The organism is Arthrobacter sp. UYP6 (genome assembly GCF_040547315.1).
Lineage (GTDB): Bacteria > Actinomycetota > Actinomycetes > Actinomycetales > Micrococcaceae > Arthrobacter_B.
The window spans coordinates 57,541-115,211 of record NZ_JBEPPM010000015.1 but is presented as its reverse complement, the minus strand read 5'-3'; the positions used below and the strand labels follow the sequence as shown (position 1 = coordinate 115,211).

Annotated in this window: 51 protein-coding genes, 1 other RNA gene and 2 pseudogenes (2 of these 54 only partly in view); 38 read left to right on the top strand and 16 right to left on the bottom strand. The window is 63.3% G+C overall.

The features are described 5' to 3' along the window. Window positions 1–140, top strand: partial view of a winged helix-turn-helix domain-containing protein gene (locus ABIB35_RS13640; RefSeq protein ID WP_354182236.1) — the final stretch only. The gene continues 1,069 nt to the left of window position 1, outside the view; only the last 140 of its 1,209 coding nucleotides appear in the window; its start codon lies beyond the left edge, outside the window; its stop codon occupies window positions 138–140. A gap of 91 nt (window positions 141–231) precedes the next feature. Continuing rightward, a complete protein-coding gene (gene secA, locus ABIB35_RS13635) occupies window positions 232–3,003 on the top strand; it encodes a preprotein translocase subunit SecA (RefSeq protein WP_354182234.1) in 2,772 nt (923 codons plus the stop codon). Window positions 3,004–3,027: 24 nt separating this feature from the next. On the opposite strand, the gene ABIB35_RS13630 is transcribed toward secA, so the two are convergent. Both ABIB35_RS13630 and ABIB35_RS13625 read right to left on the bottom strand, forming a co-directional pair. Next, entirely contained in the window at window positions 3,028–3,636 is a 609-nt protein-coding gene (locus ABIB35_RS13630) for an Rv3235 family protein (RefSeq protein WP_354182232.1), read from the bottom strand. Window positions 3,637–3,732: 96 nt separating this feature from the next. Continuing rightward, complete coding sequence (locus tag ABIB35_RS13625) at window positions 3,733–4,536, bottom strand: LysM peptidoglycan-binding domain-containing protein (protein ID WP_354182230.1); 804 nt, start codon at window positions 4,534–4,536, stop codon at window positions 3,733–3,735. Between the two features lie 222 nt (window positions 4,537–4,758). Here ABIB35_RS13625 and ABIB35_RS13620 point away from each other — a divergent pair, with 222 nt between their 5' ends. After that, window positions 4,759–5,310: a hypothetical protein gene (locus ABIB35_RS13620; RefSeq protein WP_354182228.1), complete on the top strand. Its 552-nt coding sequence runs from the start codon at window positions 4,759–4,761 to the stop codon at window positions 5,308–5,310. A 66-nt stretch (window positions 5,311–5,376) separates the two neighbouring features. Here the strand turns inward: ABIB35_RS13620 and ABIB35_RS13615 are convergent, their stop codons facing one another. After that, window positions 5,377–5,610 (bottom strand): helix-turn-helix domain-containing protein, encoded by a 234-nt coding sequence (locus ABIB35_RS13615; RefSeq protein ID WP_354182226.1) that lies wholly within the window; start codon window positions 5,608–5,610, stop codon window positions 5,377–5,379. A gap of 221 nt (window positions 5,611–5,831) precedes the next feature. Here ABIB35_RS13615 and ABIB35_RS13610 point away from each other — a divergent pair, with 221 nt between their 5' ends. The 4 genes from ABIB35_RS13610 to ABIB35_RS13595 all read left to right on the top strand — a co-directional run bounded on the left by ABIB35_RS13610 (window position 5,832) and on the right by ABIB35_RS13595 (window position 14,264). After that, complete coding sequence (locus tag ABIB35_RS13610) at window positions 5,832–6,479, top strand: hypothetical protein (protein WP_354182224.1); 648 nt, start codon at window positions 5,832–5,834, stop codon at window positions 6,477–6,479. After that, complete coding sequence (locus ABIB35_RS13605) at window positions 6,476–7,831, top strand: CpaE/TadZ family protein (RefSeq protein ID WP_354182222.1); 1,356 nt, start codon at window positions 6,476–6,478, stop codon at window positions 7,829–7,831. Before ABIB35_RS13610 ends, ABIB35_RS13605 begins: the two co-directional genes overlap by 4 nt. Before the next feature lie 85 nt (window positions 7,832–7,916). Continuing rightward, window positions 7,917–12,761, top strand: a complete 4,845-nt coding sequence (locus tag ABIB35_RS13600; RefSeq protein WP_354182220.1) for an NAD-glutamate dehydrogenase — start codon at window positions 7,917–7,919, stop codon at window positions 12,759–12,761. A gap of 21 nt (window positions 12,762–12,782) precedes the next feature. Then, complete coding sequence (locus ABIB35_RS13595; protein WP_354182217.1) at window positions 12,783–14,264, top strand: sensor histidine kinase; 1,482 nt, start codon at window positions 12,783–12,785, stop codon at window positions 14,262–14,264. Window positions 14,265–14,385: 121 nt separating this feature from the next. Here the strand turns inward: ABIB35_RS13595 and ABIB35_RS13590 are convergent, their stop codons facing one another. Then, window positions 14,386–14,634, bottom strand: a complete 249-nt coding sequence (locus tag ABIB35_RS13590; protein ID WP_104052537.1) for a WhiB family transcriptional regulator — start codon at window positions 14,632–14,634, stop codon at window positions 14,386–14,388. Window positions 14,635–14,950: 316 nt separating this feature from the next. On the opposite strand from ABIB35_RS13590, the gene ABIB35_RS13585 reads away from it, so the two are divergent. From ABIB35_RS13585 to ABIB35_RS13560, 6 genes and pseudogenes are all read left to right on the top strand, one after another. Continuing rightward, window positions 14,951–15,388, top strand: coding sequence for a hypothetical protein (locus tag ABIB35_RS13585; protein WP_354182215.1), 438 nt, complete (start codon window positions 14,951–14,953; stop codon window positions 15,386–15,388). 283 nt (window positions 15,389–15,671) lie between these two features. Then, the gene (locus tag ABIB35_RS13580; RefSeq protein ID WP_354182213.1) at window positions 15,672–17,732 is read left to right on the top strand and encodes an acyltransferase family protein; all 2,061 of its coding nucleotides are present in this window, start codon (window positions 15,672–15,674) and stop codon (window positions 17,730–17,732) included. A gap of 94 nt (window positions 17,733–17,826) precedes the next feature. Continuing rightward, a pseudogene (gene glf, locus ABIB35_RS13575) lies at window positions 17,827–19,026 on the top strand (UDP-galactopyranose mutase); the annotation flags it as partial. Window positions 19,027–19,118: 92 nt separating this feature from the next. Further along, the gene (locus ABIB35_RS13570; protein ID WP_354182246.1) at window positions 19,119–21,035 is read left to right on the top strand and encodes a glycosyltransferase; all 1,917 of its coding nucleotides are present in this window, start codon (window positions 19,119–19,121) and stop codon (window positions 21,033–21,035) included. 2 nt (window positions 21,036–21,037) lie between these two features. Continuing rightward, complete coding sequence (locus tag ABIB35_RS13565; protein ID WP_354182211.1) at window positions 21,038–21,910, top strand: ABC transporter permease; 873 nt, start codon at window positions 21,038–21,040, stop codon at window positions 21,908–21,910. A 3-nt stretch (window positions 21,911–21,913) separates the two neighbouring features. After that, window positions 21,914–22,645: an ABC transporter ATP-binding protein gene (locus ABIB35_RS13560; protein ID WP_354182209.1), complete on the top strand. Its 732-nt coding sequence runs from the start codon at window positions 21,914–21,916 to the stop codon at window positions 22,643–22,645. 98 nt (window positions 22,646–22,743) lie between these two features. Here ABIB35_RS13560 and rfbA read toward each other — a convergent pair whose 3' ends face one another. After that, window positions 22,744–23,616, bottom strand: coding sequence for a glucose-1-phosphate thymidylyltransferase RfbA (gene rfbA, locus ABIB35_RS13555; protein ID WP_354182207.1), 873 nt, complete (start codon window positions 23,614–23,616; stop codon window positions 22,744–22,746). Between the two features lie 291 nt (window positions 23,617–23,907). Between rfbA and ABIB35_RS13550 the strand changes: the two genes are divergently transcribed. From ABIB35_RS13550 to ABIB35_RS13535, 4 genes are all read left to right on the top strand, one after another. After that, window positions 23,908–25,194, top strand: coding sequence for a hypothetical protein (locus ABIB35_RS13550; RefSeq protein WP_354182205.1), 1,287 nt, complete (start codon window positions 23,908–23,910; stop codon window positions 25,192–25,194). Window positions 25,195–25,260: 66 nt separating this feature from the next. Then, window positions 25,261–26,259 (top strand): dTDP-glucose 4,6-dehydratase, encoded by a 999-nt coding sequence (gene rfbB, locus ABIB35_RS13545; RefSeq protein ID WP_354182203.1) that lies wholly within the window; start codon window positions 25,261–25,263, stop codon window positions 26,257–26,259. Between the two features lie 4 nt (window positions 26,260–26,263). Next, on the top strand, window positions 26,264–27,691 hold the full coding sequence (locus ABIB35_RS13540) for a sugar nucleotide-binding protein (RefSeq protein ID WP_354182201.1): 1,428 nt from the start codon (window positions 26,264–26,266) through the stop codon (window positions 27,689–27,691). Further along, window positions 27,688–28,593, top strand: coding sequence for a glycosyltransferase (locus tag ABIB35_RS13535; RefSeq protein WP_354182199.1), 906 nt, complete (start codon window positions 27,688–27,690; stop codon window positions 28,591–28,593). Before ABIB35_RS13540 ends, ABIB35_RS13535 begins: the two co-directional genes overlap by 4 nt. A 122-nt stretch (window positions 28,594–28,715) precedes the next feature. Here ABIB35_RS13535 and ABIB35_RS13530 read toward each other — a convergent pair whose 3' ends face one another. Further along, window positions 28,716–30,686, bottom strand: coding sequence for a DUF6541 family protein (locus ABIB35_RS13530; RefSeq protein ID WP_354182197.1), 1,971 nt, complete (start codon window positions 30,684–30,686; stop codon window positions 28,716–28,718). Window positions 30,687–30,991: 305 nt separating this feature from the next. Between ABIB35_RS13530 and ABIB35_RS13525 the strand changes: the two genes are divergently transcribed. The 3 genes from ABIB35_RS13525 (at window position 30,992) to ABIB35_RS13515 (ending at window position 33,313) form a co-directional block, all read left to right on the top strand. After that, complete coding sequence (locus ABIB35_RS13525) at window positions 30,992–31,747, top strand: glycosyltransferase family 2 protein (RefSeq protein WP_354182195.1); 756 nt, start codon at window positions 30,992–30,994, stop codon at window positions 31,745–31,747. Continuing rightward, complete coding sequence (locus tag ABIB35_RS13520) at window positions 31,744–32,187, top strand: DUF2304 domain-containing protein (protein ID WP_354182193.1); 444 nt, start codon at window positions 31,744–31,746, stop codon at window positions 32,185–32,187. Before ABIB35_RS13525 ends, ABIB35_RS13520 begins: the two co-directional genes overlap by 4 nt. Before the next feature lie 115 nt (window positions 32,188–32,302). After that, entirely contained in the window at window positions 32,303–33,313 is a 1,011-nt protein-coding gene (locus tag ABIB35_RS13515) for a D-alanyl-D-alanine carboxypeptidase family protein (RefSeq protein ID WP_354182191.1), read from the top strand. Window positions 33,314–33,330: 17 nt separating this feature from the next. On the opposite strand, the gene ABIB35_RS13510 is transcribed toward ABIB35_RS13515, so the two are convergent. Then, window positions 33,331–34,215: a glycosyltransferase family 2 protein gene (locus ABIB35_RS13510; protein ID WP_354182190.1), complete on the bottom strand. Its 885-nt coding sequence runs from the start codon at window positions 34,213–34,215 to the stop codon at window positions 33,331–33,333. 258 nt (window positions 34,216–34,473) lie between these two features. On the opposite strand from ABIB35_RS13510, the pseudogene ABIB35_RS13505 reads away from it, so the two are divergent. The 7 genes and pseudogenes from ABIB35_RS13505 to ABIB35_RS13475 all read left to right on the top strand — a co-directional run bounded on the left by ABIB35_RS13505 (window position 34,474) and on the right by ABIB35_RS13475 (window position 39,050). After that, window positions 34,474–35,699 (top strand): annotated as a pseudogene (locus ABIB35_RS13505) (TadA family conjugal transfer-associated ATPase). Beyond that, complete coding sequence (locus tag ABIB35_RS13500) at window positions 35,696–36,550, top strand: type II secretion system F family protein (RefSeq protein ID WP_354182188.1); 855 nt, start codon at window positions 35,696–35,698, stop codon at window positions 36,548–36,550. The pseudogene ABIB35_RS13505 and the gene ABIB35_RS13500 overlap by 4 nt, the downstream one beginning before the upstream one ends. Beyond that, entirely contained in the window at window positions 36,547–37,488 is a 942-nt protein-coding gene (locus tag ABIB35_RS13495) for a type II secretion system F family protein (RefSeq protein ID WP_354182186.1), read from the top strand. The genes ABIB35_RS13500 and ABIB35_RS13495 overlap by 4 nt, the downstream gene beginning before the upstream one ends. A 24-nt stretch (window positions 37,489–37,512) precedes the next feature. Beyond that, window positions 37,513–37,737, top strand: coding sequence for a hypothetical protein (locus tag ABIB35_RS13490; RefSeq protein WP_354182184.1), 225 nt, complete (start codon window positions 37,513–37,515; stop codon window positions 37,735–37,737). Beyond that, a complete protein-coding gene (locus ABIB35_RS13485) occupies window positions 37,734–38,144 on the top strand; it encodes a TadE family protein (RefSeq protein WP_354182244.1) in 411 nt (136 codons plus the stop codon). The genes ABIB35_RS13490 and ABIB35_RS13485 overlap by 4 nt, the downstream gene beginning before the upstream one ends. Then, complete coding sequence (locus tag ABIB35_RS13480) at window positions 38,107–38,568, top strand: hypothetical protein (protein WP_354182182.1); 462 nt, start codon at window positions 38,107–38,109, stop codon at window positions 38,566–38,568. The genes ABIB35_RS13485 and ABIB35_RS13480 overlap by 38 nt, the downstream gene beginning before the upstream one ends. Window positions 38,569–38,660: 92 nt before the next feature. Then, a complete protein-coding gene (locus tag ABIB35_RS13475) occupies window positions 38,661–39,050 on the top strand; it encodes a pilus assembly protein TadG-related protein (RefSeq protein ID WP_502915791.1) in 390 nt (129 codons plus the stop codon). A 12-nt stretch (window positions 39,051–39,062) separates the two neighbouring features. On the opposite strand, the gene ABIB35_RS13470 is transcribed toward ABIB35_RS13475, so the two are convergent. Then, window positions 39,063–39,407 carry a hypothetical protein gene (locus ABIB35_RS13470; protein WP_354182178.1) on the bottom strand — a complete coding sequence of 115 codons (345 nt, stop codon included), beginning with the start codon at window positions 39,405–39,407 and terminating at the stop codon, window positions 39,063–39,065. A gap of 109 nt (window positions 39,408–39,516) precedes the next feature. After that, a complete protein-coding gene (locus ABIB35_RS13465) occupies window positions 39,517–40,029 on the bottom strand; it encodes a GtrA family protein (RefSeq protein ID WP_354182176.1) in 513 nt (170 codons plus the stop codon). 205 nt (window positions 40,030–40,234) lie between these two features. On the opposite strand from ABIB35_RS13465, the gene ABIB35_RS13460 reads away from it, so the two are divergent. From ABIB35_RS13460 to ABIB35_RS13420, 9 genes are all read left to right on the top strand, one after another. Then, window positions 40,235–41,914, top strand: a complete 1,680-nt coding sequence (locus ABIB35_RS13460) for a DUF2142 domain-containing protein (protein WP_354182175.1) — start codon at window positions 40,235–40,237, stop codon at window positions 41,912–41,914. A 57-nt stretch (window positions 41,915–41,971) separates the two neighbouring features. Next, window positions 41,972–43,090: a peptide chain release factor 2 gene (gene prfB, locus ABIB35_RS13455; protein ID WP_354182173.1), complete on the top strand. Its 1,119-nt coding sequence runs from the start codon at window positions 41,972–41,974 to the stop codon at window positions 43,088–43,090. A gap of 158 nt (window positions 43,091–43,248) precedes the next feature. Then, the gene (gene ftsE / locus ABIB35_RS13450; RefSeq protein WP_354182172.1) at window positions 43,249–44,034 is read left to right on the top strand and encodes a cell division ATP-binding protein FtsE; all 786 of its coding nucleotides are present in this window, start codon (window positions 43,249–43,251) and stop codon (window positions 44,032–44,034) included. Beyond that, complete coding sequence (gene ftsX / locus ABIB35_RS13445; RefSeq protein WP_354182170.1) at window positions 44,031–44,942, top strand: permease-like cell division protein FtsX; 912 nt, start codon at window positions 44,031–44,033, stop codon at window positions 44,940–44,942. The genes ftsE and ftsX overlap by 4 nt, the downstream gene beginning before the upstream one ends. A gap of 40 nt (window positions 44,943–44,982) precedes the next feature. Then, on the top strand, window positions 44,983–46,401 hold the full coding sequence (locus ABIB35_RS13440) for a peptidoglycan DD-metalloendopeptidase family protein (RefSeq protein ID WP_354182168.1): 1,419 nt from the start codon (window positions 44,983–44,985) through the stop codon (window positions 46,399–46,401). A 42-nt stretch (window positions 46,402–46,443) separates the two neighbouring features. After that, window positions 46,444–46,917, top strand: coding sequence for an SsrA-binding protein SmpB (smpB, locus tag ABIB35_RS13435; RefSeq protein ID WP_354182166.1), 474 nt, complete (start codon window positions 46,444–46,446; stop codon window positions 46,915–46,917). Further along, complete coding sequence (locus tag ABIB35_RS13430) at window positions 46,917–47,279, top strand: hypothetical protein (protein ID WP_354182164.1); 363 nt, start codon at window positions 46,917–46,919, stop codon at window positions 47,277–47,279. The genes smpB and ABIB35_RS13430 overlap by 1 nt, the downstream gene beginning before the upstream one ends. Before the next feature lie 107 nt (window positions 47,280–47,386). Continuing rightward, window positions 47,387–47,756: a transfer-messenger RNA gene (ssrA, locus tag ABIB35_RS13425) on the top strand. A 364-nt stretch (window positions 47,757–48,120) separates the two neighbouring features. Continuing rightward, entirely contained in the window at window positions 48,121–48,756 is a 636-nt protein-coding gene (locus tag ABIB35_RS13420) for a uracil-DNA glycosylase family protein (protein ID WP_354182162.1), read from the top strand. A gap of 96 nt (window positions 48,757–48,852) precedes the next feature. Here ABIB35_RS13420 and ABIB35_RS13415 read toward each other — a convergent pair whose 3' ends face one another. Both ABIB35_RS13415 and ABIB35_RS13410 read right to left on the bottom strand, forming a co-directional pair. Next, a complete protein-coding gene (locus tag ABIB35_RS13415; RefSeq protein ID WP_354182160.1) occupies window positions 48,853–49,254 on the bottom strand; it encodes a hypothetical protein in 402 nt (133 codons plus the stop codon). Between the two features lie 153 nt (window positions 49,255–49,407). Further along, complete coding sequence (locus ABIB35_RS13410) at window positions 49,408–49,899, bottom strand: DUF1269 domain-containing protein (protein ID WP_354182159.1); 492 nt, start codon at window positions 49,897–49,899, stop codon at window positions 49,408–49,410. A 257-nt stretch (window positions 49,900–50,156) separates the two neighbouring features. On the opposite strand from ABIB35_RS13410, the gene ABIB35_RS13405 reads away from it, so the two are divergent. Further along, window positions 50,157–51,866, top strand: coding sequence for a glycoside hydrolase family 13 protein (locus ABIB35_RS13405; RefSeq protein WP_354182157.1), 1,710 nt, complete (start codon window positions 50,157–50,159; stop codon window positions 51,864–51,866). A 35-nt stretch (window positions 51,867–51,901) separates the two neighbouring features. Further along, window positions 51,902–52,345 carry a DUF2568 domain-containing protein gene (locus tag ABIB35_RS13400; protein ID WP_354182155.1) on the top strand — a complete coding sequence of 148 codons (444 nt, stop codon included), beginning with the start codon at window positions 51,902–51,904 and terminating at the stop codon, window positions 52,343–52,345. Between the two features lie 8 nt (window positions 52,346–52,353). Here ABIB35_RS13400 and ABIB35_RS13395 read toward each other — a convergent pair whose 3' ends face one another. From ABIB35_RS13395 to aroA, 5 genes are all read right to left on the bottom strand, one after another. Then, window positions 52,354–53,466 (bottom strand): carboxylate-amine ligase, encoded by a 1,113-nt coding sequence (locus tag ABIB35_RS13395; protein ID WP_354182153.1) that lies wholly within the window; start codon window positions 53,464–53,466, stop codon window positions 52,354–52,356. 122 nt (window positions 53,467–53,588) lie between these two features. Beyond that, a complete protein-coding gene (locus ABIB35_RS13390; protein WP_354182151.1) occupies window positions 53,589–54,374 on the bottom strand; it encodes a class I SAM-dependent methyltransferase in 786 nt (261 codons plus the stop codon). Between the two features lie 2 nt (window positions 54,375–54,376). Beyond that, the gene (gene hisN, locus ABIB35_RS13385; protein WP_354182149.1) at window positions 54,377–55,186 is read right to left on the bottom strand and encodes a histidinol-phosphatase; all 810 of its coding nucleotides are present in this window, start codon (window positions 55,184–55,186) and stop codon (window positions 54,377–54,379) included. Window positions 55,187–55,298: 112 nt separating this feature from the next. After that, on the bottom strand, window positions 55,299–56,414 hold the full coding sequence (rsgA, locus tag ABIB35_RS13380; protein ID WP_354182147.1) for a ribosome small subunit-dependent GTPase A: 1,116 nt from the start codon (window positions 56,412–56,414) through the stop codon (window positions 55,299–55,301). Then, window positions 56,414–57,671, bottom strand: the 3' portion of a protein-coding gene (aroA, locus tag ABIB35_RS13375; RefSeq protein ID WP_354182145.1) for a 3-phosphoshikimate 1-carboxyvinyltransferase. It continues 98 nt past the right edge of the window; only the last 1,258 of its 1,356 coding nucleotides appear in the window; the start codon falls outside the window, past its right edge; the stop codon is at window positions 56,414–56,416. The genes rsgA and aroA overlap by 1 nt, the downstream gene beginning before the upstream one ends.

The following is a 57,671-nucleotide window of genomic DNA, read 5'->3' as shown; positions in this document are numbered from 1 at the left end:
AAGGCGCCCCGATCCATACAGCCGTTGAGCTTGCCGCGGAACTACGTATGATGGCAGATTGGCTGGGGCTTGACGGCGTTATCGTAAAACCATCGGGGGATTTGGCCCAGGAACTAAAACTGGCAGTATCCCGGGAATAGCCCCGCTGCGGGAACATCGGCACTCCGCCAAACGTCTCTCACGTAGACTGGGGACGCCAGAATTAGGCAACACTAGATTGGGAGCAAATCAGTGGCATCACTACTCGAACGGGTTCTTCGTACAGGCGATAAGAAGACGCTGAAGACACTGCGCAACTACGCCGATGCGATCAACGTGCTCGAGGATGAGTACCGGGGCATGTCGGACGCCGAGCTTCGGGGGGAGACAGACCGGTTCAAGGAGCGCTACGCCGACGGCGAGAGCCTGGATGATCTTTTGCCCGAGGCATTTGCGGCAGTCCGCGAAGCAGCGGGACGCACCCTGGGAATGCGTCACTTCGACGTCCAGATGATGGGCGGCGCTGCGCTGCACCTCGGCAACATCGCGGAAATGAAAACCGGTGAGGGCAAGACCCTCGTTGCGACTGCGCCGGCTTACCTCAACGCCCTGACCGGGCGCGGGGTCCACATCGTGACGGTCAACGACTACCTTGCTGAATACCAGTCGGACCTGATGGGCCGTGTCTTCCGCTTCCTGGGAATGACCAGCGGCTGCATCCTGTCCAACCAGGACCCCGCCACCCGCCGCGAGCAGTACAACGCGGACATCACCTACGGAACCAACAATGAGTTTGGCTTCGATTACCTGCGCGACAACATGGCGTGGAGCGCCGCCGAGCTGGTCCAGCGCGGCCACCACTTCGCCATCGTTGATGAAGTGGACTCGATCCTCATTGACGAGGCCCGCACACCGTTGATCATCTCCGGAGCCGCGAGCGGCGACGTCAACCGCTGGTACACCGAGTTCTCCAAGGTGGTGCAGCGGCTGAAGCTGGACACTGACTATGAGGTGGATGAGAAGAAGCGCACCGTAGGTGTCCTGGAGGCAGGCATCGAAAAGGTCGAGGACTACCTCGGCATCTCTAATCTCTACGAGGCCGCCAACACGCCGCTGATCGGCTTCCTGAACAACGCCATCAAGGCGAAGGAACTCTTCAAGCGCGACAAGGACTACGTGGTCCTCAACGGCGAGGTCATGATCGTTGATGAGCACACCGGACGAATCCTCGCCGGGCGCCGCTACAACGAGGGCATGCACCAGGCCATCGAGGCCAAAGAAGGCGTGACCATCAAGGCCGAAAACCAGACGCTGGCAACGGTCACCCTGCAGAACTACTTCCGGCTCTACGAAAAGCTCGCCGGCATGACCGGTACCGCCGAGACCGAAGCCGCGGAATTCATGAGCACCTACAAGCTGGGCGTGGTGCCCATCCCCACGAACAAGCCGATGGCTCGGATCGACCAGTCCGATCTGATCTATAAGAACGAAATTGCCAAGTTCGACGCCGTTGTCCAGGACATTGCCGAGCGCCATGCCGCCGGGCAGCCGATCCTGGTGGGAACCACCAGCGTGGAAAAGAGCGAGTACCTCTCCAAGCAGTTGGCCAAGGCCGGAATTCGCCACGAGGTCCTTAACGCCAAGAACCACGCGCGTGAGGCGGCCATCGTGGCCCAGGCAGGACGCAAGGGTGCCGTCACCGTAGCGACCAACATGGCCGGGCGAGGTACGGACATCATGCTCGGCGGAAACGCCGAGTTTAATGCCATCGCAGAGCTGGAACGGCGCGGCCTGGATCCGAATGAGAATCCGGACGAGTATGAAGCCGCCTGGCCGGATGCCCTTGAGAAGGCACGCGAAGCCGTGGCAGCCGAGCAGCAGGAAGTCATTGAACTCGGAGGCCTTTACGTACTGGGCACCGAGCGGCACGAATCACGCCGCATCGACAACCAGCTGCGCGGGCGTTCCGGCCGTCAGGGCGATCCCGGTGAGTCACGCTTCTACCTTTCGCTCACCGATGACCTGATGCGCCTGTTCAACTCCGGTGCCGCAGAACGGATCATGAACAGCTCCTCGATGCCGGACGACGTTGCACTGGAATCGAAGCTGGTCTCCAAAGCCATCCAGAACGCACAGGGACAGGTTGAGGGCAGGAACGCCGAGCAGCGCAAGAACGTCCTGAAGTACGACGACGTCCTGAACCGCCAGCGTGAGGCCATCTACGGCGACCGCCGCCGGATCCTGGAAGGAGATGACCTCCAGGAAAAGATCGGCTTCTTCCTCGAAGACGTCGTCACCTCGATCGTCAACGAGGCAACAGCTGAGGGCCACGGCGATGACTGGGATTACGAGCAGCTCTGGACTAACCTCAAGACCCTTTACCCGGTGGGGCTGACCATCGATGAGGTGGTCGAGGAAGCCGGTGGACGGTCCAAGGTGACCCGGGAATTCCTGCAGGAAGAAATCCTGTCCGATGCGAAGCTCGCCTACAAGGCACGTGAGGAAGCGCTGGGCGCTCCCGCCATGCGTGAATTGGAGCGCCGGGTGGTGCTTTCGGTGATCGGACGCAAGTGGCAGGAACACCTCTACGAGATGGATTACCTCAAGGAAGGTATCGGGCTGCGCGCCATGGCCCAGCGTGACCCTCTGGTGGAATACCAGCGCGAAGGGTTTGTCATGTTCCAGACGATGACCGAAGCCATCCGCGAGGAAAGCATCGGCTACCTGTTCAACGCCGAGGTGAAGGTCAACCAGCCCTCAGCGGATGTTCCGCCTGCGCTTGCCGGACTCAAGGACGGACGAGGCGCTCTGGGCCAGCCGACGATCACAGCTGCGGGCCTGGATGCGCCGCAGCGCCCTGCCAGCCTGCAGTTCTCGGCTCCGAACAGTGAAGGCGGAGTGGAAACCCGCGTGGAACGCGCGGCCTCGGATAAGCCGGCGAAGGCCGGCGCAGCGGGGTCATCAGCAGGCAAGCCGCGAAAGGCAGCTCAGCCTGCTTCGAAGAAGACCAAGCGCCGCAAGTAGCGTCAGCGGCGGCCATAGTGCGGCTTAGCCGATTTCCAAAGCCGTGATTTTCCAGAGTCCGCGCCGCAGCTCTATTCTCAGAGCCGCAGCGCGGACTCTGTTTTGTTCCGCAGCCACCACCGACGCCTCGTAAACGCCTTCCGAGACGGGACAGATCCGGCAGCAGCGGATCAGTACCTGGCGGTGCAGGCGCGCGGGGGTGGGAGCCGGGACCCGAGGGCTGTTCGCGCGTCCTCCGGCGCCCGGCACGGCCCTGCTTCGGACGAGGTTTGCCCGCAGCTGCAGACGCTCGAAGCTGGCCGGATCCAACCAGCGGACCATCTGCTGCAACGGTCGGGTTCCGCCCAGCACCTCAAGTGCCGCCTGGGTGACGGATCTGGCGATGGCGTCCACCCGGGAATCATCGGCAGGATCGCTGTGCCACCGCGGAGGATCCAGAGTCCCGGGACCGGGTGCGGTCTCGGAGTCGGCGGGAACCGGCGCAGGACGCGGACGGAGCTTGACGGGGGGAGCGCCGGTCAGGGCATAACCGGTAACGGGGATGCGGCGCACGGTCCAGGGACGTGGAGCCCCCGAGGCCGTGGCAAGCTCATCTGCTTCTCCTTGAACGGGGAAGGTGATCACTGTGGTCATGGTGGCTGTCCTTTCCTGCGTGCCGGCTCTGGCAGAGCGGCGGTTACTGGGATGTGGGCGGGAGCCGTGTGGGCCCAGGCCGGAAGAAATGTCAGGTCATTGCCGGGGTACTTCGGGAACCTCGGGTATCTCAAGGACCTGTCCGGGCAGGATCAGGTTCGGCTGGTCGCCGATCACCGCACGGTTCCGTTCGTACCAGCGGGGCCACTGAGCAGCGATCTCCGCGTCCGACGCCTGCGGTCCCAGCTGCTCGGCTGCCAGGCTCCACAGCGAATCGCCTTCGCGCACCGCTCTCTGGGAGACGGCGTCGGACCGTCCCGGACGAATAAACACGTTGTCTGCGGATTGCTGCGCCCGCGGCTTCCACTGTGGGCTAGGGGGGTCGGCGGCCTGCTCCGCTCCGGCACCGGACATACCCGGGATCTCCGGGAGCGGGTTCCCCGGCGTTCGCAGTGTGTCCGTGGGCTCCCACTGCGGATGGACGACGGCGTCCGTGGGCTGTTGCAGCACGGACAGGCTCTGCGGCGGGCCCGCGGCCGGGAACGTCTCCGCTGCCTGCGCTGCTCCGATGCCGGTGACGAGGTTCAGACCGATAATGGTGGCAGCGATTCTTTTCATAAACGCGGGGGCCAGTGCTCCGGCAGCAGCTGCCGCAGCAGCATGCCCGGCTTTTTGCAGGGCCGCTGATGCGAGAGCCAGAATCAGTGCGGTGCACCACCACAGGGCGAGAGCGACTCCGGCCGCCGCGGCGGCAAAACCGGCGAGTTGCTGCAGCGAAGAAACCGTGCCGTGGAGGAGAGTTGCAAAGTTCGGCCGGGTTGCCAATCCGGCCCACACCAGTATGGCGGCCGCAGCGGCGCACGCAGCCAACGTCAGCAGATCCCGTAGAAGATGCCTCACAGGTCTGCCCCTTTCTCGCCCGGCCGGGTGGCCGATTCCAGGTTTTTGGTCTGTTTGATGTCATTTGATGCGATTTAACTTTGTTCAATGCTGTTTGCCGTGTTGAAGCGTGTTTGGTGAGACTTGTCTACATGCCGGGCATGGCAGTGTCTAGGGTGATTTTGAGATTGTTTGAGGCGACCGTCCGTAGCTGACACCTGTGGCAGCCGTTAGCCTGTGCACATGCGATGGGATGCTCTTTTTGCTGACATGGAGGCTCAACTGGCTTCCGCCCGGGAAGCGGTCCAGGATTCGGAGGTTTCCGAACGGCTCAGGACGGACTTTGCGGCCATGGAGTTGGCTGGGAGACTGCACAGCCAGACCGGCAGGCTCCTGAAGGTGGATATGGGACTGCCTGGAGCCTTTGAGGGAGTGCTCAGCCATGTGGGCCGGGGATGGATAGCCCTGGAAGGAAGCGGGCGCTCGTCCGTCATCGCGCTGGGGCATGTTCAGTTCATCGCCGGAATGGACCGCTTTTCCTCAGCGGATGCCCCCGTGGCCAGGCTGGGCCTCGGATCAGCATTGCGGGGGCTTTCGCGCGACCGGGCGTCCGTTCGGGTGTATCCGGCCGGGGCTCCGCCGGCCGCAGCCCTGGACGGCAGCGTGGACCGGGTGGGAAAGGACTTTTTTGAGCTTTCGCTCATTCTCCGCGGCGAACCCCGCCGCCAGCAGAATGTCCTCGGCGTCTATGCGCTGCCGCTGCATGCGGTGGCGGCAGTCTGCTCTGTCCGCTGAGGGACCTCATTGTTCCCGGGCATTCCCCCGGAAAATGTTCAGAGGGGGCTGCCCTGCTCCTTGGCCCTACGGCTCAGGCAGAACGCCCTGGGACGTTTCTTCGCGCTGAACGGAGGCGGAACGGCGGTAGGCGTCGGCAATGAACTCCTCCAATACGCGTGATTCCACCCGCCATTGACCTCGCCCGCCGATCTGTATGGCCGGGAGTTCTCCTGACCTCACCAAGGCATACGTTTGGGACGAGGATATGTTCAGCACCTCTCCGACATCTGCCAGCGTCAGGAACCTCTTCTCAGCCACGTATCCACCTCTGTATCCCTCTGCTGCACATTCTTCGGCTGCGTTCTCGCATACAGTCTCCCATCCCTCCTGCTGCGCACGTCAGGTTATCCACACTTTGAAGTTTTCCGAAAATCACCGTTTCTTTCCATCGATTTGTAGTCAACAATGGCAGCGATTGCCCGTCCTGGACCCTGCGGTCCAGGACATCGGTGCCGCCAGGGGGAAAATCAGGGGGAAGAATGAGTCTCGCATCAAGCATGCAGGCGCCCGCGCCTCGTTTGAAAAAGCCGTCATGGAAAGATCCGCGCCTTTTGCTGGGAGTCCTGCTGGTGCTCGCCTCCACTGCAGGTGTAGTCGCACTCGTCGGCTCAGCGGATCAGACCACAGAGGTCTTTGCGGTTGACGAGGCTATTCCGCTGGGGACCCCCGTCACATCAGAGGATTTTGCCGTGGTGTCGGTACGCCTCGGCGACGTTGAAGGCTCCTACCTCCCCGTCGCCGGCGGCATTCCGGAGAGCGCAGTTGCGTCGTCACTGTTGAGGAAAGGCGAGCTCCTGTCCCGCAGCGATCTGGGCAGAGCCGATGAGCTGGACCGCAAACCGGTGGGGCTGCGCGTCGATGACCCGCTGCCGACCGGAACACAGGCCGGATCACGCGTGGACGTGTGGTCGGCCATGCCGGATGAGCGCAACGGCTTCAAAGAACCGAAACAGATTCTGACGGGAGCGGAAATCTCCGAGCTCAGCATCGATGAGTCAGTCCTCGGAGCCAACCGGGCCACACAGATCCTTGTCCTGGTGGAAGACGAGGACCTCCCGACCCTGCTCAGCGCCCAGTCCAACGGCGCCAAGATAGCGGTGGTCCTCAACCCGTCCGCGGGATCATGAATATCCCCGTTGTGACCGTGGGCAGCGGGGTAGGGACCCTCGTTCAGGACTTGGAGCGCCTGCATGGTCCCGTCACCGTGGTGCGCCGCTGCGCCGAGATGCCCGAGCTCATAGCCGCATGCCAGAGCGGTATCGCGCGCGCAGCCATCATGACGGACGACGCCGGCGAGGTGACAGCGGCGCTGGCGGAACGGCTTGCCGCTTCGGGCGTGGCGCTGCTTGTGCTGGCTGATGAGGACGGGGCGCAGCGGCGCCTTGACGCACTGGGCATTCTTCACGCCTCCCGGGCATCAACACCGGAACTCCTTTCCGGTTTGGTTACCGATGCGGTGGACCGGATGGACGGGCACTCCGGCTCTGCCTTCCTCGCCGATCCGGCAGGAGCGCTGCGCACCTGGTCCCTCGAAGCTGACAGCAGGTCACCTGGCCGTCCAGGCACACCGCCGGACAGCCCGGAACGGCCCAATACTGACGAAGGGGAGGAAATCGGAACCGGTCCGGCCCGTGCGGACGGGTCCGTCATAGCCGTATGGGGACCGGCTGGTGCCCCCGGACGGACCATGCTCGCCGTCAATCTTGCCGCTGAAGCGGCGGCGGCAGGGAAAACCGTGCTCCTGATTGACGCTGACACCTACGGATCTTCCGTTGCCGCATATTTGGGGCTGCTTGATGAATCGGCAGGCGTGGCACAAGCCTGCCGGCTCGCGGACCAAGGCCTCCTGGACAGCGAGTCGCTGATCCGCAGCACTCTTAATGTGTCCATGAACGGCCAGCGGCTGCTGGTGCTCACCGGGATTACCCGGTCGGACCGCTGGATCGAGCTGCGGCCCACAGCTTTGGGCCTGGTGGTAGAGCAGGCGCGGAAGGCAGCGGACCTGATCATTATCGACTGCGGTTTCAGTCTCGAGGCAGACGAAGAACTGAGCTTCGACACCATGGCACCGCGGCGAAACGGGGCCACGCTGCGGGCCCTTGAACTGGCCGATACCGTCTTTGCCGTAGGGGCGGCTGATTCTGTGGGGGTTCCCCGCCTCGTCCGCGCCCTCACCGAGCTGCAGGCCGCTGTCCCCGGGGCGGCACCAAAGGTGGTGCTGAACAAAGTCCGCTCATCGTCAGTGGGGCGTTCCCCGGAGCGCCAGCTGCGCGACGCATGGGAACGCTTTGGCCCGGGACTGCCAGTAACGGCCTTCCTGCCGGCTGAGTTTTCCACCGTTGATGCAGCGCTGTTGGCCGGGTCCGCCCTGCTGGAAACGGCGCCCTCATCGCCGTTACGCCACGCAATAGCGGCACTGGCAAATGTGCGGGTCCCCACCCGGCGGCGCGTAAGGCGGGTCGCGTCTGTTGCAAAGTGACCTTTTCATCCTTGCGGGATAGGCTCAAGTAAAGCCACCCGCAAAGAAGCGGGTCGCAAAGAAGGCAACAACGGAGGCGTATTAAATGTCGTCTGGATCCCGTATTCCGGATCTCACAGGTACTGACGATTCCCTGGATGATTTCATAGGGAACTACTACGAGCATCTGGCGGAGGAAGACGCAGACGGTTATCCGCCGTCGGCCCTGCATGAAAGGGCTGAGCGTCATCGCGTTCTGGGCATGGTGCGGCCCGAGGGGCACGCCGCAGTCGATCTCTTCGATCAGGGCGATGCCAGCATCATCTTGATCGTCACGGACGACATGCCGTTCCTCGTCGATTCGGTGACCGCTGAAGTTGTGCGTCGCAACGCAGCCATCAGGCTCGTGGTGCACCCCACCTTCCTGGCCAGCCGTGACCGGGAAACCGGCGAGCTGCAGTCGGTGCACCGGGTACCCGCTTCGGCAGGCGTTTCCAGCGGAGACACCGCCGCCCTGCCCAATCTCTCCAGCCTGCTGGGAAACCAGCATGAGACCACCCGCGTGGAGTCCTGGATCGCCATCGAAATCGGACGCCTGACCGACGAGGCGCAGCGCACTGAGCTTGTTGAGGGACTGCGCAAGGTCCTTGAAGACGTGCGCCTGGCCGTCGCTGACTGGCCGGCCATGCGGGCGAAGGTCCATGAGGTTTCCCGGTCATTGGAGAACGCCGCAAATGTCGGCGATATCCCTGATCTCCAGCAGGCGCGCGAGCTGCTCTCCTGGCTGGACAACGGCAACTTCACCTTTTTGGGCTACCGCGAATACGACCTCATCACCGAAGACGGCGAGGATCTGCTGCGCGTCAGCGAGGACACGGGCCTGGGCCTGCTGAGCCGCGCCTCGGGCGCCCGCCGCGTCCAACACCTGACCAGCGCCGGCCGGGCCAAAGCCCGGGAAAGGCGCGCCCTGGTGATCACCAAGGCCAATTCCCGTTCAACCGTCCACCGGGCGGCCTACCTGGACTACATCGGCATCAAGCGATTCGATGCACAGGGCAACGTCAACGGCGAGCGCCGGTTCATCGGTCTTTTCTCCACCGGCGCCTACACCGGCTCGGTGCGCAACGTGCCGATCGTCCGGGACAAGGTCCGCGAAGTCATGCGCCGTGCAGGCTTTCCTGCCGACTCACACTCCGGCAAGGACCTGCTCTCCATTTTGGAGACCTACCCGCGTGACGAGCTCTTCCAGATTGACGTGGAGACGCTGCAGGAGACGGCCCAGAGCATCCTGAGGCTGCAGGAACGGCGCCGCACCCGGCTGTTCCTGCGTCCGGACGTGTACGGCAGGTTTATGTCCGCTCTGGTCTTCCTTCCGAGGGACCGGTACAACACCTCTGTCCGCCTGCGCATCCAGGATGAACTGCGCTCCAGCTTCAACGCTGACTCCATCGACTTCGAAACTCGGCTGACCGAGTCGGCGCTGGCCCGTATCTTCTTCCGTATCCGGTTGCCGCGCGGCGTCGAAATCAAGGACATCGATCCGGCCGCGCTGGAACAGCGGCTGGTCAAGGCCGCCCGTTCCTGGAGCGAAGGCATCAGTGAAGTTGTCCGGGCCAAGTACAGCCGGGGTGAGGCCGAACGCCTGGCGGAGGTATGGGCCGAAGCTTTCCCCGAAAACTACCGTGTCGGCTATGAGGTCGAGGACGCTCTGGAGGACATCGACCGCTTCGAGGCGCGTCTGGCCTCGCCCGAATCGGCCCCCGAGCTGTTCGTTTACGTCCCCGAGCGCGCTGGCGCCGACGGCGAAGACGCGCGCCTGAAGCTGTACCTTTTGGAGCCGCGGTCGCTGACGCAGCTGCTGCCGACCCTGCACAACCTGGGCCTGGAAGTGCTGGACGAACGTCCCTACGAAATCCGCAGGGGAGACGGCATCTCGCTGTACCTCTACGATCTGGGGTTGAAGTATCCGGCAGGACTGGACCCGGTGAAGACCGGCTCACTGCTGGCAGAGGCTTTCCGTGCCGGAATGTCCGGAGCCAGCGAGTCAGACTACTTTGACCGGTTGATCCTTGAGCAGGGACTTTCCTGGCGCCAAGTGGTCATTCTGCGCAGCTACGCCAAGTACATGCGCCAGTTGGGCAACACCAATTCGTACGGATTTGTTGCCGGCACGCTGCGCCGCAATCCGGACGTGGCACGCGCACTTGTTGCCCTGTTCGAAGCACGGTTTGATCCGGACCTCTCCGAGGATGACCGCACGGCCGCCGAAGAGTCGGCGCGTGCAGCGCTGGATTCCGGCCTGGAGCAGGTTCCCACCCTGGACGCTGATCGGGTTCTGCGCACCGTCGCCAACCTGATCAACTCCACCCTGCGCACCAATTTCTACCAGGACAAGCCGTACGTCAGTTTCAAGCTGAACACAGCGGCCATTGAGGGTGCTCCGTTCCCGCGCCCCAAATACGAGGTGTGGGTCTACTCTCCGCGCGTGGAAGGCGTGCACCTGCGCTTCGGCGAGGTTGCCCGCGGCGGGCTGCGCTGGTCCGATCGGCGCGAAGACTTCCGCACCGAAATCCTCGGCCTGGTCAAGGCGCAGACGGTGAAGAACGCGGTCATCGTGCCGACCGGGGCCAAGGGCGGCTTCTACGCCAAACAGTTGCCGGATCCCACGGTGGACCGCGCCGCCTGGATGGAGGAGGGCAAGGAAAGCTACCGGACCTTTATCCGTGCGCTGCTGGATATTACCGACAACCTGGTGGTCTCTGAAAACGGCGAAGAACAGGTAGTTCCTCCCCAGCGTGTTGTCCGCCATGACGGTGACGACAGCTACCTCGTGGTGGCAGCGGACAAGGGCACTGCGTCCTTCTCCGACATTGCCAATGCCCTGTCCGCCGACTACGGCTTCTGGCTGGGTGACGCCTTCGCCTCCGGCGGCTCCGTTGGCTATGACCACAAGGCCATGGGTATCACTGCCCGCGGTGCCTGGGAATCCGTCAAACGGCACTTTAGCGAGCTGGGTGTGGACACCCAGACCGAACCCTTCACCGCCGTCGGAGTTGGCGACATGAGCGGCGACGTCTTTGGCAACGGCATGCTCCTGTCCGAGCAGGTCAAACTGGTGGCGGCCTTCGATCACCGCCATATCTTCCTGGATCCGAACCCGGACCCGGCGGCCTCCTACGCCGAACGGCGGAGGCTCTTCGAACTGCCCCGCTCCTCCTGGGCAGACTACGATGCCTCGCTGATCAGTGAAGGCGGCGGGGTCTTCCCGCGCCAGTCCAAGAGCATTCCGCTGAGTCCGCAGGTGCGCAAGGTGCTCGGGCTGGACGAAACAGTGACCAAGATGAGCCCTCCGGACCTGCTCCGTGCGATTCTGAAGGCACCGGCCGACCTGCTGTACAACGGCGGTATCGGCACTTATGTGAAGGCCTCCACGGAGACCCACACCGCGGTGGGCGACAAGGCGAACGACGCCATTCGGGTGGACGGCCGGGACCTGCGGGTCAAAGTCATCGGTGAAGGCGGAAACCTGGGCATGACCCAGCGCGGCCGCATCGAAGCCGCCCGTGCCGGCGTCATCCTCAACACCGACGCCATCGACAACTCCGCGGGCGTTGACTGTTCGGACCATGAAGTCAACATCAAGATCTTTGTTGACCGGATGGTTGCTGCCGGCAGGCTGGATCCGGAGGAGCGTGCCGAGTTCCTGCACTCCATGACTGACGAGGTTGGCCGTCTGGTCCTGCAGGACAACAAGGACCAGAACATGCTCCTGCTCAACGACCGCCGGCACGTCATCGAGTGGAGCCCCAGCTTTGAGCGGCTGATGGACTGGCTTGAAAAGCACGCTGATCTGAACCGCGAGTTGGAGGCGCTGCCCACCAACGAGGAACTGCGCGCCAGGGTGGCGGCTGGCGAAGGGCTGACATCTCCGGAACTTTCGGTGCTGGCCGCCTACGCCAAGATCGAGCTGACCAAGGCGCTGACGAAGTCCGATCTCGCCGACGATCCCTACTTCAGCGACACCCTGCGCCGGTACTTCCCGAAGCAGCTCGTGGAGCGGTTTGCGGATCAGCTGGATACCCATCCGCTGCGCCGGGAAATCATCTCCACCATGGTGGCCAACGACATCATCAACATTGGCGGGATCACCTTTGCCTTCCGTGTGATTGAGGAAACTTCGGCTACGGAATCCATGGTGGCGCGGGCGTTCACTGCGCTGCGGGAGATCTACGAGATCGACGGCGTCGTGGCAGAACTGAACGACCTGCCGGCCAGCTTCCCCACGGAAAACTGGACAACCATCCACCTGGATATGCGCAGGCTGCTGGACCGGGCCGTGCGCTGGTTCGTCAACCATGTGGGCCGCGGAAGCTCCATCCACGAGGACATTGAAGCGTTCAAGCCGATTGTTGGCCCGCTGCGCGCCGACATCCTCGATTACCTGCGCGGCGGTGATCTGGAACGCTTCCAGACAGCACTGGAACGCTCGCGCGAATGGCAGGTGCCCGAGGGGCTGGGTACCTACTGGGCCGAACTGTTCGAGAGCTTTGGCCTGCTGGACATTGCGCTGCTGACCGGGAAGCGGGTGGACGAGCCGGCCGCCAACGTGGCGGGCGTGTACTTTGCCATCTACGAGCGGTTCGGGGTTGATGACCTTCTTGAACGCATCACCAAGCTGCCGCGCGGTGACCGCTGGCAGGCCCTGGCACGAGCAGCGCTGCGGGACGATCTGTACTCCACCGTGGCTGACATGACGGTGGCGGCCCTGACAGCCACCGCCGGGCAGGCGGGGGAGGACCCGCTGAAGCGGGTCGAAGCGTGGGAAAAGCAGAACGCCGATAATTTGGAGCGGGCCCGGGTGATGTTCGAAGATGTGAACAAGCTCGAGCACGATGACATGGCATCACTCTCGGTTGCCCTGCGACTGCTGCGCTCCATCGTTCGACGTTAGACACGAGAAGAAGAAGAGACTGTGGCCATATTTACCGATCCCATCAAGGACCATGCCGATTTTGGACCGGGGGACGCGGAATGGCTGCACCTTTTGGTCGGCGACTGGCAACTGGTCGCCGACCTGGCGTTCGCTGACCTGGCGCTCTGGTTTCCGCTGCCGGACGGCAGCTACGTGGCTTTGGCACACGCCCGCCCCTCGACGTCGCACACTGTGTTCCACAGTGACTTCGTCGGGGAGCGGATCCGTGCCGATCTCCAGCCGCTGGTAGACAGTGCCTGGTCCAGCCAGGTCATCGAGCGCTCCGCCGAAACGAACTGGACTGCTGAGACGGCCATGCGGGTGGAGGCCATCCCCTTTGTCCGCAACGGACGGACCCTGGCAGTGGTCACCAGCCACATGGATCTGTCCTCTTCCCGCATGCCGTCCCGGCTGGAACTGACCTACCGGCAATGTGCCTACGACCTGTTGCGGATGGGAACCCTGGGCCTGTGGCCGGATTTCGCTACGCCCACGGGTTCCCGGCGGGGTGCGCCGCGTGTCGGTGACGGATTAATCCGGATGGATGCCGACGGCGTCGTGCAGTATGCCTCACCCAATGGCGTTTCCGCCTTCCGCCGGCTGGGGGAGATGGAGAGCTTGGAAGGGCGTGCGCTGGCTGAAATCACCACCGCACTGCTCAAGGACCGCCGCATGGTGGACGAAACACTGCCGCTGGTGGTGACCGGGCGCATGCCATGGCGCACGGAGATTGAATCCCGTGGCGTTAGCCTGTCCCTGCGGGCCATCCCGCTGCGTGACGAGAAGGAACGGTTCGGTGCCCTGGTGCTGTGCCGGGATGTCTCCGAGCTGCGCCGCCGGGAGATGGAGCTGGTATCTAAGGACGCCACGATCCGTGAGATCCACCACCGGGTGAAGAACAATCTACAGACGGTGGCAGCGCTGCTGCGGATGCAGTCGAGGCGGATGGAGAGCGAAGAGGGCAAACAGGGGCTTGCGCAGGCCATGCGGCGGGTGGCCACCATTGCGCTGGTCCACGAGACACTGTCCCAGGGGCTCACGCAGAACGTGAACTTTGACGAGCTCATCGACCGGCAGTTCCGGCTGGCGGCCGAGGTGGCTTCTCCAACGCAGCAGGTGAGCACGGAGAAGGAGGGCTCTTTCGGAGAGCTTCCCAGTGATTTTGCGACTCCGCTGGCACTGGTGATCAACGAGTTGGTGACCAACGCCGTCGAGCACGGGCTCTCCGACCGCAAGGGAACGGTGTGGCTCAGCGCCGCACGGCAGCGGGGCGCCTACGCGGAGGAAATCCTCACGGTCACAGTGGCCGACGACGGTGCCGGGCTGCCGCCGGGGCCGCGCCGAGAGGGTCTGGGACTGCAGATTGTCCGCACCCTGGTGCAGAGCGAGCTGGACGGCACCATCGAGTGGTCCTCAAGGCCGGGCGGCGGGACCGAAGTCCGGATCGAAATGGGTTTGGACAACGAATCCCGCAGAAGCTAAACAGGGTTAAGACAGGAAGGGCCGCTGCTCTGGGCAGCGGCCCTTCTGAAGTCTTCTGGGACTGCAAAGTCTTTTGGGACTGTGAAGTCTCCTGGGACTACATCCCGTCACATACGACTAATTAGGACGCGCGTCGTGCGCGTGCGGCACGGCGCTTCAGGGCGCGGCGCTCGTCTTCGCTCATGCCGCCCCAGACGCCTGCGTCCTGGCCGGTTTCGATAGCCCACTGAAGGCAGGTATCCATTACCGGGCATCGGCGGCACACACTCTTGGCCTCTTCAATCTGAAGAAGAGCCGGGCCGGTGTTGCCCACAGGGAAGAACAGCTCCGGATCTTTGTCCAGACATGCTGCGCGGCTCCGCCAATCCATGCTAATCACAATCTCCTCAAAATAGTTGACTCCCACGTGTTTGTGAAAACATTCACGAGCAACTGCAAACGAAAGGGGCCAGCTCCGGCCCCAAATTTCCCCAGTTACTAGGATTCCATGTAAAGGAAACGCAAACAAGGGTTAATGAGCTCCCAATCAGCCCGAAACCATGAGGGATGCATCACAGCGATGTGTCACATACAGGCAGATGATGTGTCACCTACAGGCAGATAGTGAACGGACGCAGCCACTACAAGGCTTTACCTTTGAGCCGTCAGCCCGGACGCTCTCTGACTATGTCCGGTAGTGTGCCAGTGTGTCAAGACCTCAGAATCCGCAGCCGCAGGCCGGTCGCCCGGCATCCGTTCCACCGGCAGTCATCGCCATTTCCGCCGTACTCATTCTGGAAGCTGCCGCCCTTCTGGTGCTGGCGGGCTGGTTTGTTTACAACCTTTTTACCGCGACCCCAGCATCAATGGGCGGTGCAGTGTTTACCACGGTCCTGCTCGCCGCCGCCGGCGTATGGCTGCTGATCCTCGGTCACTTCTTCTTCCGCGGCTTCCGCTGGACCCGGGCCGGGGTGCTGGTCTTCCAGCTGTTCGCCATCGTTATTGCCGTTCCGACGCTGCAGGGCGGGGTTATTGTTGCCGGGCTGTTCCTGCTGCTGCCACCCGCTGCTGTACTGCTGCTGTTGTTCAGCAAGCCGGTGGTTCAGCACACTAACAGGGTCTCCGGTGAGCCAAAGGCCTTGTGACGGGTCCTGACCGGCAGTGTAATCGGCCACAGCGAGCCCAACCCCGCGGTCAGCCCCGCAGCGCAGCTCCTGCCCGGCGTCGTGCGTTTCCGAACGGGCCAAAACACGCAGGTAGTGGCGGCCAAGAGACCCGGGCGTGGCTTTCAGGCCGGATGGGGAATCGCCTTAGAATGGGTGACATCGGGGCCCAAAGAACGTGCCGCGTCGACGGTAGTGACCGGACGCCCCCATGTTCGAGGGGTAAAGTCTATGGCTGAATTGCCTGTACCGACGAGAGGTCTTTGTGTCGAAGCTTGAAACGGAAGCCCAACCGGTCTCCGCTGACACCACCATAGCGTCGGGAGGAAAACCCACTTACCGGCCCGAGGTGCAAGGCCTGAGGGCCCTTGCCGTGCTGATGGTTGTCACCTATCACATCTGGTTTGGGCGTGTTTCGGGCGGGGTGGACGTCTTCCTCCTGATCTCCGCGTTCCTTCTGACACTCTCCTTCATTCGCAAGGTGGAGGGCGGACGCGCCCTTGAACTGAGCCGTTACTGGCTGCACCAGTTCAAGCGGCTACTGCCTCCGGTGGTCGTGGTTCTGATCGGGACATTGACGGCAACGGCGCTGTTTGTTCCCCAGAGCCGATGGTCTGAAATCCTGTCGCAGAGCTGGGCTTCCCTCCTCTACTTCCAGAACTGGCTGCTGGCCGCTGAATCAGTGGACTACTACGCCGGGGACCACAGCACCGCAAGCCCGCTGCAGCACTTCTGGTCACTGTCCATCCAGGGCCAGGTCTTCATTCTCTGGCCGCTGCTGCTGGCGGCGTCGGCACTTTTGGCGAAGGCCCTCCGGGTCCGCTTCCGCAAGGTGGTGCTGGTTGTTTTTGGCGCGGTCTTTGCCGTCTCTCTGGGCTTTTCCGTCATCGAAACCTATGGAAACCAGGCGCACGCGTACTTCGACACCCGCACCAGGCTGTGGGAATTTGCCTTGGGCACCTTGCTTGCCCTTGCACTGCCGTATCTGAAGCTTCCCCGAAGCCTCAGGGTTGTGGCCGGATGGCTGGGCTTGGCAGCCATGCTGAGTGTGGGATTCCTGCTGGATGTACAGGGCCAGTTCCCCGGCTACGTAGCACTCTGGCCGTTGGTGGCGGCGTCGCTGGTGATTATTGCCGGACAGACAGGAAGCCGGTTCGGGGCGGACCGCCTGCTGTCCTGGAAACCGCTGATGCGGCTGGGCGACATTTCCTATGCCCTGTACCTGTGGCACTGGCCCGTGCTGGTGATTTACCTGATCTGGCGGGACCGCCAGGAAGTGGGACCGGTTGGCGGAACCGCCATCATTGCACTGTCACTGGTCTTGGCCTACCTGACCACCAAACTGGTGGAGCGGCCGCTGCGCTCCTCCGTGTGGATCAACCGCAACTCGCGGCGCGCTGCTTTGGTGATTGTCCTGTGCATCGCCGCCGTGGCGGCTCCGGTTGCCGGCTGGCAACAGGGGCTGAAGGTGCAGGCTGAGAAGCTGGCAGCCGAGGCACTCAGGGAAAACCCGGGGGCGCGGGTACTACTGGCCGATTACCAGGACTTCAGCAGTCCGGGCGCGCAGTTGATCCCCACCCTGAGCTCGCTGGGCAAGGAATGGGGCACCCTGGAATCAGATTGCTCGAACCTGGACACGCAACCGACAGATTCCCTGCTGGAACAGTCCTGCATGGCCTCGGTACCGCCGGCGGAACCAGAGAAAACCATTCTGGTCCTCGGCGACTCCCACGCGGAACAGTGGCTGGGGGCGCTGGAACCGCTGGCAAAGCAGAACAACTACCAAGTGGTTTCCCTGCTGCTGGGCGGCTGTTCCTTTGGCGGCTACTCCGACGGCCGAGAGGCCGGCTGCAACGATTTCAACCAGGCAGCGCTGGACTACGCCCTGGAGCTGCAACCCGATGCCGTCTTTACAGTGGTAACGGCCGCCCATCCGGTGGAACCCGCAGACCGTCCGGTTGACGGGCTCCCGGAGGCGTCGGAGACGCTGCGGCAGGCGGGAATCCCGGTGGTGGGCGTCCGGGACAATCCGCGGTATGAGTTCGACATGATCCGGTGTGCCGAGTCCAATGGCCCCCAGTCCGAAGAGTGCAGCGCCGATGTGAGCGGGAAACTCTCGGATCCCATAATGGTGGCCTCCTACTTCGCGGCCCTCCCGGGAGTTGAGCTGATGGACATGACGGACCTCATCTGCCCGGACGGCACCTGCGTGCCGACCGTTGGCAACGTCTACGTCTACATGGACGACAACCACCTCACGACCACCTATACCGCCTCAATGATTGACGAATTCGAGCGCCGCTTCCACGCAGCCGTGAACTGGTAGCAGGTGAGCCGTGTTGCGAAAAAGTGCCGGTGTGCCGATTCTCGGATAACCTAGACCGTCGGGTCCGTGCCCGCATAGGCCGTACCGTAACAAACAGGAGAAACAAGTGAACGTTGACCTCGTCGTCGTCGGATCGGGCTTTTTCGGTCTGACCGTAGCCGAGCGCGCTGCAAAGGAACTGGGCCTGAAGGTCGCTGTCCTGGATCGCCGCCACCACATTGGCGGCAACGCCTACAGCGAAAAGGAAGCGCAGACCGGCATTGAGGTGCACCGGTACGGAGCGCATCTCTTCCACACTTCCAATGAGCGCGTCTGGGAGTACGTCAACCGGTTCACTGAGTTCACCAACTACGTTCACAAGGTCTACACCAGCCACAAGGGCGAGGTGTACTCCATGCCCATCAACCTGGGTACGATCAACCAGTTCTTCCGATCCTCCATGGGCCCGGCCGAAGCGAAGGCCATGATCCAGGAGCAGGCGGGCGAGCTTGCCGGAACTGATCCGGCCAACCTCAATGACAAGGGTATCCAGCTGATCGGCCGCCCGCTGTATGAAGCGTTTATCAAGCATTACACCGGCAAGCAGTGGCAGACCGATCCCAAGGACCTTCCTGCCGAGATCATCAGCCGCCTCCCGGTGCGGTACAACTACGACAACCGGTACTTCAACGACAAGTACGAAGGTCTGCCCGTAGACGGCTACACCGCCTGGATTGAGCGGATGGCAGACCACCCCAATATCCAGGTGCATCTGAAGACCGATTTCTTCGACGACGGTCATGAGTTCTCCCGCGACGCTACCCGGGGCCAGGTGCCCGTCGTCTATACCGGTGCCGTGGATCGTTACTTTGACTACGCCGAGGGAGACCTCTCCTGGCGGACCATCGACCTCGAAGAAGAGGTCCTGCCCATAGAGGACTTCCAGGGCACCTCGGTCATGAATTACCCGGATGAGGATGTTCCCTACACCCGGATTCATGAGTTCCGTCACTTCCACCCGGAGCGCGAATACACCAAGGACGCCACGGTCATCATGCGTGAGTACTCCCGGTTCGCGGAAAAGGGCGATGAGCCGTACTACCCCGTCAACACGGCGGAGGACCGGGCCAAGCTCCTGGCCTACCGCGACCTTGCGAAGGGCGAAAAGGAAGTCCTCTTCGGCGGCCGTCTGGGCACCTACAAGTATCTGGACATGCACATGGCGATCGGATCGGCATTGTCGATGTACGACAATAAGATCAAGCCCCACTTCACCGGCGGGGCAAAGCTCGAAAGCGGAGGAGTTGACGCGTGAGCCAGCTGAAGACTGAAGAGAAGCAGGGCACTACCGGGGAAACGAAGCAGTGGCATACGCTGCAGCGGATTATTTTCCCGGACCGCAGCCAGATGGATACGGCTCTGCTGTACGTCGACAGCGGTTCCGCCATGGGTGCGCAGTTCAACACCATGGACGGTTCCATGATGAAGTCCACGAAGACGCAGAGCACTGAGGCGTCTGCGTCGGGCGGCGAAGTGCACGTTGAGGACTTCCTCTCCCGCACCGGTACCATTGCCCGGCCCGGGCAGCGGCTGTCCTTCGGCACCTACTTCAACGCGTTCCCGGCAAGCTATTGGCGCCGCTGGACCACCGTTGAGAGTGTCCGTCTGCACGTGGAAACCAAGGGTGCCGGCGCTGTCAGCGTCTACAAGTCCAACGCCCGCGGATCGCTGCAGCACGTCGAGACCCGGCGGGTGGACGGCGACACGGTCTCCAACTTTGACCTGACGCTCAAGCCCTTTGGCGACGGCGGCTGGTACTGGTTTGACCTGGTGGCGGGTGCCGACTCCATGGCACTGGTCGAAGCCAATTGGCTTGCTGCGGGAGAGGCGAAGAAGCCGGGCTCCATCACGCTGGAAATTACCACGCTGAACAAGAACGAATTCTGCCTGAACAACCTTCAGATTTTGGCGGACAACCCCGAGGCACTGGAAAACGTCTCCGAGGTGCTGATCGTTGACCAGGGAACCAAGAAGCTGGTCGACGCCGAGGGCTTCGCGGAAGCGGAAGCGGCGCTTGGCGGCAAGCTTCGGATGATCCACCAGGGCAACCTGGGCGGTTCCGGCGGCTTTGCCCGGGGCATGTATGAAGCGGTGGAAAACGGCAGCGATTATGTGCTGCTGCTGGATGACGACATTGTCATGGAGCCGGAGAGCATCACCAGGATGCTGACTTTTGCCGACCACTGCAAAACGCCCACCATCGTCGGTGCGCACATGTTCGACCTTTACAACCGCTCGGTCCTGCATACCTTCGGCGAGACCGTGAATGTTTTCCGCTTCCAGCCGGACCACCCCTTCAAGGAACAGGTGCTCGGCCACGACTTCGCGCGCACCAACCTGCGCACCACTTCCTGGATGCACCGCCGGGTCGACGTCGACTACAACGGCTGGTGGATGTGCATGATCCCCACCGAGGTCATCCGCAACATTGGGCTTTCCCTGCCGGTGTTCATCAAGTGGGACGATGCCGAATACGGCTTGCGGGCGAAGGCTGCCGGCTACAACACGGTGTCCCTGCCCGGTGCCGCCGTCTGGCACATCACCTGGGCAGACAAGGACGACGCCGTCGACTGGCAGGCGTATTTCCACAGCCGGAACCGCATCATCACCGCCCTGCTGCACAGCCCTTATCCGCGTGGCGGACGGGTGGTGCGCGAGGGCAGCTTCATTGACATCAAGCACCTGATCTCCATGCAGTACTTCACGGCGCAGGGGCGTGTCATGGCGCTGAAGGATTTGATTGCAGGTCCGGAGCACCTCCACGACATCCTGCCTAGCCGTCTGCCGGCCATCCAGGCGATGCGCAATGAGTACTCTGAAGCGCAGTTCGAGGCCGACCCGGAGGCGTTCCCCCGTCCTGGCATGGTTAAGCCGCCGCGTCACGGACAGGGTTTCAAGGCCCCCTCCTACGTCACACTCGTACCGTGGGCAGCTAAGACCATTGTCCGCCAGCTGACCAAGCCCGTGGCGAAGTCCAGCATAGAGCGTCCACAGGCCCGTGTTGCCCATATCGACAACCGGTGGTGGCGCATGTCCCAGTACGACAGTGCCGTGGTCACGAACGCAGACGGCACCGCAGCCTCCTGGTACCAGCGGGATCCAAAGAAGCTTCGTGCCTTGTTATCGGAAGGCGCGCGCCTCAACGCGGAAATCCTGAAGGACTGGCACAAGCTGAGCCAGAAGTACCGTAAGGCGCTTCCGGAGATCACGTCCATGGAGGCCTGGAAAGCGACCTTCGAAAAGCACTCGGAAGAGAGTAAGTAAGCTTGTCCACCGACGCGCTCGAAACTCCGGGGCGGGGAGCAGGACTGGCGGATATCTTCCGGTCCCGCTTCCTGCTCAAGCTGCTAGTTTCCAAGGAGCTGAAGGTCCGTTACCGGGGCTCGGTGCTGGGACTGCTGTGGTCCTATGTGAAGCCGGGTGTGCAGTTCATTGTCTTCTACATCGCCCTTGGCGTCTTTCTGGGACTGGAACGGAGTGACCGCAATCCCGGCGGGCTGCCGAACTACGCGATCTACCTGTTCTCCGGAATTGTCCTGATCAACTTCTTCACGGAAGCGCTGGGGAATGCCTCACGCTCCATCGTGGGCAACGGCGGGCTGATCAAGAAGATCTACCTGCCTCGGCAGCTTTTCCCGATGGCTTCGGTGTGGGTCTCGGGTGTGCACTTTGTGCCGCAGATCCTCATTCTGGTGGTGGCCTGCCTGTTCAACGGCTGGCGTCCCTCGCTGCTTCAATTGGCAGCGGCCGCGGCCGGGTTCCTGATTGTGACACTGCTGGCCACGGGACTCGGACTGCTTTTCGGGGCGGTAAATGTTTACTTCCGCGATGCAGAGAATCTCGTGGACATGCTGCTGATGATTGCCACCTGGGCATCGCCGGTGCTGTATTCCTGGATCATGGTCCGGGAGAAGATGGGGGAGACGTTCTTCAATCTCTACCAGCTCAACCCGATTACCGTGGGTGTGGAAACGTTCCACTATGCGTTCTGGCTTCCCACGACGGACGGCGCCGAGGCAATTCCGCCGCACCTGCTGTCCCTGTGGATTCCCGTCGGTCTGGCCATTTCTGCAGCTGTACTGCTGCTCGGCCAGCTCGTCTTCCGTCGCCTTGAAGGCCGTTTCGCGCAGGAGCTGTGAACCGTGGCAAATGCCATTGAAGTACGCAATATCAACAAGCAGTTTGTCCTGCGGCACACGCGCTCTATGAAAGAAGCGTTTGTCTGGCTGGTCAAAGGCCGCAAGGGCGACCTATCCGAGAAGTTCCATGCTCTCAAGGGCGTCAGCCTCGACATTGAGCAGGGCGAGACGGTTGCACTGCTGGGCCTGAACGGTTCCGGTAAGTCCACGCTGCTCAAACACATCTCCGGCGTTATGCGCCCCGATTCCGGAACTGTGGGAACCAGAGGGCGGGTAGCCGGGCTGATTGAGGTGGGGGCAGGCTTCCATCACGACCTCAGCGGCCGGGACAACGTCTACCTGAACGGTGCCATCCTGGGCATGACCGAGGATGAGATCGACGAGAAGTTCGACTCCATTGTTGAGTTCTCTGAGATCGGCCAGTTCATCGACACGGAGGTGAAGTTCTATTCCTCGGGAATGTACCTCCGGCTGGCATTCTCGGTGGCGGTGCACACCAATCCCGAGGTCTTCCTTGTCGATGAGATCCTCGCCGTGGGGGACGAACCGTTCCAGAAGAAGTGCCTTGCCAAGATCCGCGAGCTTGCCGAGGAAGGTAAAACCCTTGTCGTCGTTAGCCATGACCTGGACCTGGTGTCCAAGATCTGTGAGCGCGGGGTACTGCTTGAGCACGGCCAGGTGGTCATGGACGGACCGGTGATCGACGTCGTCGCCCGTCTGCGCGGCGAGGGCTAGCGGCCGGAAGGGCGCGGGCACCCGTAAGGTGCAAAAAAGGGCGGACCCCGCGGGGTCCGCCTTTTTTTGCTGACTACCTGTCTGAGCCTTACGTCGCCCTACTTCTTCCCGGACTCGAGCAGCGAGAGCAGATAGTCTCCGTAGCCGCTCTTGACCAGTGGCTCCGCCCGCTTGCGCAGGTCGTCGTCGGAGAGGAACCCCAGCCTCCAGGCGACCTCCTCCGGAGAGCCGATCTTCAGGCCCTGCCGGCTCTCCACCGTGCGGATGAAGTTGGAGGCATCATTGAGCGAATCGAACGTGCCGGTGTCCAGCCACGCCGTTCCGCGGGGGAGGATGTCCACGCGCAGCTTGCCGCGTTCCAGATAGAACCTGTTGACATCGGTGATTTCCAGTTCCCCGCGGGGGGAGGGCTTGAGTGCCTTGGCGATCTCCACGACGTCGTTGTCATAGAAGTAAAGGCCGGGAACGGCATAGTTGCTCTTAGGATGTGCAGGCTTCTCCTCCAGGGAGAGTGCCTTGCCGGCTTCGTCGAATTCCACCACGCCGTATGCGCTGGGGTCCTGGACCCAGTAGCCAAAGATGGCGCCGCCGTCCACGTTCTCGAACCGGCGGAGCTGGGTGCCCATCCCATGGCCGTAGAAGATGTTGTCGCCAAGAACCAGGGCTACTGACTCGCTGCCAATGTGTTCCTCGCCCAGGATGAACGCCTGGGCCAGCCCGTCGGGGGAGGCCTGCTGGGCGTACGTGATGTTCACGCCGAACTGGCTGCCGTCCCCGAGCAGCCGTTGGAACTGGTCGGCGTCATACGGGGTGGTGATGATGAGGATGTCGCGGATGCCGCTGAGGATCAGAGTGGAAAGCGGGTAGTAGATCATGGGTTTGTCATAGACGGGAACAAGCTGCTTGCTGATGCCGTGAGTGATGGGGTGCAGCCGGGATCCCGTGCCGCCCGCCAGTATTATTCCGCGCATGCCTTCATCTTCTCCCAGCCCTTGGCGCGCGCAAAATTGTACGACGCCGCCCGGCGCCGGTGTTTCGTGAGCCGGGGAGGCGCCGGGCGCAGTGTGCCCGGGGTGCGGCTCCGGTAAGGTTGACCGGTGGGAGTTTGGTGTCCGCGGCGGCATTCCGGGCCGGGCTCCTGCGCATAGTTGCCTCCGTCCCAACCCGGGCCGGAAGGTGCCGCCGATACGAGGTGAAAAGCAATTAGGTTCAAGTTAGGTAAACCGGAGAAGGTTTCCGGGACGGAAGCACCCGAAAAAGGCATGGGGCAGGCGTCGGCCGCCGGTGTGGGAGCCGCCTCGCTGGCCTCCGCTGCCGTGGGCTACATAGTGATTGTGGTGGCGGCACGAACGCTGGACAAACAGGACAACGCGGCGTTCCTCACCTTCTGGTCCGTGGTGTTCCTGGTCATCGGGGTGCTGGGCGGCATCGCCGTTGAGACCACCCGTGCAGCCAGGACCTCGCGCAGCCTTGAGGCCTCCGCTCCCGCAGACGCAGGTACGCCCGGGGCCGGACGTCGGCCGCGCATGGGATGGGTTGCCCTGGCCGTGGGACTGGCCACAGGTGTTCTGCTGGCGGCAGCGTCGCCGCTGTGGGCGCCGCCCATTTTCGGCTCTTACGCGTCCGCGCTGGTGCCGGTGGTCTGCGTGACTGCGGTCTTCTATGCTGGCCACGCGGTCATGATGGGCCAGTTCGGCGGGATCGGGCGCTGGGGTACCTATTCGCGGCTGATTGCCTCCGAGTCCGCGGTCCGCCTCGCCGTCCTGGTAGCGGTGGTGCTCATCGGCGCAACGGTGGCAGGCCTGGCCTGGGCAACGGCAGCGGGCACCGCTGCCTGGCTGCTCTTCATGCTGCTGTCGCCCCAAAGCCGCCGGGCCTTCCTCTTTCGGGCCGATACAGGGCTGCGGCCGTACCTGCGGACCGTGTGGCATGCCTGCATGGCCGCAGCAGCCAGCGCCTCCCTGGTGGTTGGATTCCCCGTCCTGCTGCGCCTGACCACTTCCGACGCGGTCTACTTGGAATCGGCTGCCCTCCTAATGGCACTGTCACTGACCCGGGCCCCGCTGATGATCCCGCTGCAGGCCTACCAGGGCGTAGCCATTACGCATTTCATGTCCCGGCGTTCGGAGGGGCTGAAGGCTGTCGCTCCGATTTTTGGGCTGGTGATCGGGGTAGCCGCGTTGGGGGCCGCTGCAGCCTGGCTTCTTGGCCCCTGGCTCATGGTGGCCTTCTTCGGCGATCATTACAACATGTCCGGAGCCGTGCTGGCGGCCCTGACATTCGACGCCGGATTCTTGGCGCTGCTGACCCTGACCGGGGCACTGACCATAGCCTCCAACCGGCACCGCGCCTATTCACTGGGATGGATTACCGCCTGCCTGGTGTCTTTTGCCATGCTGTGGCTGCCGCTGGATATCGAGACACGCACGATCATCAGCCTTGCTGCCGGACCCCTGTGCGGCATTGCGGTGCATTTGCTTGTCATCATCCGCTCATCGCCGTCGGCTTCGGCAACCGGCGGCACTCAACGAAGCACACCGGCCTCCTGAACCGACGGGCAACGAGCCCGTTCAGGCCCGGACAACAGCGCCCTGACGGGCGGGTAGGGTTAAATCATGCAGAAACTTCTGGTGACCGGCGGAGCCGGGTTTATTGGGTCGAACTTTGTCCACTATGTTCTGGAGCACACCGGTGCCAAGGTAACGGTGCTGGACAAGCTCACCTATGCCGGGAACCGCGCTTCCCTGCAGGGACTGGACCCGGCCCGGTTTACCCTGGTGGAGGGCGATATCTGCGACGCCGCCCTCGTCAATCCGCTGGTGGGCCAGGCGGACGTCGTCGTGCATTATGCTGCGGAGTCCCACAACGACAACTCCCTGCATGACCCGCGCCCGTTCCTGGATACCAACATCATCGGCACCTACACGCTGATCGAAGCCGCCCGCAAGCACGGCACCCGCTTCCACCACATTTCCACCGACGAGGTTTACGGCGACCTGGAACTGGATGATCCGGCCCGGTTCACCGAGTCCACCCCGTACAACCCGTCCAGCCCCTATTCCTCCACAAAGGCCGGCTCGGATCTTTTGGTGCGAGCCTGGGTACGGTCCTTCGGCTTGAAGGCAACGATCAGCAACTGCTCGAACAACTACGGCCCGTACCAGCACGTGGAGAAGTTCATTCCCCGCCAGATCACCAACGTGATCGACGGCGTGCGGCCCAAACTCTACGGTGCCGGGGAAAACGTGCGGGACTGGATCCACGCCAACGACCATTCCTCGGCCGTGCTGCGGATCATCGAGAGGGGCGAGATCGGACAGACCTACTTGATCGGCGCCGACGGAGAGAAGAACAACAAGGATGTTGTTGAACTGATCCTCAAACACATGGGACAGCCCGCTGACGCCTATGACCAGGTCATTGACCGGCCCGGGCATGACATGCGCTATGCCATCGATTCCACCCGGCTGCGCACCGAACTCGGCTGGGAACCGCAGTTCTCCAACTTTGACCAGGGCATTGAGGACACCATCGACTGGTACCGGGCGAACGAAGACTGGTGGCGGCCGCAGAAGGATGCCACCGAAGCCAAGTACAAGGTCCAGGGCCAGTAGCGCCATGGCCCCGGAATTCTCCAAACCCCTTGCCGCCCGGCCCACCTCCATTCCCGGCGTCGTGCTCTACGACCTGCCGATCCACGGGGATAACCGGGGCTGGTTCAAGGAAAATTGGCAGCGGTCCAAAATGTCGGCACTGGGCCTGCCGGACTTCGGACCGGTGCAGAACAACATTTCCTTCAACGAAAAGGCCGGCACCACCCGCGGCATCCATGCCGAGCCGTGGGACAAGTTCATTTCCGTGGCCACCGGCCGGATCTTCGGCGCCTGGGTGGACCTGCGTGAGGGCCCGTCCTTCGGCACCGTGTTCACGGCCGAGATGGGACCGGATACGGCCATCTTCATTCCCCGCGGGGTGGGCAACGCCTTCCAGACCCTGGAAGACAACACAGCGTACACATACCTGGTCAATGACCACTGGAGCGCCGGTGCCCAGGGGCAGTACACGTTCCTGAACCTGGCCGATGAGACCGCGGCAATCCGGTGGCCGATTCCGCTGGAGCAGGCTGAACTCTCGGACAAGGACAAGGCTCATCCGCGGCTGGGCGACGTGGTGCCGATGGCGCCGAAGAAGATCCTGGTCCTGGGCGCCGACGGGCAGCTGGGCAAGGCACTGCGTGCGGAGTACGACGGCGATCCGAGGGTTGAGTTCGCGTCGCGCGCGGACTTTGACCTCACCGATCCGGCGTCCTTCGCCGACCGGAACTGGAAGGACTACACGGCGGTCATTAACGCGGCCGCCTACACGGCCGTGGATGCCGCAGAAACTCCCGAAGGCAGGGCCGCGGCCTGGGCCATTAATGCTCAGGCCGCGGCCCGGCTGGCCCGCGCCGCCGTGGAACACCGGCTGACCCTGGTGCAGGTGTCCTCTGACTACGTTTTTGACGGTACTGCTCAGGTTCATGTCGAGGGCGAGCCGGTGTCTCCGCTGGGCGTGTACGGGCAGTCCAAGGCCGCCGGCGACGCCGCGGTCTTCACTGTGCCCGCGCACTACATTGTGCGCACCTCCTGGGTCATCGGGGAGGGCAGCAACTTCGTGAAAACCATGGCCTCGCTGGCGGCGCGGGGAATCGCTCCGTCGGTGGTCGATGACCAAATAGGCCGCCTGACCTTTGCCGAGGACCTGGCCGCCGGCATCCGGCACCTGCTGGAAACCGGTGCCCCGTACGGAACGTACAACCTGACTAACACCGGTCCGGCGGTTTCCTGGGCGGAGATTGCGCGTGAGGTGTTCCGGCTCTGCGGTGCTGCGCCGGAGTCCGTGACCGGTGTGTCCACCGCGGAGTACTTCGCGGGCAAGGACGGCGTGGCTCCGCGTCCGCTGCTCTCCACCCTGGATTTGGGCAAACTTGAAGGTACGGGGTTTGTGCCCGCGGAGGCGGTGAAGCGGTTGGAGAGCTACCTTCAGCGGCTGGGGGAAGATTCATGAGTACCGAGCCGGATGTGCTGGGCATTTATATTCCGTTCTGGGGTGATCTCGGCTACCTGCGGACTGCGGTGGAAAGCGTCCGCGGTCAAACGAGTCCGCACTGGCAGCTGACGGTCGTCAACGACGCGCATCCGGACCGGGCGGTGGACGAGTACTTTGCCAGCCTGGCCGACGAACCGCGCATCCGGTATATCCGCAATGAGGAAAACTGCGGCATCACGGAAAACTTCCGCCGGTGCGTGCAAATGGCCACTGAGCCGCGGCTGATCGTCATGGGCTGCGACGACTTCCTGCTGCCGGGCTACGTGGACACCGTCATGGCCGCCCACCGCGCCGCTCCCCGGGTGGGTATCATCCAGCCCGGAGTCCAGGTGGTGGACGAGCACGGAAACGCGTCGGTCACACTTGCGGACAGCGTCAAGCAGAAAATGCTCCGCCCCCGGACGCCGCCGGTCAAGACACTGCACGGCGACCGGCTAACCGCCGGGCTGATGCACGGGAACTGGCTGTACTGGCCGTCCCTGGCCTTCCGACGGGATGCGGTCCAGACTCATGACTTCCGGGATGATTTCTCCGTCATTCAGGACCTGGCCCTGATCCTGGACCTGGTCCTGGACGGCGAGGATCTGCTTGTCCTGCCGGATACGGTCTTCTGCTACCGGCGCCACAGCTCCAGCGCCTCTTCCCTGGAACTCGTGGACGGCAGCCGCTTCGAGGGGGAGCGCCGCTTCTTCCGGCTTGCGGCCGCGCTTTCCGGGGACAAAGGATGGAGCCGCACCCGGCGGGCAGCGCTTCTGCACCTCACCTCCCGTGCACATGCACTGGTTCTGGTTCCCGGCGCTTTGCGTACGGGGAACATCAGCGCCGTACCCGTGCTGCTGCGGCACGCCTTCGGCAGCTGACAGGCCTGGGCCCGGCACCCCCACCTCAAACCGCGACGGCGGCCGCACCCGAAACCGGGACGGCCGCCGTCGTTGTTCCGCGAGGGCTTCAATGCTGCGGGCTGCTAACAGCCCGCAGACTGTTAGCAGCCCACAAACCGATACAGCCGCACGTCTCCCACGCTGCTGACCAGGACAAAGTCATCGTCGGTTTCCAAGCCGTCCAGTCCGGGATACGGGTGGTCGCCGCCGTGGACCTCCCGGTCACCGAAGTCCAGGACGTATCCCACGCCCGTAGCGGCCACTGCATCGCAGACGCCCGGAGTATCTTCGGCATCCTTCAGGCTCGCATCGATGATCGTCTGATCCGGAGTACTGGTGGAGAAAATGTGCTTGTGGGTCGTCTCTCGATCACCCAGTGCATAGGCCAGTGCACCACCGGTCCAGGGATTCACGGCGATGACCGCGTCGTCGGGAGTGAGCTCGTCCAGCTCGTCGATCATTTCCAGTTCATCGTTGGTGAGCAGCGCTGCATCGTCGGTGGGGATGTAATTGACGCGGGCCTTGGCAATCTCCGTCTCCATGCTGTTGCCCTGGGTCAGGGGAAACAGGATCAGCGCCGGTACCAGCGTGAGCACCGCGGAGGTGGCGGCGGCCGCAGGCCCTGTCATCCTTCTGCGGCCGGCGGCGGCTACAACAAACTCCATGATCGGCTTGAGCACAAAGTTCAGGCCCAGAACAGCCAACGGGGCGGCTGCCAGGGGCAGTACGGCAGCGAGCCGCTGTGAGTCGTTGTACCAAACGCCGGTCAGGAACATACGGACATCTGAGATCGGAGTTCCGGAAGAGACAGCAAAGAGGGCAACGGCAACTGCAAACGCCCCCGCAACCCACAGCAGCCGCGGCTGCCGGAAGCAGGCAACAATCCCCAGGACCACCAGGATGCTGACCGCCCACGCGGCGGGCGCCCCCAGGGGCCCCAGAAGCAGGGCCTCGCCGACGGCACGAGGCACCGTCTGCACGTTGCCCCAAAACGCATCCTCGGGAGCGGGCCGCACAAAGTTCCACAGCAGGATGACGACGCCCCAGGCGGCAGCAAACAGAACTGTGGGAAGGATGTAACGGGTGGGGGAGGCTTTGCAGACAGCCAGGTCCCGGATGCGGAAGACATAGGCCGAGACCAGGACGGGCAGCGCCAGGGCGATCAGTGTCATGATGCCGTTGGGATGGGCGATGGCAATGCCCGGCAGCGTCAGCACGGCCAGCAGCCAGGCGCGCGGCGCATCGAGCACGGCGGCCGGCGCCTGTTTCAGCACGATGGCGCCCAGCGCCAAACCGCCCGGGACCATCGCCAGAGACAGCAGGTTGGGGTAGAGGACGCCAAAATCCAGCAGCAGAAGGGGGAAGGCGGCAAAGCTGCCGGCCAAAACCCCGGCGCCCAGAACCGCCGCGGGGACAAGACGAACCAGTTGACGGACCGCAAAGAGAATGCTCAGCGGCCACACCGCCGCAGCTATGGCAATACTCACAGCGCTGACCCCCACGGTGAGGGGTGCTCCGGACAGCTGGATGACCAGGGCTGTCAGGCCGTGCCAGGCAGCGGGGTAAAACGTGGGTGCTTCGCCGCCGGACGTCATGGAGCTCAGGGTCAGGGAGGACGCATCTGCAGTCGCGAGCACGTAGCGCACGGCGTTCAAGTGGAAAATGTTGTCGAATGTCTGGGAGAAGTTATCCGGAGCGCCGATGACGCGGGCCACTTGCCGGCCAATCAGCAGGAACGCAATCAGGGCCGCTCCGGCATAAAGCAGTTCCCGGGAGAACGGCGTGTGTTGGCGGGGGAGGGCCCGCGGGAGGAACCGCTGTTCCGCGACTCGGAAAAGCCCGGCGATCACCAGGGCCACAATCGTGGCTGCCGCGAGAACTCCAACGTTCCAGCCGACTCCGGTGATGGAGGCTACAATGGCGGAAACACTAATCAAGGTAACCGAGATCAACGGCGCGAGTGCCAGGGCGTCAAAGGCTCGGATGCGAAGAACCAGCCCCACGGCAATTCCGGGGATGACCAGGATCAACAAAGTGATCATCAGTGCGGGTGCGGCGCTCAGCCAGTCCATGTAAAAGCCTCCGGGGCGTAGACGGTGGCCATAGGGCCGCGACCAATTCTAGCCTTTGCCCCGGAGAATCCCGGCATTGCAGGTGCTGGGGCACCGGAAGTCAAGTGGGTCCGCTCAGCGATGCAGCGGCTCCCGCCGGTGCGCGAACGGCACGCTCCAGCGGGGCGTCGCGATGCATGGCGGCTGCGGGCCTGAGATACTTTAGTAGGGGACGCCAAGAATTTCCCGGAACCCAGCGGGAATTACCACGCTTTCAGCACTAGGAGTTGGAACCACTGAGCGGGCAGAATAAGCACGATAGCGCCATGGACGGGCTCCTCGTGCCGGCAGGTGAAGACCGAATCCTGGTCATCATGCCGGCTTGGAACGAGTCAGAGTCCGTCGGCAACACAGTGACGGAAGTCCTGGGCGCCGTCCCCAACGCCGACGTGCTTGTCGTTGACGACGGTTCGGCAGATGACACGGCGAACATTGCCGAGGCCGCCGGTGCCACCGTGCTGCGCCTGCCGTTCAACCTCGGTGTGGGCGGAGCCATGCGGGCGGGCTTTAAATATGCCAAACGCCATGGTTATATGCGCGTCATCCAGGTGGACGCGGATGGCCAGCATGACCCCAAAGACCTGATCAACGTTGTTGACGGGCTCGAGCATGCGGACATTTCCATTGGCGCCCGCTTTGCAGACAAGGGCAGCTATGAAGTGCGCGGCCCGCGTAAATGGGCCATGTCATTTCTGGGCTGGTCCATCTCCAAGATCGCAAAAACCCGCCTGACGGACGTCACCTCCGGGTTCCGTGCCGGAAATGCGCGCGCCATCGACCAGTACTGTGAGCACTATCCGGCGGAGTATCTGGGTGACACGATTGATTCCCTGGTTGTCGCTGTCCGCTCGGGGCTGACAGTCACCCAGGTGCCGGTGGAAATGCGCCCGCGCCAGGGCGGTCAGCCCAGTCACAACCCGGCCAAGGCTGCGATCTATCTGGGGCGCAGCGGCTTCGCCCTGCTTATTGCCATGTCACGCAAGAAAACCAGCGTGGGAACCGACCGGAGCACCGCGAAATGACCACAACTCTTTTGCCCTTCATCCTCGCCCTCGCAGTGGTTTGCTGGGTGGTCCTGCTGTTGAGGCAGCGCAAACTGAAGGAGAAATACGCGGTCCTGTGGGTCCTTGTCGGCCTGCTGATCGTTGTCCTGGCCGGGTTCCCGCAACTGTTGGGATGGGCCTCCGACCTGGCGGGTTTCGCCGTTCCCTCCAACCTCCTCTTTACCCTGGCCATTTTCCTTGTTCTGGGGGTCTGCCTGCATCTGTCCCTGGAGATCTCAGTCGTCGAGGACGAGACACGGGCGCTGGCAGAAGAGGCAGCAATCCTGCGGGCCGCGCTGGACAAGCTCAAAGCGCGCGTTGACGCCCAAGATGCCGCAAACGCTCCAGGTGCTCCTTCTGATCAGCTCACTGAACCCGGCGGGACCTCGCCGGCGCCCAGGCACGACGATGGCCTGTAGCGGACCCGTCACGGCTGACATCCCAGCACCCGTCTCCTACCCTGAGGTGACGATTCATTCGTTCCTTTTCCGTAGCGGCGGGACGGAGCGTCCCCAAAAGAAGCCAGGGAGGGCCATGAACCGGTTTTCACGCGCGGTCCTCGCTGCCCTGATGTGTGTCCTGGCACTCGCGGTGGCCGGAGCACCCGCAGCCGTGGCTGCCACCGGCATGAAAACGGGCGGCGGTGAGGTAACCGCCATCGACCATGCTTACACGCAGCTGGGTGGAGCCGACAGCGGTATCGGCAAGCCGGTGGGAGCGGAGAACTGTGGCCTGCGGGACGGAGGCTGTTACCGCAACTACGAGCACGGCGGCATTGTCTGGACCCCGGACACGGGGGCCCAGCCGTCCTGGGGTGCCATCCGCGAGGCCTGGGCCGCTTCATCCTATGAAAAGGGTCCCCTGGGCTACCCGGTTGCGGCACCGGCTTGCGACGGCGGCGGGTGCACCCAGCCGTTCCAGCGGGGAACCATTTCCTGGCATCCCGCTGAAGGAACCACGCTGAGCCTGGACATCGATGACCCTGACAGCGTCGCCGTCGTAGTGAACAAGGTGCGCCCGCTGGCCCCGGCGGAATATGCCCCCAACGATCTTTCCGACGTTGATGGTCAGCTCCTTCGCGCTGAGGCAGCCGAAGCGCTCAGTGACCTGAAGCAGGCTGCTGCCGCCGAGGGGGTGGCCGTCCTCGCCATCAGCGGCTACCGCCCCTATTCCCACCAGTCGGAGCTGTACAGCGGCTACACCTCGCTGTACGGGCCGGCGCAGGCGGATACGATCTCCGCCAGGCCCGGTTACAGCGAGCACCAGACCGGGCTGGCGGTGGACATCGGCTCACCGGATGGGCGCTGCGCCCTGCAGGCCTGTTTCGAAGACACAGCAGCGGGGGCCTGGGCAGCGGAAAATGCCCACCGCTTCGGTTTCATCATCCGCTACCCCGCCGAAGCCTCCGCCGTCACCGGTTATGCCTACGAGCCGTGGCACCTGCGCTTTGTGGGCACGCAGACAGCTGGTGGAATGCATGAATCGGGCGCGGCGCTGGAGGAGTACTTCGGCCTGCCCTCCGCGCCGGACTATCCAAGCGAATAGTAGGTAGCCCTGCGGGGTCAGCCAAGCACGTGGCGGGCCATGGTCCGCGTCGTGTGCAGGGAGGGATGCCGCAGGGATGACAGGAGCACGGAGAGCGCATTAAGCCTGGACGTCCAGTGCAGCCGCGCAGCACGTTCAGCTCGTCGCCAGCCCTGTTTCCGGAACCGGCCGGCCTGTTCCCGGAAGTAGCTGCGCTCTTCGTTGAAGCGGCGTCCGTCCGCTGCCCGCACGGAAGAGTCCGACGCCGCATGGCGCCGATACTGGAACGAAACCGGCCCGTCCACCACGATGGATCCGCCGGCGGCAGCAATGTCCATCAGGAGGGCGAGGTCCTGGACGACGTCGAACTCCGGGCGAAAGCCGAATCGAAGAATCGCTTCCGTGCGCCAGGCGAGGGCGGGGAAGTAATGCCAGCCGGCCCTCAGTAGACTGGCGGCCATCGGCTCTCCGCCGAGTACTGCGGGATACGGCCCGGACGGAGCGGTCAGGGTCTTCACCGCATCGGTGAGGGTTTTCGCGCGCTGCCCGGTTCCATCGATGATCTCGACTCCGGGCTGCACCACTGACGCTTCCGGATAGTCCGCGAGCAGGCCCAGGACGTGCTCAAGATAGGACGGCAGCATGATGTCATCGGCGCCCATGATCACCACGGCCGGGGCCTGGGCAAGTTCCAGGGCCCTGCGGTAGTTTCCATTGGCTCCAAGGTTGGTGCTGTTACGCAGGTAGGTGACGCGAGGATCTTCCAACGACTCGAACCAGCGCCTCGGTTCGGGGTCCGGGTAGGCATCGTCCAGGACGGTCAGGTGCCAGTCCTTGCGGGTCTGCGCAAACACGCTGCGGGCCGCGGCCTTCATCAGGTCCACATCACCGTAATAGGGCAGCAGAATATCGACGGCGTACATCTCAGCGGGACTTCCTTCCCTCACCGAAGCTCAGCGGGTGATACAAGGCTAGGGCCGGGCTCAGATGCCTACAACGGTCCCCGTTCGCCGGCGGGTGCAGGGAGCGGAATTACCTGCTTATCCACAGATCCGGGAAACACCCTCGTTTCTGCGCCGAAGGTCTCCTAATCTGACCACCGTGGCCGCACACGGCCGCACCAGTCTCGCGGCAAGGTCAAACGCACCCGTCCTTTCCGTGCTGAATCCGGGGGAAACTCAGTGGACGCCGTTGCAATAGTGGAGGACGAAGTTCGGGAACTGATCCGTCTGCGCGGTCTGGACCCGGCCAGCCAACTGGCTGAGGTTCGGCGCCTTGTGGAGGATGCCGTCACAGACTACGACGAGCGGTCCCTCCTCGGATCGCTGCCCCCGCTGGGTGCGCTGGAGCCCGCCCGCCGCCGTGTGTTTGATGCCGTGGCCGGTTTTGGGGCCCTGCAGCCGCTTTTGGATGACCCCACGGTGGAGGAAGTCTGGATCAACTCGCCCACGGAAATCTACGCGGCCCGCGACGGCCGCTCGGAGCTGACCTCCCTGGCTCTCTCAGCGGACCAGGTGCGGGACCTGGTGGAGCGGATGCTTAAGAGCTCGGGACGGCGGCTGGACCTCTCCTCGCCGTTTGTCGACGCCTCGCTGCCGGATGGCTCGCGCCTGCATGTGGTCATCCCGGACATTACCCGGCGCCACTGGGCCGTCAACATCCGCAAATTCATTGCCCGGGCCAGCCGGCTTGAGCACTTGGTGGAGCTGGGGACTTTGACCCCGCAGGCGGCTCGCTTTCTTGGCGCGGCGGTTGCCAGCGGACTAAACGTTCTGGTTTCCGGAGCAACCCAGGCCGGCAAAACCACCATGCTGAACTGTCTGGGTGCCTCCATTGGCCCGCGGGAGCGCGTCGTTACGGTGGAGGAGATCTTTGAACTGCAACTACCGCTGCGGGACGTCGTGGGGTTGCAGTGCCGGCAATCAAATTTGGAAGGCGTGGGGGAGATTCCGCTGCGGAGGCTCGTCAAGGAGGCCCTGCGGATGCGGCCGGACCGCCTGATCGTTGGAGAAGTGCGGGAGGCGGAGAGCCTTGACATGCTCATCGCGTTGAATTCCGGGCTTCCCGGCATGTGCAGCGTGCACGCCAACAGCGCCCATGACGCGATCACCAAAATCTGCACCCTCCCGCTGCTGGCCGGAGAGAACATTTCCAGTTCCTTCGTGGTTCCCACCGTTGCCTCCTGCATCGACCTTGTTGTTCACTGCGCCCGCAATGGCGCCGGCAAGCGCCAGGTCATGGAGATTATGGCGCTGGGCACCAGAGTGGAAACGGCGTGATCGAATCCTCCTCCATTTTCCAGCGAACCGACGGCCGGCTGGAAGTGACCGCCGCGTCCATGCCCGCACCGGAAAAATTTGCCCGTGCCGGGTTCAATGTGGCTGAACTTCTGGAGGTGCGGCCATGAGCGCCGCGGCAGGGCTGTTGCTGGGGCTGGGACTGTTCCTGGTGTGGCGGTCCTGCTGGGTCGTGCCGGTTAGACCGGCCCGCCCGCGCCGCAGCAGCAAGCTGGAAGATGAGCTGCTCCAGGCGGGAATCCAGCGGGTGACACCCCGCGCAGTTGTCGCCAGCAGCATTGCAGCTGGATTGCTGGTGGCCCTGCTGGTGCTTGCCGGAACCGGAGCCATTCCCATTGCTGCGTGTTTTGGTCTCTTCGGGTCAGGCGTTCCGCTGTTCCTGGTCCGCTGGCAGGCCCGCAAGCAGCGACGCTCCCGGGCAGAACTCTGGCCGGACGCCGTGGATCACCTGCGGTCAGCTATCAGGGCCGGGCTGTCCCTGCCGGAAGCGCTGATCCAGCTGGGGGACAATGGGCCCCAGGAACTGCGGCAGCCCTTCCGGGACTTTGCAGCCGACTACAGATCCGGGGGAGCGTTTGACCATTCCCTCACGAGGCTGAAAGCGAACCTCGCGGATCCCGTGGCTGACCGGATTGTGGAGGCACTGCGCCTGACCCGCGAAGTGGGAGGCTCCGATTTAGGCCGGTTGCTCGGCACGCTTAATGAGTTCCTGCGGGATAACGCCAGGACCCGGAGCGAGCTGCTGGCCCGGCAGTCCTGGACGGTCAATGCTGCGCGCCTGGCCGTTGCCGCCCCGTGGATTGTCCTCATGCTCTTAGCAAGCCGTCCTGAAGCCATCGCCGCCTACAACTCGGCCGCAGGAGCTTCGGTACTGGCCACCGGAATCGTGGTGTCGGTGGTCTGCTACCGGCTGATGCTCAGGATCGGTGCCCTTCCGGAGGAAGAACGGGTGCTGCGGTGAGGGCGCCGTGGTTCCTCGCTGTTTTCTGCGGCATTGCCCTGGGCTCGTCCCTTTGGTTCGCAGCTCTGCGGCTGCCCTGGCTGCGGCCCGTCACGTTCACCACCCGGATCGCGCCCCAGCTGCGCACCGGGGGCCACGGCTCGCGCCTGCTGCTTGAGCCGGCAGGGGACCTCACTCCCTTCGGCCCGCTGGAACGGATCCTGCATCCGGCCCTGCACCTGGCTGTTCGCCGCCTGAACCGCCTCAATCCGGTCACCCGTGACCTGGAACGCCGCCTGGATCGAGCCGGACAGGGACTGACGGTCCTGGATTTCCGGGCCGAACAGGTCCTGTGGACCGGCGGCGGTTTCCTCTCCGGCGGCGTCATTGCTGTGTGGCTGGCCAGCCTGGGCCGGGTGGGAATACCAGGGGTTGTTGCCGTCACCGTGATGGGAGCAGTGCTGGGGTTTGTCCTTCGGGACTACCGCCTCAGCTCTCAAATCAGGAATCGGGAGACCCGGATGCTCGCCGAGTTCCCCAGTCTGGCGGAAATGATGGCGCTCGCGGTCGGTGCCGGCGAGAGCGCCAACGGTGCCCTGGAACGCATAGCGCGCACCGCCCACGGCGAGCTGGCGGGGGAATTCGCCCGGATCCTGTCCGAAACCCGATCCGGAGTGCCGCTGACCAGTGCCTTGCAGCACTTTTCTGACCGTGTCCGGCTTGCTCCGCTGTCCCGGTTCGTAGACGGCCTCACCGTGGCCATTGAACGCGGCACCCCGCTCGCTGATGTCATGCGCGCCCAGTCCCAGGATGTGCGGGACCTGGCCAAACGCGACCTGATGGAAAGCGCTGGAAAGAAGGAGATTGCCATGATGGTTCCTCTGGTTTTTGGCGTTCTTCCGCTGACAGTGCTCTTCTCGATTTTCCCCGGTCTTTCCCTGCTGGGAATTGGACTCTAGGACACCCAATGAAAGGAACACCCCATGCGCACCATCCATGCACCCCGGCTCCTGCTCCTGCTCGGCACCTCGCTGCTCGTCCGCGGCGGTCAGACCCTCAGAAGCGGGGACCACGAACGCGGCGACGTCCCCGGGTGGGTGATGATCACTCTCATGTCAGCCACGTTGGTAGCCGTGATCCTCTTTATGGCAGAAGAGGCACTGACCACCATGTTCAAGGCAGCAATGGACAAGGTCAACAATCCCTGAGCACTCTGCGCTCCCGCGGGCGCGGTGAAACGGGGTCGGCGGTCGTTGACTTTGTTATGGTCGGCGCGCTGGTAACCCTGTTGTTCATGTCGATTGTCCAACTCGCGCTGGTCCTGCATGTCAGGAACACGCTGATCGATGCGGCTGCGTCAGGGGCGCGCTACGGAACGCTGGCTGACCGCACACCGGCCGACGGCGTGCAGCGCACTGCTGAGCTGATCCGTCTTGCGCTGAATGACTCGCTGGCCGAAGACGTGACGTTCGAAGAGACAACGGTCAGCGGTGTGAGGATGCTGCAGGTCACCGTGAGGGCACCGCTTCCCATGATCGGTTTCCTGGGACCAAGCGACGGATTGGAGGTGACCGGTCATGGATTCTGGGGACAGGATGCAGCTGCGGGCGGCTGACGCCGGAACAGGCCCAGGGGAAGAAGGCAGCGCCCTGGTGGAATTCATCTTCCTCGGCCTCGTGTTGCTGGTTCCCGTGGTGTACCTCATCGTCACGGCCGGGCAGGTGCAGGGCGCGGCGTTTGCCGCCGTCGGTGCCGCTGAATCGGCAGCGAAAGTGTATGCGGATGCAGAAGACCCGGAGGCCGGCGAACGGCGGGCCAGGGTGGCGGCGGAACTGGCTTTCACTGATTTTGGCTTCCAGCCGGAAGAAATGCTGCTGGATATTTCCTGTTCTGCGCAATGCCTGTCACCCGGGTCCACCGTGACGGCCCTGGTGAGCTTCGATGTCCCCCTGCCGCTGAATCCCGGTCTTCCGGGTATGGATTTTGCCCCGGTGAGCGTTGACTCGTCGTCCACCCAGATTGTTGAGCGTTACGGATGAGCCCACCGAACAGTGCCGCATATGTGCGGGTCCGGACCCGATCTCGTCCTGGCGGTGAGGAGGGTCAAATCGGAGTCCTGATTATTGGCTACGTGCTGGTGAGCCTATTGGTGGTCTCCGTGGTTATGGGCGCCTCGGCTCTCTATCTAGGCCACAAGAAGCTGCTCTCCGCTGCGGACGGCGCCGCCCTTGCCGCCGCTGACACCTTTTCCCTGGGACCGGCGCCGGTTTCAGGGGCAGGACCGGAAGCCGTGTTAGCTCCGGCAGCGGTCCAGGCGGAGGTGAACCGCTATTTGGCCCAGACCAACGCGGCCGACCGCCTGCCGGGACTCGCCGTTGACAGCGAAACCGGAACCATGGACGGACGGACCGCCAAAGTGGTGCTGACCGGCGTCGTTCATCCCCCGCTGGTGAATTTCCTGGTGCCGGACGGGATACCGATCACAGTCGTCAGCGAGGCACGGGCACGCCTGAGCCAGTAGGCGCGGGACGGGCTAGGACGCCTTCGCCTGTGTCTGGACGGCGGGTGCGTGGCCCCGGCCTCCGTGGTCAATCTCCAGCAGTTCGCCGCGAGCGTCGTAACAGAGTGTGACCGGTTCACCGTACTGGTCACACTCCGGGTCGGGGCAACGGTCCTTCAACGGCCCTTTGTACTCATTGGAGAAATCAACATTCCACTCGTCCATCTTCGCCAGGGCCCAGGGATCGCCCTCTCCTACGAGCAGCTCGAGCTCTTCCAAGGAGTAGCGGCGGCCCGATTCGGGGTGGCGGACAGGCAGAGCGGACGCGGCTCCAGTGGTTGGTTCAGTAGCTTCTTCAGTGGCTTTCCGGTTGCTCACATTCGGCTCCTTCGGCATGTGCTGACATTTTTAATCTACTGCGGGGCACGGGCATTCCCCGAAAGGCCAGCGGTGTGTCAGACGCTAGGCGCGGGATGGACCAGTGGCATCAGGGGAGCCGTCCGGGTTCGCTTCCGGACTGCTCTTGCGCACCCGATTCCACAGGGGCAGTGGAAACTGCCGCTGAAGCAGCAGCACCCGGGGCCGCTGCCGGAAAGATCCAATACTTGTAGATGTAAAAATTCCACACCATGGTGAGCGCCGTAGAGACCACCTTGCCGGCGGCGTAGGTGAGCCCGCTCTCGGCGAAGAGCAGCACAATGGCGTCAGTAGCGACGATATTGAACACCACGAGAGCCCCGTATTTGAAGGCACTGACGTGGCCCTTGTTCGTGGCTTTGAAGGTGTAGAGGCGCTGCATCAGGAAGTTGAACACCAGACTGGTAACGAAGGCCACGGGCGTGGCGATCCACAACGCAACCCCTGCAACCTCGTGCAGGATCATCAGGAGGCCAAGATCGATGGCGAAGGAGAGTCCTCCGACAACTAGAAATCTCACCACGCGGCGTTCCAGGAACGCGGTCGCCGCAGCCTTCGCGTTGTCCATTCTGCTTAGAGCCATTGCATCTTTTCTTAGTCGCTGAACCGGATCTGCCGCCTCCGGCGGACCGGCAGGCAGACCCCAAGAGTGCACTAAGACTAACGCCTGACCGGAATTTTGCTGAACTAAGGGTTCCTCTGTCTGCCAAGTAGACTGGTCACCGTCAAGGCGTCGGCTCCGCGCAGCTGGAGTCGACCGGACCATTAAACGAGTAGGACACCGACGAATGAATGTGCTGCACCGCCGCGTCCGCCCGCGGTCCTTTGCCGGACGGCTGTTCCTTCCCCTGACCTTCCTGGTCCTCGCCGCGCTGTCTACGCTGTGGGCCTTGGCTTCCCCGCTGATGGCAGTGCCGGATGAGCCGGCCCATGCCATCAAGGCGGCTTCAGTGGTTCGCGGTGAACTCCTGGGCGTGTCCGGCGGCGAGCAAGGGGACCGTGCCACCGTTCAGGTGCCCGGATACATCGCTGACCTCCCGGCGCAGGCCTGCCACGCGTACGACGGGAGCATCACGGCCGATTGCGCCCCGGTAGTCGACGCCGATGACACGGCGTTGACCGCCGCCGAGACGAGCGCGGGCAATTACAACCCGATGTACTACTTCCTGGTGGGGTGGCCTTCACTGTTCATGTCCGGGGCGCCCGCCGTCTACGCGATGCGGATTGTGAGCGGACTCATCGGGGCGGCTTTCCTGGCTGTTTCCCTAGGGGCTGCGGCCCGTCTCCGCCGCCCCCGGTGGCCGGTGGCCGCGGCGATCGTCTCGCTGACTCCCATGGTGCTGTTCCTGAACGGGTCGATCAATCCCAACGCACTGGAGATCGTCACCACGGCTGCGCTCTTCCTGAATCTTTGTGTTGTCTTCGAGAACACGACGGCGCTGAAGTCAGTGCGGACCAACATTGTTCTGGTGGGGCTTTCAGGGGCCGTGCTGGCAAACACGCGGTCGCTGTCACTGGTCTGGCTGGCCATGGCCGTACTGGTTCCGCTGATGATGTATGGCTTCAAACCGCTGCTCACCGTTCTCAAGAACCGGCTGGGACTGGCCATGACCGCGGTGATCGGCGTCGGGTGTGTGCTGGGCCTGCTCTGGGTGCTGCAGGCGGACAGCCTTAAGAGCCTGACCGGTCGGCCCGTCGACATAAGCCGGCTGGACGCGGCACAAATCATGCTGGACCGAAGCTTCAACTACGTGTCCGGGTATATCGGCTATATGGGCTGGTTGGACACGCCCCTTCCCATGGGCGTCTACATCTTCTGGCATGCCGCTATGGGAGCAGTTGTACTGATGGGCCTGGCAGCGCCGAAGCTGCGTGACCGGCTGGCAGTACTGCTTCTGATCGCTGCTGCCCTTGCGCTGCCGCCGATTCTGCAGGGACAGGTGATCCAGCAACTCGGCTGGATCTGGCAGGGACGTTATCTGCTGGCCGTCATCGTGCTGCTGCTCCTGGCCTGCGGCGTGGCTTTCCGGGAGGTGGCTTTCCCCACGGGTGATGTGGCCCGCAGAGCGGGCCGCTGGCTGCTCGCCGGCGCAGCTGCTGCCCATCTGTACGCCTTTCTGTATGTGCTTCGCCGCTATACCGTGGGGCTGGAGGAGACTATTCGGTGGCCGGGCATGCTGGAGGAAAGTGTCTGGCAGCCACCCTTCACCTGGCAGGTGCTCGGCACGCTGTATTTCCTGGTCCTGGCAGCCGGCGCCGTCCTGGCCTACCGGGCACTTTTCCAGCCTGCATCCCAGCCTCTTGTGACGACGGCCGAGGACGCCGGGGCGCCCTCCCCGACCCCGGAGAAGCAGACTGCTTCTGCGCCGGAAACTTCTGTGCCGGAAAATCCCGTTCCGGCTGTGTCCGGGCCGGCAGCATCCGGTGCTGCGGCCCGGCACCGTCAGCCTGGGGCAGAGGGTAAGTAGTGGGGCCAAAACTCCGGAAAGCGGCGGCGCGGGCACATGGCGTAGGCTGTAATCACCATGGCTGAAATTGATTTTCCCGCGGAGATCCGCGCCCTCAGGTCCACTTTTGCTTCCATCGAGGAGGTCTCCGATGTAGCGAAGATCAAAGAGGACATCGAAGAGCTCAGCGAAATGGCGGGGGTTCCAGATCTTTGGGATGACCCTGCCGAAGCGCAGAAGATCACCTCAAAGCTCTCGCACCGGCAGTCGGAACTGGAACGGCTCGAGAAAATCCAGTCCCGCATTGATGACCTTGAGGTCCTGGTGGAACTGGCCCAGGACGAGGCAGACGCCGATTCCAAAGCAGAGGCCGTGACGGAACTGGCGTCCCTGCGGAAGTCACTGTCCCAGCTGGAGGTGGTCACCCTGCTGTCCGGCGAGTACGACGCACGCGAAGCCGTGGTGACTATTCGTTCCGGTGCCGGGGGAGTGGATGCAGCGGACTTTGCCGAAATGCTGCTGCGTATGTACCTGCGCTGGGCAGAGCGGCACGGCTATCCCACCACTGTCCTGGACACCTCCTACGCGGAGGAAGCGGGACTGAAGTCCGCCACCTTTGAGGTCAAGGCACCGTACGCCTTCGGCACGCTGGTGGTGGAGGCCGGTACGCACCGGCTGGTCCGCATCAGCCCGTTTGACAACCAGGGCCGCCGGCAAACCTCGTTTGCGGCTGTTGAGGTCATTCCCCTGATCGAGCCGACCGACCACATCGAGATCCCGGACAACGAGATCCGCGTGGATGTCTTCCGTTCTTCCGGCCCCGGCGGGCAGTCAGTGAATACCACCGACTCCGCCGTCCGGCTCACCCACCTTCCCACCGGCACGGTAGTGTCCATGCAGAATGAGAAGTCGCAGCTGCAGAACCGTGCTGCGGCCATGCGCGTGCTGCAATCCCGTCTGCTGCTGCTCAAGAAGGAACAGGAAGACGCCGAGAAGAAGGCGTTCGCCGGTGACGTGAAGGCGTCCTGGGGCGATCAGATGCGCTCCTATGTGCTGAACCCGTACCAGATGGTCAAGGACCTGCGTACCGAGCATGAAGTGGGCAACACCTCAGCGGTGTTCGACGGCGAGATTGACGACTTCATTGACGCCGGCATCCGCTGGCGCGCCCATGGCAGCGTGTCCGCCCGCAAGTAGCACCAGGGGAACCAGCGGCCGGTAGGAACCGCAGCGGATTCCGACACACCGGCAGGAATCTCCCGCTGCAGGTGGAACCGTCGATATAGTCGAACAGCCGGCGCCCTTTTCCCAAACCAAGGCCCGTGTCCCGGCCGATTGATGGGCGCTAAGCAGACATGATCACTTTCGACAACGTCACCAAGGTCTATGACCGCAACTCCAGGCCGGCCCTGAACTCCGTGAACCTCGAAGTGGACCGCGGCGAGTTCGTGTTCCTGGTCGGGGCCTCAGGATCGGGCAAGTCGACCTTCATCCGGCTAATCCTCAAGGAGGAGCACGCGTCCCGCGGGACCGTGTACGTAGCGGGATCCAACGTAGCGAAGATTCCCAGTTGGCGCGTGCCGCGCCTGCGCCGGGGAATCGGCGTCGTCTTCCAGGACTTCCGCCTGCTGCCGAATAAAACCGTTTTTGCCAATGTGGCCTTTGCCATGCAGGTGATCGGACGCAGCCGGGCCGTCATCCGCGATTCAGTTCCCGAGGTCCTGAAGACCGTGGGGCTGGAGGGCAAGGACAACCGGCTGCCGCATGAGCTCTCCGGCGGCGAGCAGCAGCGCGTGGCCATTGCCCGTGCCATCGTGAACAAGCCCGGAATCCTCCTGGCTGACGAGCCCACCGGAAACCTTGATCCCACCACGTCGCTGGGCATCATGAAGGTCCTGGACCGAATCAACCAGAACGGCACCACCGTGGTCATGGCCACGCACGACGACGACATCGTCAACGCGATGCGCAAGCGCGTGGTGGAACTGCACCACGGCAAGATAGTGCGCGACGAGCGCGAAGGCATCTATCTGGGCGCGCCCCAGACACAGCAGGGGGCAGTGATCGCGCAGGAAAACGTTATCAAGTCCGCCGACGCAGTCCGCTCACCGGGCTCCACCGGAGCGGGGGCCGCCGGATGAGGCTGGCATTTGTCCTGGGCGAGATCGGATCAGGCATCCGGCGAAACCTCTCGATGGTCGTCTCGGTCATCCTGGTGACCTTTGTCTCGCTGACCTTCGTGGGGGCGGCCGGGCTCCTGCAGCTGCAGATCGGGCAGATGAAGGGCTATTGGTATGACAAGGTGCAGGTGGCGGTGTTCCTGTGCGTGGATTCCTCAACCACAGCCTCCTGTGCTTCCGGACCGGTCACCGCTGAACAGCGGGATTCCATTGAACAGCAGCTTCAGTCCCCGGCCTTCTCCCAGTACGTTGCCTCAGTGGACTATGAGGATCAGGCGACGGCGCTGAACCACTTCCGCGAGCAGTTTGCCAACTCCCCGCTGGTGGACTCCGTGACCGCAGACCAGCTGCCGGAATCCTTCCGTGTGTCCCTGGTGGATCCGGAAAAATACGAGGTCATCCATGAGGCGTTCTCCTCCATGCCCGGCGTGGAAACCGTGAGCGACCAGCGTGAACTTCTGGAGAAGGTCTTCTCCTTCATGAACATGGCGTCGCTGATTGCCCTGATTATCGCCGGGGTGATGCTGGTCTGCGCCATCCTGCTGATTGCCACGACTATCCGGCTATCGGCCTTTAGCCGCCGCCGTGAGACCGGTATTATGCGCCTGGTGGGAGCGTCCAAGGCTGTGATCCAGCTGCCCTTCGTTCTGGAAGGCGTGATAGCCGCGGTCATTGGTGCGGTGCTGGCATCGGGTACGCTGTGGGCAGTGGCACACTTCTTCATCGGTGCCCTGGCCAAGGCTTACCCTGCAACAGCGTTCATTTCGGCTCAGCAGGTACTGGTCCTTAGCCCTGTTCTACTCATTGTTGGGGCTTTGCTGGCAGGCGTATCGTCCCTGCTGACGCTTCGACGGTACTTAAAGGTTTAGAGTGTGCTCACTCTGGAGAGAAAGCTGAAAGACCCCATGGATGGTTACATCAATGCTTAGCGCCGGTTCGCAGGAGGCTTCGCGGCCTGCCCTGCGCAAAACCACGGTCGGCGTGGTTGCCTCCGCCATGCTCGCCCTGACGCTGGCTTTCAGCGGCACAGCTTCTGCCGATGAACTCGATGACCGCAAAGCGGCCATCGAGTCGGAGCAGCAGAAGGTCCAGGAAAACTACGAGTATCTCGACGCCGAATCCAGCCGGAAGGTTGCCGAGCTGGCGGTCTACCAGCAGCAGCTTCCCGGTGCCCAGCAGGCCCTGGCGGATGCCGAAGGACGTGTCTCAGCAGCGGCAGGAAAAGTGAGTGCGCTGACTGACCGGGTGGCGCTCGCGCAGGAAACCCGCAACACCATTTCCGCTCAGATTGAGCAGGACCAGGCGGCCATGGATGACACGCAGGAAGTCATCGGCCAGATCGCGGCGCAGGCCTATAAGAGCGGTGGAGTGCCCTCCAGCTTTTCATTGATCCTCGGCGCTGACGGGGCCGACAGTCTCACGGATTCCATGGGGCTGGCGGAGCAGGTCCTGCGCGGCCAGAATGCAGCCATGCAGCAGCTCTCCCAGCAGAGTGCCACCAATGTGAATTCCGAAGCACGGCTGGCTGCGGTGGAAGAAGAAATCTCCAACCTCAAGGCCCAGGCTGAGGATGCCCTGAAACTGGAACAGGCAGCCCGCGACTCGGCGGCGGCGGAGAAGGCCAAGGTCGATTCCCTGATCGAGCAGACTGCGGCCGCAAACGCTGCCCTTGAAGCGAAGAAACCAGTCATTCAGGCCCAGCTTGCGTCCCTGGAAACAGCGAAAGCCAAGGCAACGGCCGATATCGCTGAACGCCAGCGCGCCCTCCTTGAGAAGGCACGCAAGGAAGAGGAAGCCCGGATCGCCGAGGCGAACCGCCGCGCCGCGGAAGAAGCAGCACGTAACAACAAGCCGGCTCCTGTGCCGGAGGTTCCGTCGGTCACGCCCACAAATCCGTCTGCCTTCGGGTTGAGCCTGCCCGTGCAGGCCCCCATTTCTTCCGGGTTCGGGTGGCGTGCGACGCCGCCGGGCACCATCGATTTCTTCGGCACCGGCGGCTATCTGCACTCAGGCATCGACTTTGCTCCCGGCTGTGGGGCTCCGGTCTACGCGCCGGCCTCCGGCGAGGTCTATCGTGCCGATCAGGGTCAGCCCGACGGCATGATCGGCACCGGCAACCGCGTGGTGCTCGACCACGGCGTCGTCGGCAACGCTGCCCTTGCGACGAACTACTATCACCTGACCAGCTTTGTGGTCTCAGTTGGCCAGTGGGTCAATGCGGGCCAGCTCATCGGTTACGTCGGAACCACCGGTAATTCCACCGGCTGCCACCTGCACTTTGAGACGGTGCTGAACGGCGCCCTGGTTGACCCCATGGGCTTGCTGTAGGCCTACAATAGAGTTTTCCCTTCGTCGTAAAGGAGTTGCCCCGTGCCCAAAGAAAGTGGCCGTAAGGTTGTGGCCACCAACCGCAAGGCCCGGCACAATTACGAGATCCTCGACACCTATGAAGCCGGCATGGTTTTGATGGGAACCGAGGTCAAGTCCCTGCGGGAGGGCCGGGCGTCTCTGGTGGACGGATTTGGAACCTTCTACAACGATGAACTGTGGCTCGAGGCCGCCTACATCCCTGAGTACCTCAACGGCAGCTGGACCAATCACTCGGCCAGACGACGCCGCAAGCTCCTGCTGCACCGCGAGCAGCTGGACAAAATCATGCAGAAAACCCGGGAAACCGGCTTCACCATCGTTCCCCTCCAGCTCTACTTCCTGGATGGGCGCGCCAAGGTGGAGATCGCCGTGGCCCGGGGTAAGCGCGACTACGACAAGCGCCAGACGCTGCGTGAAAAGCAGGACAACAGGGAAGCCCTGCGGGACATGCGGGAGAAAAACCGGGGCGCCTGATGAGCGGCACCTTCTGGGAGCTACAGGCTGAGGACAGCGTTCCGGAAGACAAAGTGAGGGCTCCCGTGTGGGCCTGGGTTGTCACCGTCATCGATCTGTTGATTGTGCTGGCGGTGATTCCGGTGGTGATCCTTGTGGTTGTACCGTTCTTCTTCGTCTATTACGTGTATCTGGCATCTCTGCTGGTGTGGGTGGCGCCGGTCCTGCTGGGCGCCAATGTGGCGCTCTTCGGGTGGGCGCTGCGGCACCGGGCGCCGGGAAAAACCGCGGTGAGTATTCTTGGAGTCTTCTTCGTGGTGATCTCCTGGGTGGTCCTCAAACTGTGGGAGATGCCCGTCATCGTCCTCGGCCTGCACTTCTAGCGGACCAGCCTGCAGCCGGGTTGCCCTGCGCAGCAGCGGTGGAGATGGGCTACACTTAACCAACCGGTGCGGCTTGCGTGCCGGATTTTGATAAGTACATACACAATGGGGATGACAGGTTTCGACGGTGTTAGTCGAGACAGGTGAAGCGGGCCGAGGATACAGGGTTATCTCGTTAACGCTCCTTGTAAAACAATAAGTGCCGATTCAAAGCGCACTGACTTCGCTCTCGCTGCCTAAGCAGCGGGCATAGTCCGTCAGCCCGGGAATGCTCTCGTCCCGGATCCTGGCGTCATTTAGAGGGCCACTGCTGAACATGCTCGCCGTTGGCGTGTTCGGGACTCTTAGACGGCTGGGCCCGGATCAGCTGCTTGTCTGCATGACAGCTGGGGCCAAGAAAATCCACCGCAGACTGCGCCCGGAGAAGCCCTGACAACACGACATCGGACGGGGGTTCAATTCCCCCCATCTCCACCCATAAAAGTAAAAAGCAGGAAAGACCCTTTCGGGCGTCTTTCCTGCTTTTTGCTTTAACGCTCTTCCTGCACCTAAGCGCCTTTGGCCTCACCGCAGGCATTGGGCGGGGAGTTGTTGGTCACACGGTCCCGGCTTTTCGGCTCTCTTTCCATGGAGCGGGGGAGGAGGGGCGGTAGGAATTGCTAGACTGGCAGGAGCCGGAAACCTGTTGTCAGGAACCGCATCCGGCCCTCCGCTGTAGGCGGGTCCGTGAATACCGCCGCGTACCGGCGCCGCGGGTTCGGCAGCATCCGCCCGTACGTGCTCCGTCCGGGCACATGAGCTATAACCGGTCGATACGACCCTGTAGGAGACGCACCACTTTATGCAAAGCCTGGACCATGGAACACAATCCGAAGAACTCTGGAACCGTCGCTACGATGACAACGTCGCTGAAGTCAATCAGCTCTGCGATTCGCTTAAGGCGCTGAAGCCCGGCACCGAGGTGCCCTACGTTGATCCCATGCACGACGTGGGAGAGACCCGCATTGTGAGCCTGTTCTCCAACATCGGCACTGCCCATAAGTCGGGCTTTATCACCGCGGGTGACGACGACGCCGTTGCCCGGCTCCTGGGAGTCCACTGGCAGGTGGGCCTGCGCCCGGAGTACGTCATGCCGTGGAACACCTACCCGTGGTACGTTCCCGGGGAACCGAACGGGAAGCTGACCAAGGAACAGATCCAGGAGGGGCTGAAGCCGCTTCTGCGGTTCCTGGCCCTGGTGCCCCGGGCCTCGGCAATTGTCGCCCACGGCACTGAGGCGCAGCGGTTGTGCGCAGCATTCCTCAAGACTGAGAACAGAATGATCTACCGGCGCAGCTTCAAGATTTACAAGGCGCGTTCCGTTGACGGCCGTGCCTTTGGTGCCACCGCCGAGCGGCAGGAAGAAGGCCTGGCGACCATGCGGATCGCCTACAAGGACGCGATGGCGCGCACCGGGTTGGCCATTCCCGGCAGCTAGGCAGCATAAACACTAAAAGACCAGGCGTGCTCTGCAGCACGCCTGGTCTTTTGGTGTCTCGAGTCTCTTAGTGCCCGGAGCGTCTAAGGGGTGGCTTCAGTGCCCGTCCGAGGCTGGTGAGCGGCCCGGAACCTGTTCGGCAGGGACGTCTACAAAGCCCATGAAGCGGCTCCCGATGCCGTCATACTCACCACGGACATGCCCGGCCGGCGCCTCGGGAAGCTCGGAGTCGTCGTGGTCCGCGCACGCCAGGAAGGCGAAGTCCGGCCACCACTTTTTGGGACGCGCTTTTTCGCGGTATCCGCAGGCTGCGCACTCCAGCTCTACCCACACCGGCCGTTTTCCGGTCCGGTTTGCCCTGGACTGGACCAGCCATGCCGGCGGGGCCGACTGCAGCTGGTCAAGCTCGTCCTCAGTGAGGCGGGCGGGAATTCCGTGGCGGGTAGCCATTTCAACGGGGATATCTAAGGCAAGTGCGGCCTGGCGTCTGGTAATCATCCCCATCAACGATACGGGACAGCACGGGCCACACCCGCGCCATGGGTTCTGCCGGACCGCCCGCAACGGAGGCCGGACCATCGACGCGGACGGTCCGGCCCCAGATGTTGCCGGTTATGGGGTTGCCGGCAGGCCGGCAGCGGCAAGGGGAAACTAGTCGGCGAATGCCTGCCGCAGATTGGCTTCCTGCTCCTTGGAGAGGTTGGTGTAGATCAGCTTCGCGTCAGGGAAGCTGCTACGAAAGGCTTCCAGGACACGGTCTTCCACCGCGTCTGAGGAGAGAACAAACAAAGCCGATGTCCCCGGTGTTACTTCGGCGCGAACCTGCTTGATGAAGTTATCGTCGATCCCCACGTCCACCATGGATCCTGACAACGCACCAACTGCAGCCCCTACCACCAGGCCCACGAGTGGGACAAAGAAAATCAGCCCAAACAGCAGACCCCAGAATCCGCCGCCCAGGGCTCCTGCCCCCACCAAATTGTGTTCCTGGACCGTCCGGGGCTTTTTCTTATCCTGCGGCCAGGTGACGTAGGCCTCATCTTGGACGTTGATCAATCCCTGCGACTGCAGGGAGGAGAGGGTCTCGGTTGCTTGTTCAGCCGCGCCTGAATCCGGGAATTTCCAAACGGTCAATGTTGCCATGGCAGTGTCTCCAAACGATCGGGATCCAGAAAACGTCCACCTGATATGGGACCGATCTGGCGAAGTAGCGCCCACACTAACGACGCAGAAAAGTTGATGGCAAGGAAAAGGGGACGGTCCGGCAGGGACGGAACCACTGAACCCGGCACCTCTGTCCTGTAGAAGACCTTCGACGTAAAATTCTCCCATTCCAGTCCCGCGGCCGCAGGCGGCAGCGGGCCGCCGGCATCCAGCCGGGCTGAGCGAAAGGCGTCATCATGAGGGATCCTGACCGGCCGGCCTGGTGGACCAACGCCGTCGTCTATCAAATCTATCCGCGCAGCTTCGCTGACAGCACCGGGAATGGAACCGGCGACTTGGCCGGAATTACCGGAAAACTGGACTACATTGCCGAACTTGGCGTGAATGTGATCTGGTTGTCTCCGGTCCACCAGTCGCCCCAATATGACAACGGCTATGACATCAGCGACTACCGGCGGATTGATGCCATGTTCGGTACCGAGACCGATTTTGACGAACTGTTGGAAGGGATCCATGCACGGGGCATGAAGCTCATTATGGACCTAGTGGTAAACCACACCTCCAGCGAGCATCCTTCCTTTCGCGAATCCGAACGCTCCCGGGACAATGCTGAGCGGGATACTTACTGGTGGCGGGATCCGAGGGCGGGCTTTGACCCGGGGGAGCCCGGAGCCGAACCCAACAACTGGGGCTCGCATTTCGGCGGATCGGCGTGGACCTATGATCCGTTAACCCAACAGTATTATCTGCACCTCTTCACACCGCAGCAACCGGACCTGAATTGGGAAAACCCCCGGGTGAGGGCGGATGTTCATGACGTGATGAATTGGTGGGTCGACCGGGGCGTAGATGGTTTCCGTATGGATGTCATCAATTTCATTTCCAAGGATCCGGCGCTGCCCGACGGCGTGGTGGAGCCCGGGGGCGTCTGGGGCGACGGGTCGCCATATTTCACTTCCGGACCCCGGATCCACGAATTCCTGCAGGAGATGCAGCGCGCCGTATTTGCGGACCGCAGCGGCGAGTACCTGACAGTGGGGGAGACACCTGGGGCAACGGTGGACCAAGCCCTGCTGTACACCGATCCGCACCGAGGCGAACTGGATATGGTGTTTCAGTTTGAGCACGTCAGCCTGGACCAGAGCCCGGGGAACAAGTGGGAGTACCGGGACTTGGACCTCAGGGACCTCAAGACGAGCTGGAACAGATGGCAACGGGGGCTAGCGGCAACGGGCTGGAACAGCCTTTACCTGGGAAACCATGACCAGCCGCGGCAGGTCTCCCGGTTTGGGGACGATGCGCAGTACCGTTACGAGTCGGCGACCCTCTGGGCGACCCTGCTACACATGCACCGCGGGACACCCTACGTCTACCAGGGTGAAGAGCTGGGCATGACCAACGCGGGGTTTACCGCCATTGACCAGTACCGCGACGTCGAATCCCTGAACTTCTACGCCGATGCCCTAGGCCGCGGCTCAGGACCGGCCGCAGCTCTGCAGGCGCTGGCCGCGATGAGCCGCGACAACGCCCGCACACCCATGCAGTGGAACAGTGGGAGGAACGCGGGATTCACCACCGGAACACCGTGGATTCCGGTGAACTCGAACTTTTCCGAAATAAATGCTGAGGCGGATTTGGGCTCCGACCGGTCTGTCTACCGTTACTACCAAAAGCTCATCAAGTTGCGGCACGAATCGGCGGTTGTTGCGCTTGGCGACTTTCATCTTCTCGATCCTGAGCATCCCGTGCTGTACGCCTTCCGCCGCCGCCGCGGAGACCAGCAGCTACTGGTCGAGTGCAACGTTTCGGGCGAGGCCCTGGAACTACCGTCTGATCTCGGAGCCGGGGAACTGATTCTGGGCAATTACGCCCAACCGGGTGAGCCCCACTGGCTGCGTCCGTGGGAGTCTCGAATCCTTGACATTTCGACCTACGAGGACGGGTAGCTGAATTTGGAACCCCTGGGGCTAAAGTTACTTCTGTGACAGAGGATGAGATATCAAGGATCGCAAGTGCGGCTGTAGTCGCCCACTCGCGCCCTCAACGGGGGACGCGGATCGCCCGGCAGCTGCTGGCCTTCGCCCTCGAAACGGCTCTTCTGTTTGCCGCTGCCTATTGGGCCATCGCTGCCTTCCCTTCGCAGCGGGTCATCGCCGCAGCAGGAGCCTTGGGCCTCGCTGTTCTTCTGTGGGGACTCTTCCTGGCCCCTCGCGCCAAAAACCGGCTGCCCTGGCCGGCCCTTCCCCTGGTGGCAGGCGGAGCCTTCCTAGCCGGCGCCGGAGCCCTGATGATCAGCGGGCTGGTGCCAGCGGCCGTCCTGATGGCCGCCGCGGCCGTCGGGAACCTGATCTGGGATCTGGCTTCCGGTTACCCTGCGGTCGAGTCTCCAGCGCGTCGCGCCGGACGCCGGTCAGCCAAACGCTAAGAACCGGCTCATGATGCGGTCAGGGACCTCTCAAAGAGGGGTTTGAGAGCCGCAAAACCGCCGCCGCGTACCACTTCGCGCTGCCGTTGTGCACCGGTTCCCACATCCAGGATGTGGGCCATGCCGGCACGGACATAAGGATAGTCCCCGGATTCCTCCAGCGCCGGCCGGATATAGTCCAGCAGGGCACCCACCTGGGTGCCTGCTGCGCGGGCAAGAGTGCCGCCGGCGGACCCGTGGTCGAGCAGGTTTCCGCTGAGGCCAAACCGGGCAGCCTGCCACAGTCCCGCGTCCAGGATTTCCGGATCAGCCAGCGTATCCGGGCTGCCTTCCACATTGGCGCCTTCCTCTGCCAGGGCCGTAGTGACCAGGCCCCGGGTCATCAAGGCCAGGAGCACGGCGTCCCTTGCCTCCAGCTGGGTATCGGCCACCCGGATTTCGACGGTGGGGAAGTTGTCTGACAGCCGGGCAATCCAGCCAACGTGGCCCGTGTCCATGACAACGTCCGTAGCCGTGAGCATGGCAATCCGGGAGTCGTAGTCCGCAGCGTCGTGGAAATACGGTGGGCAGCCCTGTACTGACCAGCGGCGGTACTGGATGAGCCGCCAGCTGGCGAACCTGCTGTCCCTGCCGTGCCAGTACGGGGAGTTGGTGCTGATGGCACCCAGTGTGGCCAGCCATGGGCGCAGGCGGTTCAGGACTTTGACGCCCTCTTCGCGGCTGGGGATGGCCACATGAACGTGGGTTCCGTTGACATAGTGCTCATCCGCGACTGCTCCGGTCATTTCCCCCATGTCCTGATAGCGCCGGGTCGCGCTGACCACGGCCGGGGCAGCCGCGATGGACGGCGCCGCTCCGGTGGGGGCGACGGCGACTCCGGCTTCCGCGGCGGCATCGGCAAGGCGCGTGCGGAAATCCAGCAGGGCCGCAAGGGCTTGGTTCGGTTCAGTACAGATGGGCGTGGAGCTCTCCACCTGACAGGCAAGGAGTTCAGTGGAGCTGGTATAGCTGCTGATGTCACCGGGAATCAGCGCTGTGATTATTTCCTCGGCCCGGGCGCTGGGTAGGGCGCTGTCTAAATCCGTCAGCAGGAATTCTTCTTCGATTCCGAAGGTGACCACCTGGTGTGCCCCTGTTCCGCAGCAGAGTATGTGCCTGGATGGATGCGGCGCCCCTCGGGAGCCGAAGCATCAGACTACAGGGCAAGGGGTGTCCGGGGACAGGTATATTTCTCCGCGGGACTTCAGGCTGAGAGCATCCGCCAGGAGAGCGTGAGATAGGGCAGTTCCAGCTGTTCTCCCGGATGATAGCCCAAATGTTCGAACAGGTACCAGGACAGATTCGCCATCACCTTTTCCCGCACCGGTTCAGTGGCCGAGAGGTAATAGGATCTTGACTTTGCGAGTTCCATCAGGTTCTCGGGGGTCATCTGCTGGAACCAGCGCGTGGTGTGAGAGGCCTCGGGCGTAAATTCCGGGCCAACCACGGGGCGGAATCCGGGCCGCAGCACGTCACCGGCGTGGATGATACGGGAATAGCGGTGCACCCAGGGAACACTGACGTCGAGCTGGTTCCAGATGAGTCCAAGGATGCCGCCGGGGCGCAGGACGCGGGCCAGCTCGGTGCTGGCGGCGAGGGGATCACACCAGTGCCAGGCCTGCGCCACGGTGGCTGCGTCCATTGAGGCATCAGGAAGGCCGGTGTCCTCGGCAGTGCCCTGCAGGACGGGAATCCCGGGCAGCGTCTGCTGCAGCTGGCGGAGCATATCGGTGGAGGGGTCGACGGCGGTGGCCTGGTAGCCGGCGGCGGCCAGGGTACGTGTGTACTTGCCGGTGCCGGCACCCACATCGGCCACCCGGGCGCCCGGGTGACCGGCCGGACCTCGAACCCCGGCAAACAACCACTGGATGGCTTCGGCAGGATATCCGGGACGGATGCGGTCGTAGTGTTCGCCGCCGTCCTCGTAGCTGCGTGCCAGTTCCCGGCGGCGCAGGGCTTCCAGACGCGGCCCCGACGTTGGATGTGCCACGGTCAGAGCAGGTCGTCCAGGGCGGGGTTCAGTCGGCGGAGCACATCACTGTGCAGTGTCCCGTTGGTGGCCAGGGCGTTGCCGCCGAACGGGCCGTCTTCGCCTTCCAGGGATGTGAACCGTCCGCCGGCCTCGGTAATGATCGGCACCAGCGCCGCCATGTCGTACAGGTTCAGCTCCGGTTCGCAGGCGATGTCCACGGCGCCTTCGGCGACCATGCAGTAGGACCAGAAATCCCCGTATGCCCGGGTGCGCCATACCGATTCGGTCAGCCCAATGAATTCGTCAAAGTTTCCGCGTTCCTTCCATCCGCCGAGGCTGGAATAGGACAGCGAGGCATCTGAAAGCTGGGACACATTGGAAACCCGCAGCCTGGTGGCGGAAGCGAGGGAACGGCCCATGTAGGCACCGGTGCCGGTGGCAGCCCACCAGCGTTTGCCCAGCGCCGGAGCGCTCACCACGCCCAGGACGGGAACACCGTCGTCGACCAGCGAAATGAGGGTTGCCCACACGGGCACGCCGCGAATGAAGTTCTTGGTTCCGTCGATTGGATCAACAACCCAGCGCCGCGGTCCGGACCCGGTGGAGCCAAACTCCTCACCCAGGACGGCGTCCCGTGGCCGGGCCCGGGAGAGCTGCCCGCGGATGGCGTCCTCTGCAGCCTTGTCCGCGTCAGTGACGGGGGTCAGGTCCGGCTTGGTTTCGATCTTCAGGTCCAGGGCCTTGAAGCGCGACATTGTCTGGTCATCCACTGAATCGGCCATTACATGGGCGAGTCGCAGGTCATCGTTGTAGTTCTGAGCGAACGGCATACTGTTCAACTTATCCTTATTCGGTGGGCGCTGCCCACGATCACACGGCGCGGGACCTGCCGTGGCGCCGTCGCTGGGGAGCACCGGCCCGCTGAAATGATCCCGGCACGCGTCACTGCGCGCCGAGCTCCTTGGCGGAGGCCCGGTTTTCGGTCCGGGTGCCGGAGCCCAGCAGCCGGCGCAGGGAGGCCAGCCTCGCCGGGCCGGCTGCTCCCGCTTGTCCGGAATCCACCCACGGATCCAGGCCGCAGTTCTTGGCCTGGTCATCGTGCCGGCACCCGCGTTCGCAGGCTTCGGTGCCCGGCGCCAGGTCGGGGAACGCCTGCAGGATCCGGTCGGGGTCCACATGGGCAAGCCCGAAGGAGCGGATGCCGGGCGTGTCAATGATCCAGCTGCCCGCCGGTGCCTCAAGGACCTTCAGTGCCAAGGCCGAGGACGAGGTGTGGCGGCCGCGGCCGGTTACCGCGTTCACGCCGCCGGTGGCGCGGTCGGAACCGGTCAGCGCATTGACAAGGGTGGATTTGCCGACGCCGGAATGGCCCACGAGGACCGACACCTTGCCCTCTAGATGGTGATGCAGCTGCTGCACCGCGTCTCCTTGGAGCCGGGCGGAGAGTCCGTCATCGGAACGTGCGTCAATGCCGGAGGCATCATCCGCGGCCGTGCGGCTGATGATGACGTCCAAATCAAGGTGTTCGTAATTGGCGAGCAGGTCGGCGGGATCCTTGATATCCGCCTTGGTGATGCACAGCAGCGGCGAAATACCGGCGTCGTAGGCTGCGACCAGGGCGCGGTCGATGAACCCGGTGCGGGGCTCCGGATTTGCCGCGGCCACCACGATTACCAACTGGTCTGCGTTGGCAACAACGGCACGTTCCACCGGATCCGTGTCATCGGCGCTGCGGCGGAGCAGTGTGCGGCGGTCCTGGATCCGCACCAGGCGGGCGAGGGTATCGGGCCCGCCGGAGACATCTCCCACCAGCGACACCAAATCACCGGCAACCACCGGGTTTCGGCGGAGTTCACGGGCCCGGGCCGCGATCACGATGCGTTCGGTGGGGGTGTCTTCGTCCACGACGGCGGTGTAGCGCCCGCGGTCAACAGTGATGATGCGGCCGGTGACGGCCTCGTCATAGGCCGGCCGGTCTTTGGTGCGGGGGCGAGAGCCTTTTTTGTTGGGGCGGATCCGGACATCCGATTCGTCCCAGCTGCCGGTGGAACGGGGCATCAGCGGTGGCCTCCGTTCCGGTTTGAGTCGGCTGCGGGGGCAGCTCCCGAGGCAACAAGCTCCTGCCACAGCTGCGGGAATTCCGGCAGCGTTTTGGCAGTGGTGCCAATGTCCTGCACGAGCACACCGGGGACAGCCAGACCGATAAGGGCACCGGCTGTTGCCATCCGATGATCGGCATAGGTTTCAAAGGTTCCGCCGTGCAGCGGGGATGGCCTGATGACCAGGCCGTCAGCGGTCTCTTCGGCGTCGCCTCCCAGCCGGTTGATCTCGGCCACCAGGGCGGCCAGCCGGTCAGTCTCGTGCCCGCGCAAGTGGGCAATGCCGGTGAGGACTGAGGGAGTGTCGGCCAGGGCACACAGGGCGGCCACGGTGGGCGCCAGCTCGCTGGTGTCAGCCAGTTCTGCTCCAGTGATGCGACCGGTGCCGGTCACGGTCAAGGTGTCCCCGGAGAGGGTGACTGTTCCACCCAGGCGCGGGAGGATTTCCCGCCAACGGTCGCCCACCTGTGTGGTGTGATGGGGCCATCCGGTCAGGCGGACCGTTCCACCGGCCACAAGGGCCGCAGCCAGGAAAGGCCCGGCGTTGGAGAGGTCCGGTTCGATGGTGACGTCGAAGGCCCGGATGGGCCCGGGAGCAACCCGCCATTCATTGGGAATGGAATCGTCCACATGGACACCTGCCCCGCGTAGGAGGCGCACCGTCATCGCTATGTGATCGGGGCTCGGCACTGCGGACCCTGTGTGAACCAGATGCAGTCCGTCGGTGAACCGTGCCCCGGCCAATAGCAGGGCAGAGACGAATTGCGAGGAAGCACCGGCATCAATTTCCAGCCGTCCGCCGGTTACCGCCCCGGTCCCGGCGACAGTGAAGGGAAGGGCACCGGCACCGCTGTCGTGCACCGCCACTCCCAGGCCCCGCAGTGCGTCGATGATCGCTGACATGGGGCGCAGGCGCGCGTGTGGATCGCCGTCAAAGTGGGTGCTGCCGTTTTTCAATGCAGCCAGGGGCGGCACAAACCGCATAACCGTCCCCGCCAAACCGCAGTCAATATCCGCCGCCGAGCCGCTTCCGGACTCCATCGGGCGGACCTCAAGATCTGGCCCGAAGGCACCTTCGCCGTCGACCTCCGTGATGGTGGTGCCCAGGGCCCGGAGGGACTGGATCATCAGGGCGGTGTCCCGGGAATGGAGCGGTGCCCGGAGCCGGCTGGGACCGTCGGCCAGCGCAGCCAGGACCAGATACCTGTTGGTCAGG

Coding starts and splice junctions, on each gene's coding strand:
- ABIB35_RS13630 (WP_354182232.1), bottom strand. CDS start 3,636: ATGACCACAGTGATCACCTTCCCCGTTCAAGGAGAAGCAGATGAGCTT.
- ABIB35_RS13620 (WP_354182228.1), top strand. CDS start 4,759: ATGCGATGGGATGCTCTTTTTGCTGACATGGAGGCTCAACTGGCTTCC.
- ABIB35_RS13610 (WP_354182224.1), top strand. CDS start 5,832: ATGAGTCTCGCATCAAGCATGCAGGCGCCCGCGCCTCGTTTGAAAAAG.
- ABIB35_RS13605 (WP_354182222.1), top strand. CDS start 6,476: ATGAATATCCCCGTTGTGACCGTGGGCAGCGGGGTAGGGACCCTCGTT.
- ABIB35_RS13600 (WP_354182220.1), top strand. CDS start 7,917: ATGTCGTCTGGATCCCGTATTCCGGATCTCACAGGTACTGACGATTCC.
- ABIB35_RS13590 (WP_104052537.1), bottom strand. CDS start 14,634: ATGGATTGGCGGAGCCGCGCAGCATGTCTGGACAAAGATCCGGAGCTG.
- ABIB35_RS13570 (WP_354182246.1), top strand. CDS start 19,119: ATGGATACGGCTCTGCTGTACGTCGACAGCGGTTCCGCCATGGGTGCG.
- rfbA (WP_354182207.1), bottom strand. CDS start 23,616: ATGCGCGGAATAATACTGGCGGGCGGCACGGGATCCCGGCTGCACCCC.
- ABIB35_RS13550 (WP_354182205.1), top strand. CDS start 23,908: ATGGGGCAGGCGTCGGCCGCCGGTGTGGGAGCCGCCTCGCTGGCCTCC.
- rfbB (WP_354182203.1), top strand. CDS start 25,261: ATGCAGAAACTTCTGGTGACCGGCGGAGCCGGGTTTATTGGGTCGAAC.
- ABIB35_RS13540 (WP_354182201.1), top strand. CDS start 26,264: ATGGCCCCGGAATTCTCCAAACCCCTTGCCGCCCGGCCCACCTCCATT.
- ABIB35_RS13535 (WP_354182199.1), top strand. CDS start 27,688: ATGAGTACCGAGCCGGATGTGCTGGGCATTTATATTCCGTTCTGGGGT.
- ABIB35_RS13530 (WP_354182197.1), bottom strand. CDS start 30,686: ATGGACTGGCTGAGCGCCGCACCCGCACTGATGATCACTTTGTTGATC.
- ABIB35_RS13525 (WP_354182195.1), top strand. CDS start 30,992: ATGGACGGGCTCCTCGTGCCGGCAGGTGAAGACCGAATCCTGGTCATC.
- ABIB35_RS13520 (WP_354182193.1), top strand. CDS start 31,744: ATGACCACAACTCTTTTGCCCTTCATCCTCGCCCTCGCAGTGGTTTGC.
- ABIB35_RS13515 (WP_354182191.1), top strand. CDS start 32,303: ATGAACCGGTTTTCACGCGCGGTCCTCGCTGCCCTGATGTGTGTCCTG.
- ABIB35_RS13510 (WP_354182190.1), bottom strand. CDS start 34,215: ATGTACGCCGTCGATATTCTGCTGCCCTATTACGGTGATGTGGACCTG.
- ABIB35_RS13500 (WP_354182188.1), top strand. CDS start 35,696: ATGAGCGCCGCGGCAGGGCTGTTGCTGGGGCTGGGACTGTTCCTGGTG.
- ABIB35_RS13490 (WP_354182184.1), top strand. CDS start 37,513: ATGCGCACCATCCATGCACCCCGGCTCCTGCTCCTGCTCGGCACCTCG.
- ABIB35_RS13480 (WP_354182182.1), top strand. CDS start 38,107: ATGGATTCTGGGGACAGGATGCAGCTGCGGGCGGCTGACGCCGGAACA.
- ABIB35_RS13465 (WP_354182176.1), bottom strand. CDS start 40,029: ATGGCTCTAAGCAGAATGGACAACGCGAAGGCTGCGGCGACCGCGTTC.
- ABIB35_RS13460 (WP_354182175.1), top strand. CDS start 40,235: ATGAATGTGCTGCACCGCCGCGTCCGCCCGCGGTCCTTTGCCGGACGG.
- prfB (WP_354182173.1), top strand. CDS start 41,972: ATGGCTGAAATTGATTTTCCCGCGGAGATCCGCGCCCTCAGGTCCACT.
- ftsE (WP_354182172.1), top strand. CDS start 43,249: ATGATCACTTTCGACAACGTCACCAAGGTCTATGACCGCAACTCCAGG.
- ftsX (WP_354182170.1), top strand. CDS start 44,031: ATGAGGCTGGCATTTGTCCTGGGCGAGATCGGATCAGGCATCCGGCGA.
- ABIB35_RS13440 (WP_354182168.1), top strand. CDS start 44,983: ATGGTTACATCAATGCTTAGCGCCGGTTCGCAGGAGGCTTCGCGGCCT.
- ABIB35_RS13430 (WP_354182164.1), top strand. CDS start 46,917: ATGAGCGGCACCTTCTGGGAGCTACAGGCTGAGGACAGCGTTCCGGAA.
- ABIB35_RS13420 (WP_354182162.1), top strand. CDS start 48,121: ATGCAAAGCCTGGACCATGGAACACAATCCGAAGAACTCTGGAACCGT.
- ABIB35_RS13415 (WP_354182160.1), bottom strand. CDS start 49,254: ATGATTACCAGACGCCAGGCCGCACTTGCCTTAGATATCCCCGTTGAA.
- ABIB35_RS13410 (WP_354182159.1), bottom strand. CDS start 49,899: ATGGCAACATTGACCGTTTGGAAATTCCCGGATTCAGGCGCGGCTGAA.
- ABIB35_RS13405 (WP_354182157.1), top strand. CDS start 50,157: ATGAGGGATCCTGACCGGCCGGCCTGGTGGACCAACGCCGTCGTCTAT.
- hisN (WP_354182149.1), bottom strand. CDS start 55,186: ATGCCGTTCGCTCAGAACTACAACGATGACCTGCGACTCGCCCATGTA.
- rsgA (WP_354182147.1), bottom strand. CDS start 56,414: ATGCCCCGTTCCACCGGCAGCTGGGACGAATCGGATGTCCGGATCCGC.